The following is a 57671-nucleotide window of genomic DNA, read 5'->3' as shown; positions in this document are numbered from 1 at the left end:
AAACACTTCTAAAACCTAAATGAGCACAAAAAAATTAAAGAGAATGTTTCCCATATATCAAAAAAAGTTCCCGCAATATATTATCTTATACAGTTATAATCTGATATCGAACTCAATATTTAACCTCACAAGAGAGTAGTCAAACAGGACTGTATTCTATCACACAAATAAGATTTTATCTTAGCACCATAAGCCTATAATAAAAAACGATAACTTTTATTCATACACCTATTGTTTAATTCATATTGTATCAATTAATAAAAAAGTACTCATCAATAAAGAATTTATAACCAATAGTAAAAAATCTGCTGCTCTCAATACAAGCTGCTTAATTAACCTTAAGAATATTACATTAATTGAAATCAAAATTTTGTCATGATTTTATTTTACTGTACCGGCAATGTTTTAACTAAATGAATTTTTATTTTTTTGTCACAATAAAGTCCAAAATTGTTCAGGCTCTATTCAGTTTGAAACGTGTAGGATGTGAAAAATACGAATTTACACAAGGAGCATCATTATGAAAAAACTCTTCAGATTAGCGGTATTATCAGCAATGTCTACTGCAACCGTTTTGATGCCATTAAATCCAACGCTTGCAGATATGGCATGGTATCATAGCTATGATATGAGGAGGGAGGCTGGTTTACCAGCTCACAATTTTAGCTCCCATTTTTCTCATAGTGAACATCGCTCTTTTGATAATCCCCACAAGCGTCATTATGTTAGCCATAAATGGGGAGCACAACAACACCATCATGTTGAACACAAGACATATCATTATGTCGAGCGCAAAAAGACAAAACACAGTAGTATTAATATAAATAACTCAGGAGAAGCTTTAGCAATGGGCATTCTTGCTCTTGCAGCAGGTGCACTTCTCGGCAAAATTTTAAAAAAACCAAAACAGCCACAAGTTGTTTATCAAACCGCACCACAGCATCAAATTGTATATCAACAGGTTCCACAAGAACAGATAATTTATGAAGCTCCGCAAACGGTGGAATATGAGCCAGTACAACAATCATGGGAGTCTGATTGGCTTAACTATTGCAAGAAAAAATACCGTTCTTTCAACCCTAAAACAGGAACTTTCCGAGACCGTAATGGTTTGGAACACGTTTGTTATGCCCCAATAAATTAACTTCTGTTCCGCCCTACTAAAAAGTCTTAAATGGCACAAAAAAACGCTTCAAAGCGTTTTTTTGTTTGCTCATATATTAAAATCTTGAAGAAAAGGATTATTTTGGCGCTCATAGCCTATGCTACTTTTGGGACCATGCCCACAAATAAAACAAACATCATCGCCTAAGGGTAAAACTTTTTCTCGAAGAGATTGCATCAATTTTTCATAGGAACAGAAGGGGAAGTCCGTACGTCCAATAGAACCACGAAAAAGAACATCACCCAAGAGGGCTAAGCGCTCTTTTTCATTGAAATAAATAACATGACCAGGGGAATGTCCTGGGGTGTGAAAAACCTTAAACACATGTCCAGCAAAATGAACACACTCACCATCTTCTAACCATTTGTCAGGAATACAGATGCAAGCATCAGTGATGCCATAATTTTTTGCGCTTTCGCTCACAGCATCCATCACAGGCTTATCATCGCGATGTGAACCGATAATTTTTACATTAAGCGCTTCTTTCGCTTGCATTGCTGCTCCTACATGATCAAAATGACCATGTGTTACCCAAATAGCCTCAACAATAACACCATTCTTTTCGATTACGTCTTGAATCCGCGGCCAATCACCACCAGGATCAACGAGAACCCCCGTTTTACATTCACTATCAAAAAGCAAAGTGCAATTTTGTTGGAATGTCGTAACGGGAATAATATGTATATTAAGACTACCCATAATATCCTTTTCAAAAGTAACTTTTTTAAATTTATAAATAAAACTTTCTCTCCTTTAAGGTAAAGGTGCTGCTCGACAGCTTTATACAACTTATGTAAACTTGTATTTTGTGTAAACTAAATTTTTATCAAGGTTTTTTTAAGAATGACCAATCACGTTCAAGTTTTGTGTGACGATGCCCCTCACCTTCTTGTGATTGATGACGATACTCGTATTCGCAATCTTTTATTTCAGTTTCTCATTAAAAATGGATTTCGTGTTTCAGTTTCAGCCAATGCGAATGAAGCAAGACGACTGTTGGCAAGTTTAGATTTTGATCTTCTTATTGTTGATGTCATGATGCCTAGCGAAAACGGTATTGATCTCACTCATTCACTCCGCCAAACAAAAGATGTTCCTATCTTGATGCTAACAGCTTTATCAGAAATAGACAATCGTATCCGTGGATTAGAAGCAGGGGCCGATGATTATCTGTCTAAGCCGTTTGACCCTCGTGAACTTCTCCTTCGCATCAACGCCATTTTACGACGTGGTTTTCCCCTTAGCCAACCTAAAATTGAGCAAATCGTTTTTGGTCCTTATATATTTTCAATTTCACGACGCGAACTCAAAAAAGGAGGAGAAATTATTAAATTAACAGATAAAGAACAAGAAATGATGGTCATGTTTGCCGAAAATGCAGGCGATACAATTCCGCGCCATAAATTCGCGACAGATGACAGCAATATAAGTGAACGTGCCATTGATGTGCAGATCAACCGCCTTCGTCGTAAGATCGAAAAAAACCCAGCACTGCCTATATGGCTCCAAACCGTGCGAGGAATAGGGTATAAACTCTCTATTGAATAGGCACAAGAATGATCAAACCTTTAAGATTTTTTCTTCGATGGTTAACGAAAAAAATGCCTAAACGGCTTTATGCTCGCTCTTTAATCATTATTATCGCTCCCATGGTGCTTCTGCAAACGGTCATTGCTTATGTCTTTATGGAACGCCATTGGCAAATGGTAACCGAGCGTCTTTCAACGGCTGTCGTGCATGATATTTCAGCCATTATTGATATTCTTGAAACATATCCCCAACAAGATAACTATGAAGATATCAAGCGTATTGCACAACAACGTATGGGATTAAATATTTCTATTCTATCTCCTACCTCCTTACCCCCTCCAGGACCTAAGCCATTTTTTGCAATTCTTGACTATTTTTTAAGTGAAGAAATCACCCGCCAAATTAACCGTCCCTTCTGGATTGATACCGTAGGAGATTCTGATCTTGTTGAAATCCGTATCCACCTTGGTCACAACATCTTACGCGTCTTTGCTCCACGCAGCCAAGCCTATGCTTCCAATACTGCTATTTTTTTAAGCTGGATGGTAGGAACAGCTCTTGTTTTATTGCTGATAGCAATTTACTTTTTGCGCAATCAAATCAAACCGATTCAACAATTGGCTGAAGCAGCAGAAAGCTTTGGACGCGGTCGTCCTTTACCAAAAGGTTTTCAACCACAAGGAGCTGATGAAGTCCGTCGTGCAGGCATCGCTTTTTTACGCATGCGTGAACGTATTGAACGCCAAATTGAACAACGTACCATGATGCTCTCAGGAGTAAGTCATGATTTAAGAACCATTCTTACACGCTTTAAACTTCAGCTGGCATTAGTAAATACTGACTTTGATATTAAACCGCTTGAGCAAGATGTAAGTGACATGCAAAATATGTTAGAAGATTATCTTGCTTTTGCTCGTGGTGAAGGAAGTGAAAGTGTCAAGACTTTTGATTTAAATGCTCTTATGCAAAAATTCTCCACCGATGCTCGTCTTCACAAACGTCAATTTTCTTACACCATTGAAGGTCCTACAGAAATACAAGTACGTCCCCGTGCTTTCACACGCTTAGTCAGCAATCTTGTAACAAATGCATTTTGTTACGGCACGACTGTTAAACTAACCGCTAACTCTCAACAAGAATCTTTTATATTGATAATCGATGATAATGGACCTGGAATTCATGAAAATATGCGCACAGAAGTTTTTAAGCCATTCTTTCGACTTGATAAAGCGCGAAATCAAGATGCAAGTGGAACAGGACTTGGTCTTTCTATTGCTCAAGACATAGCACGCAGCCATGGTGGCAATATACAATTAGATGAGAGCCCACTCGGGGGAGTGCGCGCTATTCTTGATGTCCCCCTATGAGCAATATTTCCGCAAACCGTCTGTAAAAATAACAGACTGTATATTTTAGGCATTCCCTACAGTTTCAAACAAAGTGTACTGTAGTGCCTTGTAAGCACTTTCTCCCGACAAAGCAACCATCTGAAATGCAACATAATGGCTTTCACAGGCTTTAAGTGCATGTATCAACAATGTTTCAACCTGTATATGAGATGGATGCATCCCACCAGCCAAAAGAAGACCTTGTCGATAAATAACTGAATTATTCCTTTGCCAGTAATCAAAATGTCCCAACAACAACTTTTCATTAATTGCTAGCAATAAGCGCTGTATTTCAGCTGTTCGAGCATTTTTAGTAGAGAGATCAAACGAACAAGCTAAATGAAGTGCTTCATGCTCTTCCATCCATGAAAAAGCAAGACGATAGTTTGCGCGTTTTCCTTCCACACAAACGCTAATTTCATCTTGTGCATCCCGCTCAAACGACCAATCATATTCACAGGCAATCTGTTCGATAAAGTCAACAGGGTGCTCTTTTCTTTCTGTGGCGCAAAATGCAAGCCTCATCACAATCCTCAATCATCTTAAAACATTGTCAACAGAATATAAACCGTCTAAACTGTAACAATATTTTGCTACAATCAGAACCTTTACACCAAACAAATACACATAAAAACATCGACAGTACACAAACACCCAGAACACAATCGCGCTGTTTAGGGCAACCTGATAGTCATAAAACGAATCATCAAGTCTTTTCAGTGTATTGATACAATTTCATAGCGCCAGCCCCCCTGATTCAAAAAAATGTATTTTACCCAAAAAAAAATCAAAAATAAACAAATGCTCCGCTCTAACAGACTCAAGATTAAGCATTTTTTAGTTTCACGCATCACATTGAAAAATTGGGGATATTTTTTGAAGATTCTTTTTTTAAGAAACTATTTTACTTTTTTGTGTCTGCGTTTTTTTAATCATCTTTCTTTAAATCATCAAGGCGCCTTTTCAAATCAGCATTATCAGCATGGATTTTCAGCACCATCTCCTTAAAAGTCTCAAACTCTTCGCGAGAAACAAGATCAAGCTTGTTTGCTATCTTTTCAGCCTGCACACGAAAAGCTGTTCCAGCTTCACGTCGTATGCCTTGCGCAACGTCAGCAGCATCCGTTGCTAATTTTGCTAATTCATCAAGAATACGATTTGATCCATTACGCATAATATTTTTCCTTAAATTTTAATTATTGACGCACGCATTATAGCGTATTCTCATAACATTTAGATACTGTAATTTGTTCCTTTTACTCTATATTTTACATACTATGTAGACTTTTCATAACGATTTTGTTTAAGATTTTTTAATATTCCTTTATCACCATATTTTTTTACCGCGATAAATCAGTGGAAATCTATCTCCCTTTCTGACTAGCCTCCCTACTGACTTGACCATTGTGCATTCATCTGTCATTTCTGACCATCAGAGTCACTTCATATTCATCTCGTATAATGTAAAATGCTTAACTCATGAACAATCTGTCTTGTCCAGCCATTGCTTTTCCGTCTTTCCTTGATCCTGTCATTATCCAGCTAGGTCCCATAGCACTTCATTGGTATGGACTTGGTTACGTACTGGGTATTCTTTTTGCTTGGTGGTATGCGCAAAAATTATTAAAAAAAACATCTCTATGGTATAGAGACCACCCTCCTATGGATAAAGAAAAGATCGGAGATTTTGTTGTCTGGTCTGCCATAAGTGTTGTTATCGGAGGGCGTTTAGGACAAGTTCTTGTATGGGATCCCATTTACTATTTTAACCATCCAAGTGCTATCATTGCCGTATGGGATGGGGGAATGTCCTTTCATGGCGGACTTATTGGTATTATCATTGCTATGATCTGGTTTGCCCGTAAAAATTATATTAACATACGAGCCATGTTTGATATCATTGCTGCAGGTGCTCCTATTGGTATTGGCATTGTACGAATCTGCAACTTCATCAACCAAGAGTTATGGGGCAATATCACTACACATCCTTGGGCTGTTTGTTTTCCTCTCGATCCTTACTATTTACCGCGCCATCCAAGCCAGCTTTACGAAGCATTTATGGAAGGATTTCTTCTCTTCATCATCCTGTGTCTTCTTATTTTTGGGTTCAAAGCATTAAAGCGTCCCGGTACTGTATCAGGAACATTTATTATAGGCTACGCAGTAGCACGCAGCATTTCTGAAGTTTACCGTGCGCCTCAAGAAGATCCAGAATGGTTTTCGACTCTTTTCCATTCTACTGGTTTTACCTATGGCATGGCTTTATCTCTTCCCATGCTTCTTTTAGGGGGTTATCTTCTTCTCCACGCCTTTAAACATAAATCGACAGAAAATGGCCAATCTAAAAGAAAAAATTAAAGAAATTATTGTCCTTAATGGACCAATCACTGTTAGCCAATATATGACGTTGGCACTTACAGATCCTCAGTTTGGTTATTATCAAACACAAACACCTTTTGGACGTGATGGTGATTTCATTACAGCACCTGAAATAAGCCAATTATTTGGAGAGATGATTGGCATTTGGACTCTTGCGAGCTGGAAAGCTCAAGGTTGTCCTCATCCTTTTATCCTCGCTGAGATAGGTCCAGGACGTGGAATTTTGATGGATGACATTTTGCGAACCATCCAAAAGCTTTCTACAAGAGCATTTAATGCTGCTGAAATTTTTCTGATCGAAATAAGCAAAAAACTTGCAAAAGAACAAAAAAAGCGCCTTTGCTCTTATCAAAAACAAATCCATAGCATTGAAAATTTTAATCAAATTCCTTCAAAACCTCTCTTCCTCATTGCTAATGAATTTCTCGATACACTCCCTATCAACCAATATATTAAAGTCAATGGAGAATGGAAAGAGCGCTGCATTACAGTCAATCAAAATGGAGATTTCATCCTTATTGCTGCCCCGCATAAACTTCCCTCTTCTTGTCTACAAACCTATTGTTCTAAAGTGCCTGACGGAACAATTTTTGAACATGCCCCTTTACGGCATCAATTCATGCAACAAATCAGCCACCATTTAGTGCAAGTGACAGGTTCTGCTTTACTTATCGACTATGGTGCTTGTGAGCTTGCCTTTGGCGATACCTTGCAAGCACTCTCAAAACATAAATTTCGTGATGTTTTTGATGCCCCTGGTGAACATGATTTAACATCCCATGTTGATTTTTCTTTTTTAAAAAACATAGCTCTTGAACAGGGCTGTTTTGCTGAAATCTTAGAGCAAGGAGAATTTCTTTTTAAAATGGGGCTACTGGAGCGCGCAAACCAGCTTGGAGTTGGCAAAAGTGCTCCTTTGCAAGACAAAATCCGCCAAGACATCGAACGGCTCGCTGGTCCAGATCAGATGGGAAAATTATTTAAAGTTTTACATTTCAGTGATAAAAACATCTCCATACCTCCTCAATTTTGATGATCGGCGCTTTTGTCAATAAGCACATCAGTATCTGAAATATTCATTGACAAATATGAACATCTCCATCCTCATTTCAAATAATCTCCATAAGGAACTTTTATGAAATCTATCCCTCATCCCATTCTTGCAAAAAATCTTTCTACTTTACACACCCATGGGATAAAACATGGATTTTTTACACGTCAAGGTGGTGTTTCAAAAAATCTTTATCATAGTCTTAATGTTGGGAAAGGTTCAAATGATCAGCTTGAATATATTGTACAGAATCGTCTTTTGATCGCCAATTATTTTTCTATTGAGGCGCAAAATTTAGTCACAGTCAATCAAATACACTCCTGTAACGTTGTCGTAGCTCATCAAGCAACTATCGGTGCACCTCCTCAAGCTGATGCTCTGGTTACGACCACCCCAGAACTCGTTATTGGGGTTCTTACAGCAGATTGCGGACCCATTCTGTTTGCTGATCCACAAGCTGGAGTCATCGCTGCAACTCATGCTGGCTGGCGTGGAAGCTTAAATGGAATTATCGAGAAAACAATTGCTGTTATGGAAACACAAGGAGCCAAAAGACAATCAATAACAGCAGTCCTTGGACCTTGTATTGGCCCTTATCACTACGAAGTAACAAATGAATTTTACGACCAATTTATTGATTACCACAGCAAATACCAAAAATATTTTTTAAAAACAGACAAAATAAATCGCTTTTATTTTAATCTATGGGCATTTATTATAAACCAACTCAAAGAAGCAGGCGTTAATGCTTCTTGTGTGGAGCTTTGTACCTATCAAGATGAACAGCGTTTTTTCTCCTATCGCCGTGCAATACACCGCAACGAACCCGATTACGGACGGCAAATTTCTGCTATTATGCTGAAAAACAAAAGATGAGCCCCTTTTATACTTGAGAACAATACCAAAACTGCAAAACTAAACTTTTTACCCAAATGTAAAAATAAATCCCATTGGACTTTGCTTTTTTCACAAAATTATCTACCAGCACATAAAATATGATAGCCTTCGCTGTGATCATTTTCAATGTTTGGTTATAATAATTGAAGGCAAGATGATACTTCTTTTTATTACTCCCCTTCATTCATCTTAAATATGAAACATTCCCCATATTGAAAGCATTTTTATAAAGTAATAACCAAAAAGATTAATCAATATGTATTTCTTTGCCGCATGGAGAAAAAACTTTGCTCTAAAAGTAACAAACTTTTGGAAAAAGAGAAAACATACTGCATAGCTCTTTAATAATAATCGATAAAATTGTAAGGCTTTTGTAATTGTTCTCTTGCAATTTAATAAAAAGAAATTAAAAACCGTGTCGCATTCTCACCATGATGATTCAGAGGTTCTACTATGAAACTTTTCTGCGGAAATTCTAATCCACGCCTAGCTGAAGATGTTGCAAATTATTTGAACATCCCCTTAGGCAAAGCAACTGTAAAGCGCTTTGCTGATCAAGAAATTTTCGTAGAACTGCATGAAAATGTACGTGGCCAAGATGTTTTTGTTTTGCAATCTACATCCTATCCCGCAAATGATCATTTGATGGAATTGCTCATCATGATTGATGCCCTTCGTCGTTCTTCTGCACGTCGTATTACAGCTGTTATCCCCTATTTTGGCTATGCCCGCCAAGATAGAAAACCAGGACCACGGACTCCTATTTCTGCAAAACTTGTTGCCAACCTAATTACGGAAGCAGGGGCCCATCGTGTTTTAACATTGGACCTTCATGCAGGACAAATTCAAGGTTTTTTTGATATCCCTACAGATAATCTCTATGCTGTTCCTGTCATTTCTCGCGATGTCAAAGTGCATTATTCTCTTGAAAATGTTATCGTTGTTTCACCTGATGTGGGTGGTGTGGTTCGCGCGCGCGCGCTCGCCAAGCGCTTGAACAGTTTGCTCGCTATTGTGGATAAACGTCGCGAAAGCCCCGGTGAATCAGAAGTTATGAATATCATTGGAGATGTATCGGGAAAAGATTGCCTTTTGCTTGATGATATTGTTGATTCAGGTGGAACTTTATGCAATGCAGCAAGTGCTCTGCTTAAACATGGTGCCAATAGTGTCACGGCTTATATCACGCACGGTGTTCTTTCTGGTAATGCAATCGAACGAATTGCCAATTCAGAGATGAAAGAATTGGTTATTACAGATTCAATTATGCCAACACAAGCTATTGAGAAAACCCATAATATTCGTGTTTTGCCCATTGCCGACCTTATTGGAGAAGCAATTGCAAGGACAGCAGCAGAACAATCGGTTTCCAGCTTATTTGGTTAAAGTGGTTCCTTGGGGTCTCCCGGTGCTGTTTCAACACCAAGATCAGGAAATGCAACAATACGTTGACCACTAAAATGCGTGTGAATAACAATAAGTCCACGCTCTTCAAAGTAGGTTAAAAGTCGGCGTGCACGGCTTAAAGAATGAGTTCCATAAAGACGTGCTAAAAATGCATCAGATGGACATGGCTTTCCCCCTAATGCGGCCTGTGCCACATTCAAGAAGACTCCTTGAACATCTTCTTCCAAACTTTCTGATATCTGCAAAATATGTTTCCAATGTTCACTGACAGCCGTTTGTTCATCAACAAAAGCCTGAGCAATAGCCAATTTACGCCGAAATTGTGAAAGATTAAAAGGAACCTTTGACATACCATGGATACGGCAACGAACTGAAAAATCTTGATAAAGCACCGCTGTTGAACGATAAAAAGCCTCAGAATCCTCAAGAATTTCCCGAATAATATGTTCTGCTTGGCCGTCACGCTCAACATCAGAAAGTTCAGGAAATAAACTCAGGTTTTCTTCCAACAGCTCTTGTTTTTTATGCACTACCTCCTCTAACATCTCGTGCATTGATTTTTCCCTCATCGGCTCTCGTGTTTGTTTAAATGGCGTTAAAATTTCCTCTGGTGAAGCAGTAAAAACGAGCTCTTGCACATCATCCCGCTCTGTTGGAAGTGGCATTAATTTAGGACTAGAAGAGCGTGCCAAAGTTTCAACAGAACCGATAATGATTGGTAAGGGACGTCGTGATAAAGCAGGGCCTAAAGCTATAAAATTTCCCCGTTCAAGATCTCTAAACATTTCCGCTTGGCGACGCTCCATTCCCAAAAGATCAGCAGCGCGCACCATATCAATATCTAAAAAAGTCCGCCCTATTAAAAAGTTTGAAGCTTCAGCAGCAACATTTTTGGCAAGCTTAGCCAAACGTTGTGTCGCAATAACACCAGCAAGACCACGTTTACGTCCTCGACACATAAGATTGGTCATAGCGCTCAAAGAAATTTTACGCGCTTCATCAGAAACTTCTCCTGCTGCAGTTGGAGCAAACAATTGCGCTTCATCGACAACGACAAGCATAGGATACCAATAATCACGTTCCACATCAAAAAGTGCCCCAAGGAAAGCCCCTACAGCACGCATCTGTTGTTCAGTATCCAAGCCTTCAAGATTAAATACCACTGAAACTCGATGTTGTCGAATGCGATGGGCAATACGAGTCAACTCTAATTCACTACGTTGAGCCTCTACAATAACATGACCAAATTTATCTGCCAAAGTTACAAAATCGCCTTCTGGATCAATTACACAATGCTGCACCCACTTAGCACTTTGCTCCAAAAGACGGCGTAAAAGATGTGATTTCCCTGAACCGGAATTACCTTGTACAAGAAGACGTGTCGCCAATAATTCTTCTAAGTCAAGAAGTGCTGGCATCGATTTATGCAAAGCACGATTCTCTGACATCTCACCCAAGGCAATCTCAACCTTCATAACATCTCCAGTGTTTGATTTTGAACATATCAGTGCCAGCACATATTGGTTGATTCTCCATCCACACCGCAATTTGTAACATTTCCTCCTTTTTAACGGTAGAAATCATCGATTTTTCCCACAACTCTTGCATCTATGAATAGTTTGAACTATAGAACAAACTTCTGCGTAGACACCCTTGGAGGCAACGTAGAATGGAGTGATCGCTGTTGGTTAGCGCATATCTTCATATCCATGCAAAAACTATTACTGTTTTTGAAGGATCTCCAATCATGTAAAAAGGACTTAAATTATGAGTAAAAGCTACACTCTTAAGGCCGAAAAACGCGAGCGGGTTGGTAAGGGGTCCTCCCGTGAACTTCGCCGCAACGGTCTTATTCCTGCTGTCATTTATGGTGAAAAACAACCACCCTTGGCAATAACAGTTCCCTATAAAGAAATTTTCTACAAAATTCATGCCGGTGGCTTTCGTACCACCATTGCAACGATTATTCTTGACAAGCAAAAAATTATGGTTTTGCCAAAAGATTATCAATTAGATCCCGTGCGTGACTTTCCCCTCCATGTAGACTTTTTACGCATTTCAGCAAAATCTGTTGTAGAAGTGAATATTCCTGTCCACTTCCTCAATGAAGATACGGCACCTGGACTTAAAAAGGGTGGTGTCCTCAATATTGTTCGGCACGAAATTGAATGTACAGCTCCAGCAAGTGCTATTCCTGAAGCTATTGAAATTGATCTCTCCAGCTACTCTATTGGTGATTCTATTCACATTTCAGCAGTGCAACTGCCAAAAGATGTGACTCCCATCATCCAAGATCGAGACTTTACCATTGCAACTATTGCAACTCCTGCTGGCATGGATGTCAGCGATGAAACTTCTGAGCAAGAAAATGATGAAGAAAACACGGAAACTTCATAAAACTCAAAAGGCGGGAATTTTTTCCGCCTTAATTTATGAGGCATTACCCTTACTCATACTTTGACTGAAGATACACATGTGGCTTATTGCTGGTCTTGGCAATCCTGGTTTACAATATCAAAATAACCGCCATAATATCGGTTTTATGGCTGTTGATGCCATTTATCAGTCCTTCTCTTTTTCTCCATGGTCAAAGAAGTTTCAAGCAGAAATCTCCAATGGTTTCATAAGTAATGAGAAAATTTTTCTTATAAAACCACAAACTTTCATGAATCTTTCTGGTCAAGCTATTGGCGAAGCTTTGCGATTTTATAAATTAGATTTGAAGAATTTGATCATCATTTATGATGAGTTAGACCTGTCACCGGGAAAAGTTCGTATAAAAATTGGTGGAGGAAATAATGGGCATAATGGCATTAAGTCTATTGATGCCCATTGTGGTACTGACTATTGTCGTATACGCATAGGAATTGGTCATCCTGGAAGCAAAGAACTTGTTCATCAGCATGTTCTGGGAAATTTCACCAAATCTGATCAAGAATGGTTATCCCCTCTCTTAGAGGCAATTGCAAAAAATATTGCTCTCCTTATAAAAGATGAGAAATCCCTCTTTATGAATGAAGTTTCACAAACGATAAAAAACAATCAAAACCATTGGCTTGAGTGTCCCAGTCGCGTGAAGAATATGGATAAGAACTCTTAAAAAAAATCCTCTTATAAACTTTCTCAAAGGAAAAATCTGTTGGCAACGTGAGAAGCTAAAAAATAGAATCAGAATACAAGCTTGTATGCACTTTTGAAAAAGAAAGGCTTATTTTCTCTTTTAAGAAAAAGAGAAGATTGAACAGAAAACCAAAACACTTAAACAGCTCTCTCCAATCTTCTCCCCAAAATTAAAAAAATTCATTTGGCTGAATGGTCGACTGTAGCGGATCATAGCCATTTGATTGTTGACTATAAACTGTAGGAATACTCCTATTGTTTTGCAATACCACAACACGCGAACCAACGGGAACACGATCATAAAGATCGATAATATCTTGATTAAGCAAACGAATGCACCCACTTGAAATAGCACGCCCAATTGACCACGATTCGTGTGAACCATGAATACGGAAAAGTGTATCTTTCCCATTTTTGAACAAATAAAGTGCCCGCGCACCTAATGGATTATCGGGTCCTGGTGGCATTCCTTTCCCAAGATGTCCATAACGTTCTGGTTCTCGAGCCATCATAGCTGCAGTAGGAGCCCAATTTGGCCACCGACGCTTGCGCTGTATAACCCCCTCACCTTCAAATGCTAAACCTTCCTTACCGACCCCAATCCCATAACGCAAAGCTTTTCCATTTTCACCAATAAGGTAAAGAAAACACTCTTGCGTATCTACAACCAATGTTCCAGCTGGATAAGATGTATAATAAATCACTTCTTGTCGCCAATATTTTGGATCAATTGTCGCAAGATCAACAGCAGGTAACGAATAAGTCTCATTCGTTACAGGACCATACAAAGCCTGTATTTCTGGTGGAATGTATCGAACTTGTTGAAAAGAAACCGATGACATATCTGACTGATGTGTAGCACATCCAGCCAAAGCCAAAAGTGCTGCAATTAAAAAGGCACAACGAGATAACACTCTTCTATTTTCTCCGATTAATTATTTATGCAGATTTGCATACCATGAAAAACTTAGCACAATATTAACATTAATTCGAAGTTTTCTTATCCTTGAAACTAAGGAGAGAATTAAGATAAGAAGAACTAAGGTAAAAAAAGCAGATACCTGCTACTTTATACTTTTTTCTCACTTATCGCAAGGCAAGGACTATAACTCTTATGAAAATATGCTATAAAAAAGAAGCTTTATCTTGACTATAAAATCAAACGAAAAGAAAGACTCTCATGGGCTTTAAATGCGGTATTGTCGGATTACCTAATGTTGGGAAATCAACTCTTTTTAATGCATTAACAAAAACAGCCACTGCACAGGCTGCCAATTATCCTTTCTGTACCATTGAACCCAATACCGGTGAAGTTGCTGTTCCAGATTTACGAATGGAAAAAATTGCATCAATCGCTGGTTCAAAAGAAATGATTCCTACACGCATTAACTTCGTCGATATTGCGGGGCTTGTGCGAGGAGCTTCAAAAGGCGAAGGTTTAGGAAACAAATTTTTAGCCAATATTCGCGAAGTCGATGCCATTGTCCACGTTTTACGCTGTTTTCAAAATGAAGATATTACCCATGTAGAGGGACGTATTGATCCTGTTAGTGATGCAACAACGGTTGAAACCGAACTCATGCTTGCGGATCTTGAAAGTCTTGAGAGACGAATCATACAAATTCGTAAACGAGCAACCGGAAAAGACAAAGAAGCTCTCACAATTTTGCCTATTATGGAAAAAGCATTAAACATACTGCAACAGGGAAACCCTGTCCGGTTATTGCTCAAAGATATCTCTTCCGATGAACACCACATTCTTAAAAGCTTGAATCTTTTAACCTCCAAGCCTGTACTTTATGTTTGTAATGTAAGCGAAAATGACGCCGCTCATGGAAATAGCTTTACCCAAACAGTTGAAAAAATGGCAACAGAGCAAAATGCGCAAAGCATTATCATTTCTGCTTCTATCGAAGCGGAAATCACACAACTGAGTGATGCTGAAGCATCAGAATATCTCAATGCTTTAGGACTCTTTGAACCGAGTCTCAATCGCCTCATTCGCGCTGGTTACCATTTACTTGATCTCATTACTTACTTCACCTGTGGGCCTAAGGAAACACGAGCATGGACAATTACGCGTGGTACAAAAGCTCCCCAAGCAGCTGGCGTTATTCACTCAGATTTTGAGCGCGGTTTCATTCGTGCCCAAACCATCAGCTACAATGACTATATTGCTCTGGGTGGAGAAAGCGGTGCAAAAGAAGCAGGAAAAGCCCGCGATGAAGGAAAAGAATACATTGTGCAAGATGGCGATATCATGTTATTTAAACATAATACTTAAATCTTCACTCTGCCTTAATAGTTTATCTTGAAAACTTTGGTAATAGCTCCCTGGAATCTTGTCGCAAAAGCTCTCAAGAGTTTTTAGAACAAAAAGACTGTTGCTAGCATATGATTATGATAGCAACAGTTTTATCCATTAAAGAATGAAAATATAAAATTAGCGTGTCCAACGCCCTTCGTATTTAAATGTTGGAGCGTCCTTTAAAGAATCTTTTGTCGCATTTGTAATGAGTTTCCATTTACCATAATCATTTGTCATCTGGATTGTTTCTGGAGAAACGACCACATAACTCTCGCCTATGCCAAGAAAACCACCAACAGCAATAACAAATCCTGCAATATTATTTTCACGTAAAATAATATCTTTTACTTCACCAATATTTTCATCTTCTATATTATATACATTGGCGCCTATAAGACTGGAAGCTACAAAATCCGTTGCTAAAGGTGTCACATAACGCACAGACTTATCTATCCCCACCTGTACAATACCCGTCGAAGAGATCATTTCAGGTTTTGAAGGCACTTCAAAAGACTGAGCATAAGTACTAGAAACCATCAAAATTGACATAAGAGTAGTACATGCAATTTTTTTCATTTTAACATCTCCATTTTTACTTTGCTTTTACTTTATAAAACCTCAATGCATCATAAAAAGATTTGTTCCTTATGCTCTTTATACTCTATACTCTTTCGAGTCTTGTCGCTTTACCCTTTTCTCTTTATTTCGTCTTTTATTTCTTTCTCTAACTCTTTTTCTAAACCACACCAAATACGATTTTTTAAAATATAAACAAGCCCTGCAAAAATGATTAAAAATAAAATAACACGAAAACCGGTTTTTTTACGAATTTCCATATGAGGATCGGCAGCCCACATCAAAAAAGCAGAAACATCGCGCGCATAATGTTCAATGATTTCTGGAGTTCCATCTTCATAAGCAACCATACCATCACTCAAAGGAGGAGCCATCGTTAAAGAATTACCGGCAATAAAATAAGGATTATACCAATAACCATTCGCAATTTTTATCTCCTTCGGTGCCTTCTGATATCCTGTTAAAAGAGCTGTAATATAATCTGGACCAGCTGTATCATAATGAGTTAATACATCAGTAATTAAAGCAGGAAACGGCAAAGATACCCCACGTGCACGTGCCATCAATGACAAATCTGGAGGATAAGCACTATTCAAAATAAATCTTTCTTCTTCTTCATGTGAAAAGGGAGAAGGAAAATAATCCGTTGCAACCCCAGCACGTTTAAAAAATTTTCCTTCTCGATTAGGGCCATCGCGCACTTCATATTGCCCCGCCAAAGCTTTAATCTGTTCTTGATCATACCCTAGAGCTTTTAAATTGCGAAAAGCCACATATTTTAGACCATGGCAGCTGGAACAAACTTGTTTATAAACCTTTAATCCGCGCCTCAATTGCGCCTTATCATAAAGCCCAAATGGACCTGAAAAACTCCATTCTTGTTTTTTAGGAACTTGTAAAGGAAAAGAAATAAATCCCTCTTCCTGATCAGAGTCATCACTCGCTAAACTCTGAGCAGAAAAGCTCATAGCAACAATAAAAATCAGTCCGACAAAAACATTTACCATAGTCTCTTTTTCTGTTTTAAATCTTGCATAATTGAAGAAGGAAGAGAACAATTTTTTTCAAACGCTGGCAAAATCGGCAAAATAACCAAAAAAAATATAAAATAATAAACAGTAGCCAATTGTGTCCATAAAAGAATTTTATCACTTATTTCTCTTGACCCCAACCAACCAAGAAAAACGACATCAATAACCAACGCCCAAAAGAAAATTTTATAAACAGGTCGATATCTTGCTGAACATATTTTAGAACGGTCTAACCATGGCACAAAAATTAAAATGCAAATCGAACTGACGAATAAAACAAAACCAACAAAGTTTGAAGAGAAAATACCAATATCAAAAGTTATAGCACGAAGCATCGCATAAAAAGGCAAAAAATACCATTCTGGAACCACACGAAGAGGTACCTTTAAAGGATCTGCCACACTATAATTTTCAGCCTGCCCCATATAATCGGGCATATAAAACAAAAACCAGGCAAAGAAGATCAGAAAAACAGTAATAGCAAAAATATCTTTGATAAGCGCATAAGGCGAAAATGGAACTGTTTCCTTATCTGATTGTATAGCAAGACCCGTTGGATTACCTTGCCCAACACAATGGATTGCCCAAATATGCAGCCCCACAAAAAGAAGCAAAACAAATGATAAAACATAATGGAAAACATAAAAACGATTCAACGTTGGTTGTCCTACGACATAACCACCCAGAAGTGTCTCATGCAACCATATCCCCACCAAAGGTATCGTTTTAAAAAGCCCTGCAATCACTGAAGCCGCTGAAATAGACATCATCCCCCAAACAAGCACATAACCAAAAAATGCTATTGCCATCATGATGATATAAATAAAAATACCTGTAACCCATACCATTTCTCGCATGTTTTTATAAGAACCATAATAAAGTCCACGTGCCAAATGGATATAAACAGCAATAAAAAAAAACGAAGAGCCTACACAATGCCATGGACGAAAAAGCCAACCAAACTGCCCTTCACGCCGAAATCGTTCACTAGTTTCAAAAGCCAAATGAATATCTGGAACATAATGCATAGCCAAGACAATACCAGTCAAGAGCTGTGATAAAAGCATAATGGTCAAAATACCGCCAAATGTGTAAAAGTAATTAAGATTACGTGGAACAGGAAAAGTCACAAATGTATTATAAAAAAAACGAGGAAGAGGAAAACGCTTATCAAACCAACGAGCAAGAGCATTTTTAGGACAATAAGGAGGAAACCTTGTCATAACCTTATCCTATTTTGAGCAAAGTGTCAGAAAGAAATTGGTAAGGTGGAATAACCAAATTATAGTTAGCTGGGCCTGACCGCACTCTTCCAGCGGTATCATAAACAGACCCATGACAGGGACACAACCATCCTCCAAATTTACCCGATTGCCCAAGTGTTACACAGCCTAGATGCGTACAAAGATTAATAACAATCAGCCAATTTTCACGTCCTTTACCTGCTGAACGCGCAAAATCTGTTGCTTCTTTTTCACCTTCAAGATTAGGATTGCGCGCTTGACGATCTTTTAGAAGTCTCAATTCAGTAGCGCGCGCATCAGCAATTTCTTTTGCCGTACGATTTCGAATAACAACAGGCTGTCCTCGCCACTTTACCGTTACCGACATCCCCTCTTCAATACCAGAAAGATCAACCTCAACAGAGGAAGATGCCAAAACAGCTTCATCTGGACGCAACTGACGGATAAAAGGCCACGCAACCGCTCCCATTCCAACTGCTCCTGCAACAGCTGTTACCAAAAACAGAAAATCCCGCCTCGTTTGCTCACCCATGGACTTAACTTAAAGAGACACTTTGCTAAAACATTCTTTTACCATACCCTCTCCCATTGTACAATGCTTGATCATTCAGTTACCTCAACCATGAAAACATCCCCGTAAAAAACTCCTGCCATTTGTATGGTTTATACAAAAACTGTTTTATAATGATAATTCATCGTTTTACAGAGTGAATGAAATTCTGAAACACCGTAAGTTTCTTTCATTTCAAACCTATTCATATTAATCAATCAAAATTACTCCCCCACCCGTGAAAATCAGAGATAGCATGTAAATAAACACTTCTAAAGAAAGAAATATTGTCTTGTTATGACCATATCTCAGTAAATAAGTTGAGCTTATCGGTTATTTCTTTAACACATTTACAGCATCTCTCCCTTCCTCAATTCCAACTGGTTGCATGAGTATTTTTTTCGCTTCTGTTTTTGCATAAAAAGCATATTTTGTTGATTTTAATTAAAATGGATGATCTAACCGCATTAAATACCCCACTTTTCAACATAATGAGCCAATCCATTTCATGGATCGCTCAATAAAAGGAAGTCTCTAATAAGGAGCTTCTCTCTTATCCCAAACAGACCTGTATACATAACTTTTTCCCTGAAATTTAAAGGGAATAAAAATTAACCGTAAAAACATGTATTTCTCAAAGCATATTTTTCGAATAAATTGTGGTGCTTCTTTACAAAGTCGAAAGAAAAATCATATTACAGAGAACATGACACTTCATATAGCTCTTTTCCAACCTGATATTGCTGGTAATACTGGAACGATTTTACGTCTTAGCGCTTGCTTTGGTTTACATGTGCACATTATTGAACCTGCAGGCTTTAATCTGTCGGATCGTAATCTCAAACGCGCAGGATTGGATTATCTCGAATATGCTTCCTTAGAACGACACATTGATTGGCAACATTTTATAAGCTCCATGAAACACTTAAACCGCCGCCTGTTGCTTTTAAGTACAAAAGCAAAAACATGCTATACGCAGATATGCTATCAAAGAAATGATGTTTTACTTTTTGGTCGTGAAACAGCTGGCGTTCCCGATTATGTTCATGAAGCGGCCGATTACACATTGAAAATTCCCATGCAACCACAGGCACGCTCTCTAAATCTCGCCATGAGCGTAGCCATAACAACAGGAGAAGCATTACGCCAAATTGGTTATCATGAAAGAACCTGTAATCTATAAAACACAGCAATTCCACTAAAATTTTTAATAGAACGATAAAAATACATAAAATATGGTTTTAAATAATTAAAAAATATTTTTTATAGCGTATAAATAAGTAATTAAAAGCGCATAAGTTTCAATAATACTTTTGGAATAACTTACAGAGTTCCTGTAAAAAAACATAAATTATTACGAAAAACAATATACAATATATAAAAAACAGTTAGAGCGTATAATGCCTATCATTTTCCAACAATTAAGTGCTGATAAAATAAGCATTTCTTAGTGCCCATCATATCCATTTCATATCACCACCTATAAATGATTAAATACTCCTCCTAGTAAAAATTCATTAGACATCCCCCTCTTCATGCTCATACAAAGTGCAAACCGCTATCACTATTCTCTTTATTCGTTCTCATTTTCGAGAATCCTTATCTTTGAGATGGTTCATAAGAGACATTTTTCCTCTCTGTAATCATTTTTCCTCACTTGTGACATCTAAGGCAAATAATTTTGATTGATCTAATATGAACAGGTTTGAAATAACCTTACAATATTTGGAGCTCTTATTTCACATGAAAAATTACTATTATAAATTAATATGTTGACTTAAAAAATATAAACAACAGTGGGTTTGTAAACAGATATATTATAAATCAATTTTTTCTAATAGTGCATGACGATCCATTAAAAATCCGCTTTCAACCCATATCATTTCTAACTCTTTAAGCTTTTTTCCTAAAAGTACACCTTTAGCAAAACCTTTCTTTATTAAATCGTTACCATTAATGGGAAAAGTTGGAATCTGCCATTTTTTGGCAAGCTGATGAAGCTTGACATAACCCTCTGCTTTTTGCAAAGCATCACTTTTTTCCAGATGATTAAGATGTGATGCAGCGACAGACAACGATAATTGATCTAAAACTGGCTGTCGTCCATGAAAATAAATCAGTTTTTGCACAAAATGATCAGAACAGTTTTGGTTTATTATTTCTAACTCTGCCCATTCTTTTAATCGCGTTCTTTCTTTATGGGAAAAATGCAAGCGCTGTGCCATTTCATGAAGACGTATGGGGTCAGGAGGAAGAAGGCTTTCTAGCCGTAATAATGGATCAACTTTCCAACCAAGAGTCTGTTCTGTCTTCACCAATGCGTGAATTGCATCAATGCCCCATCGTTCTGTTTCAGGAAAAATGAGTGCCAAAATTCTGCTTTGTCGCATCCATAAAAGAGCACGCGTTGGATCAAACGCCGCAAGAAGCTTTTTCATTTCTGCCCAAATACGTTCAGAAGAAAGTTTTTTTAAACCGTGTTTTAAACGAACACATGCCTTCAATCCTTGCACATCAGGTCGCCCTGCTCCATACCACGCAAAAAAGCGAAAAAACCGTAAAATACGCAAATAATCTTCGCAAATACGATCTTCTGCAACCCCAATAAAACGAACTGTTCGGCTAGCAATATCACTCAAACCTCCCACATCATCATAAAGGTTTCCAGCAGCATCACAATAAAGTGCATTTATTGTAAAATCCCGCCGTTCAGCATCTTTTTTCCAATCACGACCAAATGCCACTTTTGCATGACGACCATCTGTTTCAATATCGCAGCGAAGCGTTGTAACCTCATAAGAACATGAATGAGCAATTACTGTTATTGTACCAAAAGCAATCCCTGTAGGAATAGCTTTAAATCCTGCTTCTTCTACACGTGCAATAACCTGTTGCGGCAAACAGGTTGTTGCAATATCAATATCACTAATAGGCTGCCCTAGCAGTTGATTGCGCACTGCTCCCCCTACAATACGCGCCTCTTCCCCCTCCTCAGACAAAACACGAAGAAGTGTTTGAATATCACTTTGTTGTAACCACGCAACCTGTTTGAAGTTCTGTCTTATATTCACCCTTTAACCTTTCAAAAAAGTTGTCTTCACTGCTTTAAAGAACTCTCTTCATAAAACAAAATTTTTAAGACATCCCTTATAAAGCACGTCTATTCTTCCAAAGAAACTTTTCTCTTCTATACGAATATGAAAAAAAACGGCATATGATACTTCATTTCTTCTCATTTTCTGTTACAAACAATAAGATATCCATTATCATGCAGAGAAAATTACCATTTTTGCGACAAACGCCTTAAGGAAGAAATATGAGTCAACATGATCCATCATCCAATTCTATAAAAAAGGTCAATATCAATCATGAGGCTCAAGTCATTATTGATGATATTGATACGGCACACAAAGAATTGGATATTTTACAACAAGAAATTGACAAAGTTATTTTTGGGCAAAATCAGGTAATCGAATATGCTTTAATCGCTATTTTTGCTGGTGGTCACGCCCTTCTTGTCGGTGCTCCAGGACTTGCAAAAACACGTCTTGTTGAAACATTGGGAACAGTCTTAGGGCTTGATGAAAAACGCATCCAATTCACTCCTGACTTAATGCCATCGGATATTATTGGTTCTGAAATTATGGATTCCGATAAAGACGGTAAACGTTCTTTTCGATACATTCAAGGTCCTATTTTTACGCAACTTCTCATGGCCGATGAAATCAATCGTGCTTCCCCACGGACACAGTCAGCCCTTTTACAAGCTATGCAAGAATATCATGTTACTGTTGCAGGTACCCGTTATGATTTGCCACAACCTTTTCATGTTCTTGCAACGCAAAATCCTCTCGAACAAGAAGGGACATATCCACTTCCTGAAGCACAACTGGATCGCTTTTTGATGCAAATCGATATTGACTATCCTGACCTCACAACAGAGCGACGGATTATTTTAGAAACAACAAAAGAAAAAAAAACAAATGCAAAACCAATTTTATCCGGCAAAAAATTGCAAAAAATTCAAAATATCGTTCGCAAAATGCCTCTTTCAGAAAATGTGATTGAAGCTATTTTAAAAATTGTCCGCTCATCTCGCCCTCATAAAGACAATAGCCTTGCTAATACTTATGTTTCTTGGGGACCTGGTCCACGGGCATCACAAGCCCTTTCACTTTGTGTTCGCGCCCGTGCTCTTTATTATGGACGCTTAGCCCCTTCACTTGATGATGTTGAAGCATTAGCCTATCCCGTATTACAACACCGCATGGCTCTTAATTTTTCTGCCCGTGCTGAAGATATAACCGTAAAAGATATTATCAATAACCTTGTGAAAGATGCTCTTTGAATGGCACTTGGCAAAAAAGTTTTACAAAAGCCTCCATTGTCGCTGGCAAATGAACTGCATAAGGATACTGGCAAAATGCCATATTTCCTTTTGCAAGCGCGTCATATCGCTAATACACTGATAACCGGATGGCACAGACAGCGTAAAAGCGGTAATGGGGAAAACTTTTGGCAATTTCGTCCCTATATGGAAGGAGAATCCATTACCCGCATTGATTGGCGTCGCTCAGCGCGTGATGAAAATACGTATCTGCGCGAAAACGAATGGCAAATGACACAAACCGTTTGGCTTTGTCCTGATCAGAGCGCATCAATGCATTACTGTTCGCGCTTTTCTAAAATCTCTAAAGGTAATCATGCCATTATTCTTACCCTTACCTTGGCATCCCTTCTTGCACGCAGTGGCGAACATATTGCTATTCCCAACTTAATGTCCCCCACAATGACATCCAATGTCGTAGAACGAATAGCCTTTGCTTTAGAAAATCATTCAGATGAAAATTCATTTCCGGATTTTTCAACGATTACACGCTTTTCACATGTCGTTATAATGAGTGATTTTCTCGACTATCCTGAAAAAATCATCCAACATTTAACCGTTTTAACTACAAAACAGGTGACAGCTCATTTAATTGAAATTTCTGATCCCGCAGAAGAAAGCTTTCCCTACACAGGTCACACAGAATTTTTGGATCCTGAAACGAAAGAGAAACATGTTTCCACTAAAGCAGAAGATCTTCGTAAGAGCTATTGTAAACTATATCACGCAAGGCGACAAGAATTGGTAAATTTTTGCGCACGCCAAGGATGGTCTTATCACGTTAGTACAACGGATCAACCTTTAACAGAGACCATTTTTCATCTTGCAAATACAATGAGCGACTCTCCATTGCAAAAAAGGAGGGCACTTTGAGTTTTGCTGCTCCCTTTCTGTTACTAGGGCTTTTGTTCCTACCGGTCATTTGGTGGCTGTTGCGGATAACTCCTCCATCTCCGCGCAAAGAGCTTTTTCCCCCTTTTCGCTTCTTACCCAAACCAACTCATCAACAAGAAACAGCAAAACATACACCTTGGTGGTTGCTCTTGTTGCGTTTAACCATAGCGGCACTCGTTATCATAGCTCTAGCACGCCCCACTTGGAATCAAAAACCAATCAGCTTTTCTGGATCTCAACCCCTTGCACTCATTATTGATAATGGTTGGGCTTCTGTAAAAGAATGGAAAAAGCGCATCTCTATCACTGAAATGCTTCTTGCACAGGCAGAAAAACAGCAAAAAAATATTTATCTTGTTGCAACGGCTGAAAATGATATCTCCAATATAGAGCCCCAACCAGCCAAGATTATAAAACAGCATTTAATGCATTTGCAACCGCGTCCTTGGCCTGTCAACCGTGTGCATGCCTTCAAAAAACTCAGCGAAATAACCAAAGGAAAACCTCTTGATATTGCTTATTTGAGTGATGGATTACGAACAAATGAAGATGAGCAAGCTTTTGCTCATCTTGAAGAATTAAAACCTAGAAACTTCTTGTGGTATTTGACTGATATTTCCGATTTAACCGGCATAACATCCATAGAAAATAACAATGGAAACATGGGCGCGCGTATTATCCGCTCAACAACACACAGCAACACTCCCGCTATACTCAGCCTCTACGATTCAAATAATCAACTTCTCGGTCAATTTACGAACAATTTCTCTGAAGGAGAAACAACAGCACTTGTTCCTTTTAATGTACCACTTGAACTACGCAATGATATCGCTTGGATAAAAATAAACAATCAAAACCATGCTGCTGCAACCTTCTTGGTAGACAGCCATAACAGGATAAGCCGTGTTGCTCTTCTCTCACCAGATACCAATGAAATGGCACAGCCTTTACTTGCTCCATTTTATTACATTATCAAAGCCTTACAAGGTCATACACAGCTTATAACAGCCGGTGGAAGAGAACTTTCAACGGATATTGATCATTTGCTTAAACAAAATCCATCTGTTTTGATTATGGGTGACATTGTTAACATACCCCCAAAAGCAGAAAAAAAACTTTCTGATTTTGTGAATAAAGGGGGAACACTCATCCGCTTTGCAGGAGAAAAACTCAGTGGCGCAGAACATTACGATAACCTTCTTCCGATACCACTACGCCCAGGTCAACGTTCCCTTGGAAGTATTATGTCTTGGACAAAACCACAAAAGCTTGCCCCTTTTGCAAAAAATAGCTTTTTCTTTGATCTTCCTTTTCCAAAAGATGTTACTGTCTCGCGCCAAATCCTCGCAGAACCAACCCCAGATCTTTTTGAAAAAACGTGGCTTAGCCTTTCGGACGGAACTCCTCTTATTACCGCAGCAAAACGTGGTAAAGGAACCCTCATTCTCATTCATGTTGCTCCTGACCCAACATGGTCTAATCTTCCTCTTTCTGGCTTTTTTGCACAAATGCTGCAAAAATTAATCACATTAGGTTCTAACGAAAACACAAACCTAACACACAGAGAAAAAAGAACCGTGGTACAAAGCCCTTGGCGAACTATAGCCGTTGACGGACAATTACAAGTACCACCCTCTGATGTTGTTCCTTTGATCTTTGACTCTCAAAATCCACCCCATCCTTCCTACCATACTCCCCCAGGACTTTATGGTGTCAAAAACAATTTTTATGCACTCAATCTCTTAACTCATTCGTCGCACTTGATGAAACAATCATCATTGCCAACTTCTCTTAATAAACGCCCTTTATCTTACGATACAAAAGAAAAAAATCTTATTGGTCCACTTTTAGGATTAGCCATCTTATTATTCGCCTTTGACAATTTTCTCATTTTATGGATGGGCGATATTTTTTCTTTCATGAAACGGCGTAATATGTTTCTCCTCCCCTTTATAAGTCTTATTGCCTTGTTTTCATATGATCCAACTCTTCATGCACAAACGAAAGAAAACCATCATGATAGTGTACAAGCTGCCGGCGCAACACATCTTGCCTATGTTATAACCAATAATCATGAAATTGATACAACGAGTAAAAGTGGTCTAGAAGCGTTAAGTCAATTTATCGCAGAGCGCACAATGCTTACCCTCGGCTCTGTTACAGCACTTGATCTCGATAAAGATGAACTCTCTTTTTATCCTCTTATTTACTGGCCAATTGATGTTAAAAGTCCTATACCAACCCCCAAAAGCCTTGAAAAAATAAATAACTTTATGAAACATGGGGGAACAATTTTATTTGACACGCGCGATCAGATAAAGAGCAATCTTAATCTTGAAGGAGATGCCACTCCAGAAACGCAAAGATTACGAGATATCTTAAAAGAGTTAAATATTCCATCCATTGAGCCAGCATCAACAGATCATGTTGTTGCACGTTCTTTTTATATTATGCCAGATTTTCCAGGTCTCTACCGTGGTTCACCTTTATGGATTGAATCCTCCTCAACAAACAAAAAAAATAAAAATTCTCTTGCCAGCGGCGATAATGTAAGTTCTCTTCTCATTACTGCCAATAACTTTGCCGGTGCTTGGGCACTCGATGAAAAAGGGACATGGAAATATCCCCTTGTTCCCAATGATCCCATGCAACGTCTATGGGCATTTCGTGCAGGTTTAAATATTGTCCTTTATGTTCTTACAGGAAACTATAAAGCGGATCAAGTTCATGTTCCAGCACTCTTGGAACGCTTTAAAAGAGAAAGAAGGCAATGATATCATTTTTCACTTTTCAGCCTTTTTTACCACTCATTTGGATTCTGTTCTTAAGTGGAATATCGATTCTTTTTGTCGTTGTTGGTCTTGTTACGCAACGGCAAGGTTCTTTATTTCGTCTGATGGCATTAAGCGCCCTCATCCTTGCTTTGCTCAATCCAATGATCATAAAAGAACAGCGCGAACCACTGAAAAGCACAGTGGGAATTGTTATTGACCGCAGCAAAAGCCAAACATTTGGAACACGTACAAACGACAGTGATGAAGCGCGCGCGCAATTAACTCAAGCATTGGCGCATTATCCACAATTTGAACCACGCTTTATTGAAGCTGGAAAACTTGCTGATAATCAGTATGCGCCCTCAACGAATTTGTTTGAGGCTTTAACACAAGCAGTATCTGATGTACCGCTCTCTCGTTATGCAGGAACCATTTTTATCACCGATGGACAAGTGCATGACATTCCTGACCTATCAGACCTTCATCATGAAGCCCCTCTCAATGCCCTGATTACAGGGCACTCAGAGGAATTTGATCGCCAAATTAAGTTTATCTCTCCTCCACGATTTGCCCTTGTCAACAAACCACAAACGCTCTCCATTTTGGTAGAAGATAAAGGCCCCACCAAAAAAACAATACCACAGAAAGCAAATATTACATTAAGCGTCAATGGACAAGACATTGGCCATTATTCTGTGACTCCTGGCGTGATTTTTCAAACTGAAATTACCCTTCCTCATGCTGAAAAAAATATTATCCAAGTTATAACCGATCCACACAAAGGTGAACTAAGCTTTGAAAACAACCGCGCCATAACAATTATTGAAGGAATCAGAGAAAATTTACGCGTTCTTCTTATTTCAGGTGCTCCTTATAATGGAGAACGGACATGGCGAGACCTTTTGAAAGGTGACTCCAATATTGATCTTGTTCACTTTACTATTTTGCGTCCTCCCACCAAAGCAGATAATACGCCCTCAAGCCAATTATCCTTAGTGGTCTTTCCCACAAGAAAACTCTTTGTTGAAGAAATTAATAACTTTGATCTCATCATCCTTGATGGCTACCAGCACTCTACTGTTCTCCCCTTAATCTATTATGATTATATCGCCCAATATGTACAAAAGGGGGGGGCATTGTTGATGGTAACAGGACCTGAATTTGCCCAAAAAAACTCACTTGCGAAAACACCTTTAATAAGCATTTTACCGGCATTACCTAATGGAACTATTATTGAAAAACCTTTTCGCCCCACATTAACCAAAGAAGGTGAGCGCCATCCTGTCACAAGAGGTCTTGCAACACTTAACCTTCCAGCTTCTCAATGGGGGCAATGGTTGAGACAAATTGCTATTCAAAACATAAATAACGGAATCGCCCTCATGAAAGGAGCCGATGAGCAACCACTTTTACTTCTCTCGCATGTTGATAAAGGACGTGTAGGCATGTTGCTTTCTGATGAAAGTTGGCTTTGGGCTCGAGGTTTCGAAGGCGGCGGTCCTTATGCTGCTCTTTATCGACGAATTGCTCATTGGCTCATGAAAGAACCAGAACTTGAAGAAGAAAAATTAAGTGCGACCAGCAGCCATCATCATTTAACAATTCGCCGCCAAACTCTAAAAGACCATCCAGAACCCGCTGAAATAATCTTTCCCTCTGGAAAAAAAGAAAATATTACTCTGACCAAAGAGCAAGAAGGCCTTTTTACTGCAACTGTGACCACTGATGAGACAGGAATTTTTACCATTAAAAATGGCGATTTAACAATACTTTCTTCTGTAGGGATGCTCGATAATCTTGAGTTGTTGGACTTGACTTCAACACAAGAAAAACTAGCCCCCATTATTAAGCACACAGGCGGCTACATCGGACGTTTACACCCTGAGGGAAAAGAAAACATTCATCTTCCTCCATTCAAACTGATTCAATCAAAAACAAGTCCGTCCTCTTCCCCAGAACATTCAATTGTTCTGAAAGAAGCAACAGAAACCCGTTTAATCAATACCTTTTATTTTTCGATATTTTCTGGTTTTTTTGCATTGCTTGCTTGCCTTTTACTGTTGAGCAGCATGTGGTATTATGAAGGACGTTAAAAGGTTTGAGATTTCGTATAATAGTTTTAAAATTCAGCTTATCTTTTTACGTATTTACTTGTCTTTTATAATTAGATAACGTATTGATTTATAACTAAAAATACAGTATAATTCTCCTTATTTCAAATATCCTCATATTAAAAAAATAAAAAACATTCTCTTGCGTATTATTAGAAGAGATGCAGTATGGATAGAAACCATCGAAGAAAAGAATGAAATACCTCTTATGAATCCTTCTAAAGCAAGGATTTTCACAAAATTGGGGGAAAATAGTATGATGGTTTTTATTTGCACCTTGTATAAGCGTAGAGATGGTAGTGTACAGTAAGCCCTATATACTTCACAGAAGCTTTCTATTATAGCATCGAATACCGTCGTGAAATTAGCTCAAACGCATTGAGAAATATTTTTTTTTACAAATATGTGAATGTACAACACAATGATATTCTATTGGGGATATTCTATTGGGGATATTCTATTTGGAACATTCCGCTTGAGGCGTTCTTTTTTGCAAGCTAATTTTTATTTTACAATCTTTCTTGCCTTTAAGCACTAACTTATCTTATGTTTATTCTTTAAATCGTTTTTAATACTCTACGAGCTTTTATGTTTTATCTTGCCCATATATCGGATGTACATCTTTCACCTCTCCCGCAACCTTCCCTCTTCGAACTTTCTGGGAAACGTCTTACCGGTTATCTGAATTGGCAAAAAAAACGTAAGAGTCAGATGGCAACAGACGTCCTAGAAACTTTAATAGATGCCTTGAACAAAACAAAACCTGATCACCTTGTGATCTCTGGTGATCTTGTAAATCTTGCTCTCGATAAGGAATTTGAACAAGCACGTCGTTGGCTACTTAACTTAGGACAACCTCAAGATATTTCTTTGACATTTGGAAATCACGATGCCTATGTCCGCGGCGCTTTCCAAAAAGCATGCACTCTCTTTAAACCTTGGATTACAGGTGACATCCCTCAAAAAAGCGTCTTTCCTTATATGCGCATTCGCAAAGATGTTGCCATCATAGCAGCTTCTTCAGCCATTGCGACACTGCCTTTTCAAGCTTCTGGTTATTTTGGTAAAATGCAAGCGCAAACTTTACCGCTCTTTTTAAAAGAAGCAGCACAGCGCAACCTTTTTCGTGTCGTCATGATTCACCATCCCCCTTTTCCCAATGCAACGTCTTGGCATAAAAAACTACGGGATATAAAACGTTTTCTAAACGTTATCAAATATCACGGTTGTGAACTTATTCTTCACGGACATACTCATTTACCCACATTGAATTACATTGAAGGACCAATTAAAAAAATTCCTATTGTTGGTGTTCCTTCCGCATCACAAGCTTTTGGTGATAAAAAACCACCCGCAGGCTTTAATTTATTTTCCATTGAACGCTTACAAAATCAATGGCATTGCCAATTACAACGTTATAGCATTATCAACCCCAAAAACGAGATTGCATGTACTGAAACAATTAATCTTTAAACACCTTCATAGTTGCCAAAACAACCAAAAACGAAAATATTTTTATTTCATATCCCTTTGGAAATCATAATTCTTATTTCCCTTTTTCTCCTTAAAAGACAAAGTTTCACCTTCTCTGTTAATAGATCAATTTTTCTCAGAGAATTCCATCTGCTGCCCCACTTATGTAACGAGCTTTTTACAAGCTTATTGGTTTTCTTCCTTCCCGCCCTAAAGGACGAAAATTCTACCCCATCTGATTTATAAATAATCCGGATTCTTGTCGCACGGGTTCCAGCTGCTAATTGCGCATGTGATTTACTTCACAAAGCTCTACACATAAACCCTGCTTTAAATTTCATCATACACTCCTCCAAAAGCATCTAATGCGTAAAATCCTTATAATATTACAATGATGATATTTTATAGAATAATAGAGAAGCTCATTCAGCTTCTATACCTGAAAATAGATGACTAAAAAAGCCAAATAATAACTAAAGTATATAATTTAAATAACCCAACCTACTTGTGATTTATAAACAAATAATGTTGATTGATTTATCGTAAATAGATTTGAAATAATCCCTTACTATTTCACTCGATATTTATTATCGTACATTTAAAAAAAATATAAAAAATAATAGATTATATTTCGATAACAGATATAGGTAATAATGTTTTTTATGTCTCGATAAATTCCTAATTTGCTATCTATTTTTTCCTATAAATAAATTTATAATACTCTTTATAATTATTTTATTATTATAAATTATTATTTATAATATCACATAAAATATCTAATAATAAAAATTATAATATGAATTTTTATTATTATTGAGTTATATTGCGGATGTAGTTTTATGTGCTTTAGAATTTTTTTGCGATCTTTTTGTTATTAAATAAAATATTTTACGATAACGCAAAACAGAAAAGTCGATTGTATCAGAGGTCTTTCAAATAAAACAAAACACCATTAAGTTGCCAATTTATGTGTTGGTTTAAAAAAGCATCTTTTACAGCACCCAAACTCATTTCCCGACGGCACCTATGAATGATGTAATGATAAGTCCATTTAGCATCACCATCTTTACGTTTATGGAAAAGCAAGCTAGTATCAAATCTCACACTTTGCCAATCCCCAATGTAGCGACAGCTTTTGGCACTTAAGATGATTCATAAGAAGCATTTTTATTCTTTCTTTAATGTTGTTTATCTCACTGCTCTCCCTCCTTTTGACGTACAAAAGACGCGGTTTTGATTGGTCAACATGGTATAGGTTTAAAATGAGAAAATCTTATGATCCTTGGATCTCTCACTCAACATGACAAAAAGTAAATTATATTTATAAATCAACGTATTGTTCGAATAAAATAGTAGCTCTTTTGAGTGAAGAATATTTTCCAGCGCATATCTGAAAAATAAAAGCCTCATTCGAAAATGAGACTTTTGAATTGTTTAATTCTGCAAAAAATTAAAATTTATAAGCTACACCCACGCGGAAATCATTTGTTTTGTAGCCCATTTCAAATTTATCCTGTATGAACTTTTTTTTGCCAAAATCTGAATAACGATATTCTGCACGCACAATAACATTATCAGTCATTGCAAAATCAATACCACCTCCAAGGGTGTAACCAATCATGGTCTTTTTTTCATCATGCAACCAATCAGAAAAATCAACTTCTCCATTTTTGCTATCAGTAACTAACCCAAAAATATTCTGAAGCTGCGTATAAGCAACCCCTCCGGAAATATAAGGCATCATACGCTCAATCGCAAAACCAACTCTCACCCGTGTAGCACCAGCCCATTTTTGTTTTAAGGTATGACGTACAGCTTTAATACGCCTTGTTGAATCATTCTCATGCAAATCTCTTGTTAGACTTTTTTCTTCTGTAGGTTGTGGTTTTTCTTCAGTTGGACTTTTTTCCGGTAGATCGACATCTTTAGAATCCTTTTTACCAGACCACATAATATCCGTATCAATACCTATAATAAAACTATTATCGATATCAATATTGGAACCTGCATAAACTCCCCCTATAAAACCAGAAAGTTTAGGTAAATTCTCCTTTCCAATTGGATTCCATATCCTTGTCTCATCTTTTAAATAACTTGCAGTTGTTTTACCTGAAAAGTTACCAATCTGTCCTCCAAGATAAAATCCTGTCCAAGAAAAAGCAGGCGCTGCAATAACAGGAACAGGCTGTTCAGGAATAGCGATATCCGACGCCTGTACTACAGAAATTGAAATTAAAGAAAATATAGATGTTGAGGCTAAATACTTTGTAATCATAATTGCTCCCCTAAAAGCTAATGTGATACATAAATAATAATAAATCGTTTCACACTTTTTTCAAAAAATCTATAGCAAAAATGACACAGTTGAAAAATTAAAATCTTATTTATAATTTCCTAAAACTATTAATCTATAGTAGCTTTTATAGCTTCATATTGATCATTATTATCCAGAATTATATAAATAATTATAATATCAATTTTTTGAAAAGAATGAGATAAGGCTCATAAAGCATATCATTCACTAAACTAGTCACTCATCGCTTTTTGTATAAAGAATAATACCTAGAATAGCACATTTAACAGAGAAATTTTTTCATCACACTTGAAAAACCACTAGAGAACTTCACTCTAACCCTCTCAAGCGTGTAATGAAATAAAAGACAAAAATTAATATAAAAATGGAATTAATAATTTTTATTATTCTTATAGAATTATTTTAATGTTTCATGATTTTTGTAAAAACTGAACAGACCAATTGCCCAGTTTCTGCAATTAATTTTTCAACACGAAGCAAATCAGGTTCCCCAACACTATTTAACAAAAGGTCACTTAATCCAGGTGGCATGTCATTGGGATCAAGAGAATCATTTAAGCAAAGCCGTATAATTTGACTCAAATTTGTATAAAGACGATAGGCATAATGTAAATCAGCAATACATGACTGATTAAGAAAACTGTTTGGTAAGTGATCTAAAATATCCGCTGTCGTCGCTCCAATTTGAAACTCAATGACATGCGTAATAAGAGAAAATTGAGCAATAAACTCCAAATCCATAATGCCACCAGACATCGTTTTTAAATCCCATTGATTTTTTGGCGGCTTTTCTTTTGCAATCAAGGAACGCATTTCACACACTTCTTTTGCAACTTCCTTCTTATCACGAGAAATAGCAATAATTGCACACACTTCATTTTCTAGCTTTTGTAAAAAATCAGGATCTCCTGCAATGCCTCGAGCCCTTGTTAAAGCAAGATATTCCCATATCCATGCTTCTTGGCGATAATACTTTTTAAAAAATGGAAAAGAAACAGCAATAGGTCCTTTATTGCCTAACGGCCGTAACCTTAAATCAACGACATAAAGAACACCTTGGCTTGTAAGAGTGGATAAAGCAGAAACGAGGCGCTGTGCTAAACGCGTATAATATTGAGAAATATAAAGAGGCTTTTCTCCATCAGATATTTCTGCATCATCATCATGTTCATAAAGCAAAACGAGGTCAACATCGGAATCTGCTGTTAATTCACGACTTCCAAGTTTCCCCATACCCAATATGCCAACACGCCCCCCTTTAATACGACCATGAAGACGAGAAAATTCCTCTTGAACGGTAGCAAATGTTTTTGTAATCATAAGATCAGCAAGTGCAGTAAAAGCAAAACCCGCTCTTTCTCCTGTAATTGCACCATTCAAAATTCGAATACCAATCAAAAAACGTTGTTCATCTGCAAAAATCCTTAAATGGTCAAGAATCTCCTCATAAGAAAGAACATTTTCAAGAAAATATTCAAGCCGTTTTTCTAAATACGTTTTTGTTGGTAATTCTGAAAGAATATTTGGGTCTAACATTCCATCAAAAACGTGGGATCTGCGTGTAATAATTTCTGCAAGACGTGGAGCAGCACCCATAATAAGGACAAGCATATCCAAAAGAGAGGGATTAGACTGCAAAAGACTAAAAAGCTGAATTCCTGAAGGTAAGCCCTGTAAAAAACCATCAAAACGCAACATCGCCTCATCAGCTCGTTTTGTCCCACCAAAAGCTTTCAAAAGAGCTGGTGTTAATTCCGTTAATCTCTCGCGTGCTTCGGCTGATTGCGTTGCTTTATAACGACCAAAATGGAGCGTGCGCATAATACGACAAATATCACTTGCTCTTTCGAAGCCTAAACGGCTTAACGTTATTAATGTCTCCGGATCATCTTCTTCACCGGTAAAAACTAAATTACCAATTTCTAAACCAAGTTCTTGCTCATTCTCAAACAGTGCTGCATAATGTTTTTCAACAACCTGAAGTGTTTTTAATAAATCACGGATAAAACTGCTACTGTCTTGATAACCCATTAAATAGGCAACACTTGTGAATTGAGCAGTATCATTTGGAAGAAGATGTGTTTGTTCATCGAAAAGCATTTGAATACGATGTTCCACATTTCGAAGAAAAGCATAACTTTTTATAAGGCTATTTCTCGTTTTCTCACTGATCCAACCAAGCGTGTGAAGTTCTGCTAACATTGCAACTGTCTGACGTCCACGTAATTGAGGAAAACGTCCACCAGCAATGAGTTGCTGTGTCTGAACAAAAAACTCAATCTCACGAATACCACCACGACCTAACTTTATATTATGCCCATAAGCTGCAATTTGACCGTAATTTTTATGCGCATGAATTTGACGTTTGATCGAATGAATATCAGCAATAGCAGCGTAATCTAAATATTTCCGCCATACATAGGGAAAAAGCTCTTTGATAAAGTTAAAACCTGCCCTCTTATCACCAGCAACTGGACGTGCTTTAATCATGGCTGCTCGTTCCCAATTTTGCCCACGCCCTTCGTAATAACGCAATGCAGTCCTTACTGGTAAGGCCAAAGGGGTTGATCCTGGATCTGGACGAAGACGAAAATCAAGACGAAAAACATATCCTTCCGCAGTGCGTTCTTGAATGATACGGATTAATCGGCGTACCATTTTAGAAAATACGTCAACACTTTCAGAAAGATTACCAATATGAGGTGATGTTTCATCAATGAAAACAATAAGATCAATATCAGAAGAATAATTAAGTTCCCCTGCTCCTAACTTTCCCATCCCTAAAATAATTAAACCACAGTCTTTTTCTGGATTCTCACGGCTTAATAAATTGATCTTACCATGATCATGCGCTTCTCTTAATAGAAAACGTAGTGCTACACTTAATGCTGCTTCGCCCAAACGTGTCAACCAAGCACATGAAACTTCGTAAGTAAAAACACCTCCCAAATCAGCTAAAGCAATGAGAACATGCGCTTCTCGTTTTTTGCGCCTTAAAGCAGCCATCAATGAAGTTTCATTTATAGTTTCATCCTTATCGATAGCCGTAATATCATCTATAATTTCGCTCAGCCTTGTTTCTACATCAACATTTAATAAAGCACTAAGATATGATGGATTGGCAATTAAAACCTCACGCAAAAAAGGAGATAAGGTCATAACCGAACTGATAAAATCAATCTGCGTTCCACTCTCTGAAATGATGGAAATAAGCGATTCTAAACCTTCTTTCCTTGCTTGTTCTTCCATGTCTTTTAACCATTGGGAACTACTTTTATCGAGAGGGCATAAAGGGAGAAGCTGTGTTTTTAAAAAAGCTTGTTTCGTCTGCGCTCCCTTGAAAAGCATTTTGCTTTCCTTTCTATTGCTTTATACTTTTAAAATAGTTGTTACGTATGAAAAGAGAAAAGTGAAGAAAAATATCTTTAAGGAAATAACAAAATAGCCCTAAGCCCTGGATTTGCATTTTCAAGTAACAATTCACCCCCGTGAAGCTTCATAACTGCTTTTGCTATACTTAAACCAATCCCAAACCCAGGTTGTGTGCGGCTTTCTTCAAGACGAACAAATCGTTCTGTCACTTTTTCACGTTTATCCTCTGCTATTCCTGGTCCATTATCGCTCACAACAACTAATAAATGTTCATCACGATATTCCATTGATAAGCAAACCTCCGCTTTCCTTTCACCTTTAGAGGCATATTTAATGGCATTATCTATAAGATTAAAAATTGATTGTGCAACAAGCTCACGATTCAACTTAAGCTCTTTATCAAATATATTCCCCAACCGAAGTAAAACACCTGACTCTTCAGCAAAAGGTTCGTAAATCTCAACAGCATCCTCAAGGATCAGTTTCATATTCATCATTTCAAGATGCTCAATTGCACTGCTGGCCTCAATACGTGAAATCATTAAAATTGCATTGAACGTACAAATAAGTTGATCTGATTCTGCAATAACCCTATCAAGGACCTGACGATATTCAAGCTTTGTCTTATTTCCTGAAAGCGCTTCTTCAGCACGATTTCTAAGACGCGTTAACGGCGTTTTCAGGTCATGAGCAATATTATCTGATACTTGACGTAAACCAATATTTAACTCTTCAATGCGGTCTAACATAACATTAAGATTGGTTGACAATCGATCAAACTCATCCCCTACTCCAGAGACAGGTAAACGCCCACTGAAGTCACCATCCATCAAGCGCTGTGATGCAGCCGTTACATGATCAATCCTTTGTAAAGCTCTCCTGCCAACAAAAAACCATATGAGTAAAGCGCCTCCAACCATTGCAGCAAGTGCAATGATCACAGCTTTGCGAATAACAACAGCAAAACGTTCTGGCTCATCCAAATCACGTCCTATAAGAATCTTCATAGCATTAGGTAAATCAACAATAACCGCCAAAGCGCGATGTTCACTTGTTTTGCCATGTTCTCCAAAACGGGAATATAAAAAAGAGGTAGAAATAAAACCACTCTGATTCAAAAGACCTAATTCAATACGTGCTACATTTCCTGCTAAAATACGCCCCATAGAATCCGTGACAAGATAAAGAAATGCTCCTGGTTGTCTTGAACGATAATCAATAGTGCGCATTAATAAGGATAATCCCCCATAATTATAAGCATTTTCAATATACTTTAATTCTTCATGTAAAGCCTGTTCAGTTTGCTCTGTTAACAATGAAGCAGAAAATGCCGTCATATAAATAGAAAGTCCTGTTGCCACCAATCCAAACAATAAAATGTAAAGTGCTGAAAGCCTTAGCGCCGTCGTGCGCATTATATTAATCAAACGATTCATGCTTTGTTATCTGGTACTTTTAGCATATATCCAGCTCCACGCACTGTATGAAGAAGGGGAACATCAAAATCTTTTTCAATTTTGGCTCTCAAACGGGAGATATGGACATCAATGACATTCGTTTGTGGATCAAAATGGTAATTCCAAACATTTTCCAAAAGCATAGTGCGTGTAACAACCTGCCCGGCATAACGCATCAAATATTCAAGTAAACGAAACTCTCGTGGTTGCAATAGAATGTTTCTATCACCTCGTTTTACCGTATGTGCTAACCGATCAAGCTCAAGATTACCTACACAGTAAACAGTTTCTGCTTCTTTAGGATTTTTCCGCCGTTGTAAAACTTCAACACGCGCAAGAAGTTCAGAAAAAGCATAAGGCTTTGTCAAATAATCATCTCCCCCTGCACGCAGCCCCGTTACACGATCATTAACTTGCCCTAAAGCAGACAGGATAAGAACCGGTGTTTCATTGCCTTTAGCGCGCAATTCAGCAATAATAGAAAGACCATCACGATGTAAAAGCATTCGGTCAACAACCATAACGTCATAATTTTCCGTGGTTGCTAAAGCATATCCCGTATCCCCATCATAAGCAACATCAACGGAATGCCCTACTTCCAAAAAAGCTTTTTCGAGATAATGCCCCGTCTCATGATCATCTTCAATAACGAGTATCTTCATAAAACGTATCTCCATTATTTTATTATGTTGTAGGACAAATATTTAATAAACATTTGTCCTACAAACTAAAGCCTTACTTTTTGAAAATTGGAAGAGCAACAAAACGATTTTGATCATTTGTCCGCACTTGTAAGAGTATAGCCTTTCGTCCTAACTGCTGAGCATTTTTGATTGTGTTAATAATATCAGAGACTCGTTTAACCGGTTTATTATTTACTGTCACAATGACATCACCAGGGCGTATCCCTTTATCTGCAGCATCTGAATCGGTATCGACATCCGTTACGACAACCCCTACACCATCATCAGAAGGCATAACAATCAGACCATAATCTTCCAATGTTTCATCTAAATCACTCTGTCCATTTGAATATTTTGAAGTCTCTTTCTTACTTTCATCTTCAGACATTGAAGCGAGTTTAACCTTGATGCTCTCCTCCTTACCTGATCTCCAAATCCCTATGGTTACCATTTCTCCTGGTTTAATATTTGCAATACGTTTCGCCAGCTCACGCGCATCAGCAATTTTTTCATTATTCACTGAAATAATTACATCACCCGCTTTAATACCAGCCTTTTCTGCCGGTCCTTTTAACGGATCAGTAACCAAAGCACCTTTGGCTTCTTTCAAACCTATTGAATCGGAAATCTCCTTTGTTACCGGCTGAATCTGAACACCTAACCAACCACGTTGAACTGAACCTTTTTCAATAAGTTGTTGTACAACCTGTTTTACAGTCGCAGCCGGAATAGCAAAAGCAATCCCAACATTTCCTCCAGAAGGAGAAAAAATTGCTGTATTAACCCCAACAACCTTTCCATTAAGATCAAACGTTGGACCACCAGAGTTTCCTCTATTAACAGCAGCATCAATCTGAATAAAATCATCGTACACACCAGTGCCAATATCACGTCCACGTGCAGAAACAATACCTGCTGTCACAGTTCCACCAAGACCAAATGGATTCCCAATGGCAACAACCCAATCCCCAACACGAAGCTTTGAATCATCACCAAAATCAACATAGGAAAATTTTCTTTTATCATTCACTTTTAGTACGGCAAGATCGGTTTTGGGGTCTTTCCCAATGAGCTTTGCATTCAATTCTGTACCATCATCAAGAACAACAGTATAACTTGTTCCATCAGAAATCACATGATCATTGGTCACAATGTAACCATCAGATGAAATAAAAAAACCCGATCCAAAAGCAACAGGACGGAGTCTCTGCGATTGGTGCGGAAATTTATTTTTAGGTTTATCAAAATCATAAAACTCTTTAAAAAATCTTTTTAAAGGATGCTGATCTGGTAATTGATCAAGTCCTGGACCACTAAAAAAGTTGCTAAAGAACCTATCTTCTTTCTTTTTATTGCTCTTTACTTGTACTGCTACAACGGCTGGTTTCACTTGAGCAACAATATCGGCAAATCCCTGTTGTTGCATTAACGAAGTAAATACAGAACTTGCATGAGCCTTTGTCATCCACAAGCTTGATGTACATCCACTAAAAAACAGTGCACTTTCCAATATCGCAGAAAAACTCACTGCGACAAATGTTTTAAAGAAAGCCTTTTTAACCATTTACTCTATGCTCCTATTCAATCATACCTTTATTCCAATTCCGACCACTTATAAAATACCAGACCTTACCGTTTTCTGTCTAAATTATTAAAGTTTTGTAAGGTTTCAGTATTCCCTAATATAATTACAATAAGATTGTATGCTCATTGCAAATGATCTGATTTCTTTTATGTAACATCTTTTTTAATGCAATGACATTTTTGACTGTTCTTTTTCATTCACATAACGCATGATTATTCCGTTTGAAGTGGAAAAATATGATACTTATGCCAGTGATAATAATGATCAAAGGCGAGAACCATAAAAACCAAGTTATTTTATTCAATGGTGGCTCCAAGAGAATAAATTCACCATATCGCTCAACAAGAAAGTCAGTGACTTGCTGATTACTATAGCCCATTTTTAGCCTTTCCCGAATTAAAAGCCGTAAATCACGTGCTAAAGCAGCATCTGAATCATCAATTGATTGATTTTGACAAACCGGACAACGTAAATGCGATGAAATATGGCGTGCTCGCGCTTCAAGAATCTTATCCTTTAAAATCTCATCCGGCTCTACTGCTATTGCTAATTGAAAAGGAAACGTTGCAATTAAAAAAAATACAATCCAAAGAATTTTTTTCATCTCAATGTCTTTTCCAAAAATTTAAAGCAAGCACTACCCTATTGTACATGCCAATGCGAAACCAATACCCCAGAAGAGAAAGACATCCCCCCATAGCCATCATGAATGCCCCTAACCAAATACATATTACATAAGGCTTCCACCATACGTGCACAACAAGACCCCGATTATCGATATGTCCCGGTACAATATATAGCTGCGATAAGCCATGATTTTTCAGACCAACTTCTGTTGTTGATGTATTTTGACTTGAGTAAAATCGCTTTGAGGCTGTTACATGACCCACAATGTTTTTATTTTCATATATTTTAAAATAAAACTCCATTGTCGAATAATTCGAACCAACCCCATCATACACTGCATCAAAATGAAGCGTTTTATCCGCTATCGTCACCCTATCCCCTATGTTCATGATTAAAATACGTTCTTGCCCAAAACTTGCCACACAAACAATACCAAATAGTGTAACGCCTAATCCCATATGTGCTATTGCTGCACCAAAAGTAGACCATGGCAATCCAAGAAATCTCTTAACGCGTACTGAAAAAGCTCTCTTGCCATATCCACTCTTTCCCCATAGATCCGCTAAACTGCCTAAAAAAACAAACGCTGAAAGCCCAATCCCTAAAACTGCAAAAATATCACGCACAGATGCCGCATAGAATATTATAAAACAGACGATACCAACGAATACAAAAACAAACCATAACCGTTCAAAAACTGCAAGAAAATCACCGCGTTTCCATGCCATCATTGTCCCAAACGGAACAAACAACAACAGCAAAACCATTAGCGGTCCACAGGTAAGGTTAAAAAAAGCAGCCCCTACAGAAATTTTTTGCCCAGTTAATATCTCAATAAAATAAGGATAAAGCGTACCAATCAATACTGTTGCTGTTATTGTTGTAAGTAACAAATTATTTAAAACAATAAACCCTTCACGTGAAATTGGTTGAAAAAATCTTTCTGTTTTTAAAATAGGGGTGCGCAAAGCAAAAAGAAAAAAAGCCGCTCCTGTAAAAAAAAAGAAAAGCGCAAGCATTGCTTGCCCCCGTGCTGGATCAACAGCAAAACTATGAACAGAAAGTAAAAGCCCAGAACGCACAAGAAAAGTTCCCATCAGAGAAAGGGAAAAAGTAAGCAGCGCTAAAAACAAAGTCCAACTTTTCAATATTTCTCGTTTTTCGAGAACAAGAGCAGAATGTAAAAGAGCCGTTCCTGAAAGCCAAGGCATAAACGAAACATTTTCAACAGGATCCCAAAACCAATAGCCGCCCCATCCTAGCTCATAATAAGCCCAATAGGAGCCAACCATAATACCCAATGTCAAAAAACACCAAGAAAGTAAAAGCCACGGACGAATTCCACGCGCCCAAATTCTATCAACATGTCCCATAATCAATGCCGCAACGGCAAAAGAAAAACAAAGTGAAAAACCAACATAACCTAAATAAAGTAGAGGTGGATGAATTGCTAATGCGATATCTTGTAAAAGAGGATTGAGACCATTTCCCTGCAATGCTGGTGGATTCACGCGTAAAAATGGATTGGATACAAAAAGAATAAATAAAAGAAAAGAAGTTGTAATCCAACTTTGGCAAATTAAAACAAGCGTCTTAAAATCTTCTGGCAAATGTTGGCTAAAAAAAGCCATCAATGCGCTAAAAAAAGCAAGACTTAAAACCCATAACAACATAGAGCCTTCGTGATTTCCCCAAACACCTGTAATTTTATAGAGCATCGGTTTTTCTGAATGAGAATTCTCAACAACGTTCAAAACAGAAAAATCAGATACGACATAAGCATAAATTATCACTAAAAAAGATAAAAGTAGTAATGTAAAAGTGATATATGTTAGAGGAACAGCTGTTTGCATTAACAAACGCTCTCTCCACCAAAAACCTAAAGCAGGTAAAAACGCCCCTAATAAGCTTACTGAAAATGCTGCAGCTAAAAAAATATGACCCAGTTCGACAAGCACAATCGAATTATTTCTCCATAATGTAATGTTTTTTCAAACGATCAGCTGTTTCTTTAGGCATATAAGTTTCATCATGTTTTGCTAAAATACGCATCCCTATAAAAAAGCCCTGTTTATCGAAATGCCCTTCTACAATCACCCCCTGACCTTCACGAAAAAGATCCGGTAAGGCACCATTGAAAACCACTTTTTCATGTTTTTTGTTATCCGTTACAAAAAAAATAACGCCTCTCTCTCCAACATATTGAACGGTTCCCTTTTCAACAAAGCCACCCAAACGCAAAGGGCGCTCCGTTAAAATATCTTCTCTTGTAATTTCAGAGGGCATTCTAAAAAAACTGACCGCATGACGCATTGCATACACTATGAGACTTGCTGCAATTGTCATAACCAAACAACATAATAATATGATCAGTAAGCGCCTTTTTTTTCGCTGCTCTAAAATAACCTTCCATGAGGCAGAACTCTTTAAAGATTGACTGTTCATAGACACTCTGCGAAAAAAGTTTAAATACGTTATAATTAAGTATCAATATTTTATTTTTTAAGAGCTTTGCACATCTTCTACATAGGTGCAAGATTTCTTTTCTCTGTATGCTCACTCGATAAATCACGTAACTGAATCATCATTTTTTTAACACGTGATTGTCCTGAAAAATTTTCAGGCATTGTATCAAGAAAGCTTTGTAAAAATTGCACTGCCTGCGCAGTTTTTCCTGCTTGATGCAATGCATCGGCCAACAACAAACGTGGATAAAAATCTGTTGGGGCTAAATCTGCTGCTTTTTGAAAGGCATTTTGCGCTTCTTGCGTTATCACCCCCCCTTCATAACCAACCAATGCTAAACCGTATCCGACAAGCCTTGGAGCTGTTTCTCCATTCAAACGAAGTGCATCTAAATAAGTATTCACAGCTTCTTGAAAAAGGCTTTCTTCGAGATACCCTACCGCTAACGCATCTGCTAGCTTGCCATCGTGAGGTGCACGGAAAAAAAGCACTTGTAAACGAATAAGCTTTTCTTGCTTACTGAGAGTTTTAGGATCCTTATCCATTAATTCGCTAAAAAAATAACTTTTCACTTCTGGATTGCCTGTCAGCCCATAAATACTCCATGTCATCAGAAGAACAAACAAAATACTCAAAGCCTTAAGAATATTTCTTTTTTTATAATTCATATAAAGCTTGTTAAACTCAATCATACGCTTATGGCTTCTATAACCATCTACGGTTTCAACTGTCCATTCTTTCTTTATCTCATCGTCAAAACGTAGTGAAAGAAAAAGAATACTTGCCAGAAAAGTCAGAAAAAATGCTGCAAAAATTAATAAGAGCATATCGTTTTTTTCCAATACGAACAGAGAATAACTCGCTTACATTTTATCCTCTTCATGAGAAGAGTGATGTGAATTAATAAAAATTCATTTTTTCATGGAGAATATTATAAATATCTATCATATATATCAATTAAGCAAAGAAACTAAAAACAATGTTTCCCTACTCTTTATGTATTGTCTAAAATACTGCTTTATAAACTTTATAGACATTTCTTGCTTAAGAAGAAAATATGTTATTCTCCCATCTTAGGTAACAAAACTTTTGCATACAATCCACCCAAATCAGAACGTGATAAAAAGAGATTGCCACCATATTCACTGACCATATCTGAAACAATTGCTAACCCTAAGCCTGCCCCTAGTTTACTTTCATTAAACCGCCGCCCTCTTTTTAATGCTTCATCAATTTTGTCTTCTGTTAAACCAGGACCATCATCTTCTACAAAGATACTAAAATATTCTTTTTCTTCAACATTTTCTTCTAAACAACAAGAGATCAAAACCTTTGCTCGAGACCACTGAGTAGCATTTTCAATCAAATTCCCTACAATTTCTTCTAAATCTTCCTTCTCTCCAGAAAAAACAATATCATCAACATCCATAATAAATTGAATTTGTTTTTCAGGATTAAGCTTTTTCATAACCCGCACCAAACGTTCAAGCACACTGCGAACAGACGTATGATAGACAATACTATCGCATTGTGCTGCAATCCGTGCACGCTGAAGATAATGATTGATTTGAGCTTGCATTATTTGCGTTTGCTCTCTCAACAAACAAGCCTTTTCTCCGCGCATCTTATCTGTCTCATTCATAATCACAGATAGAGGCGTCTTCAATGAATGCGCGAGATTACCAACTTGTGTGCGAAATCGCTCAATAATACGCTGATTATTATTAATGAGAGCATTCATCTCTTGTACAAGCGGCATCACTTCGCTTACTAAATCCGTATTCACATAATGAACTCTTCCTTCGCGAATATCATTCAATGCGCGTCGAATAAGCTTCAACGGTTGAAAACTAAAGAAAATAATAGCAATATTAATAAGAACACTCCCGATACCGAAACTCCAAAGAAAAATTTGCAAAGTTCGCGTAAATTCCTTTACCTGGGCATGAGCTTCATCGATATTCCCAACAAGCCGAAAACGTGCAATATGATTTTTATTATCAAGAACAACATCACTCTCAATCACTTGTAATTTTTGACCATTGTTCCCCGTTATCCGATAAGAGCGAAAGAATTTATTGTCAAAAGGTATATCAACATCACTTGGTGTAAATATCTCGCCTGTTCCCAATGAGGGGGATGTCAATCTTCCTTTTAAATTATGGGATATCGCAACAACTTCCCAATACCATCCTGTTGTTGGATCAGAATAACGAATATCATCAATCCCAGCCCCTCCTATCAAAGTACCTTCCGATGACACCGTCACTGTTGCAATAAGACTGTAGAGTTGAGCAGAAAGGATACGCTCTAGGCTTTGTTCAGTTGAACGCTTATAAAATAAAATACTTACTGCAGAAATCGATAAAAGAGAAATAACAACCCATAATGTTGATAAGATCATAACACGTAAACTGAGAGATCGAGTAATTACAAAAAAGAACCTCCTACACCAATTATTCTCTTCAAAAACATTCATTAATCACCTAGCATTCTCACGCGATACCCCATTCCTCGAATAGTTTCAATCAAATCCACTCCAAGCTTTTTCCGTAACCGACCTACAAAGACTTCCACCGTATTCGAGTCCTTATCAAAATCCTGATCATAAAGATGTTCTGTAAGCTCTGTTCTTGAAATGACCCTGTCACAATGATGCATGAGATACGAAAGCAGTCTGAATTCATAAGATGTTAGTTTAATCAATTGACCATCTACAAAAACACGAGACGTCTTTGTATCCAACAAAACATTTCCGCAACATAATGCACTTGTCGCATGTCCCGTAGTGCGACGAATTAATGCTCGCAAGCGCGCCATCACTTCCTCCAAATGAAATGGCTTCACAACATAATCGTCAGCTCCAGCATCAATACCGTGCACCTTATCAGACCAACGGTCTCGCGCCGTTAGCATTAAAACAGGCATGGAGAGCCCTTCTTGACGCCACTTTTCAACAACACTAATACCATCAATCTGCGGTAAACCTATATCAAGTATCACCGCGTCGTAAGACTCTGTGCTCCCTAAAAAATAAGCCTCTTCACCATCGAAAGCACTATCGGAAACATATCCTGCACGTCTTACAGCTTCTGCTAATTGATGGTGAAGATTCCGATCATCTTCAACGATTAAGATACGCATCACAACACCATCTGCCAAAAACTAATCAGCAGGAACAAAAAACTCAACACGACGTAACTTTTCACCATTACGGGCTGGTACAACAACTACAATTGCACACATGTCCTTTCCATCCTGAACAACCGGTTTTGAACGGACGAGAACCCCGCTCTCTTGCGCGGCAGCCTTCTTACCTACTTCAGCACACCCAGAAGCTAGAACAGAATCTGCTCCTAAAAAAGCTGCTATTATTACGAACAAGAATTTTTTTTTCATCATAAATATTTCAATAACCCATCTCTTCTCCTTGATAAAGGATAAAAGAAATAATGGTTTTTTTCAGTCGATTTAAAAATCACAAATGGAAATAATTTATCCTCTATCTTACAGAAGAACATATTAACATTACTCCAAATTTTTAAAAAATCAAAAAAATATTTTTAATAATGAGAATAAAATTTATTCAATAAAATAATAAAATATTAATACACTATCTTACGAAAAATGAATAATTCTAAAATAAACTCTTTCTCTGTTAGCACTATAGCAAAAAAATACTTCTACTCCATATAATTATTGTAGATTTGTTTGGTTGTATTTCTTTGCCATAGGCTCTCTTTAAATGTTTGATTTTTTTAAAAAAAAGAAAGGGCAACATCGTAAGCCATTTCACAGTCCTGCTCTCATTGAATTAGACGCACGATTAGACACAGCGCTTTATCACATTCGTTCTGCTAACAGTTTTTTCTGGAAAAAGGCAAAAATCGTCTCACAAAATTTTCATCTTCAAGGATGGAAACGTTTTATCGTTGAAGTTCTCGATGAAATACTGACATTAGGGTTGATGGGATTTACTCTTTTCACTATTTTGGGCATTTCTGTTTTTGAAGTGACCAAAACAGATTGGTCTTCTCCTAAAAACTTTTCCATTCTTTTTCTAGATCGCTATGGAAATTCCATTGGGCACCGTGGTGCACTGCCGGCGATCTCTGTCCCCGTTGAAGAAATGCCTGACACTGTTATTAAAGCGGTTCTCGCTACAGAAGACCGTCGTTTTTTTGATCATTGGGGCATTGATTTTCAAGGACTTACACGGGCAATTTCACAAAATATGCAAGCTAAAGGTGTGGTGCAAGGTGGTTCAACTCTCACACAACAATTGGCTAAAAATTTATTTTTAACAAACGAAAGAACCATAACACGTAAAATCAAAGAAGCTTATCTTGCTCTTTGGCTAGAAGCAAATTTTAGCAAAAAGCAGATTTTACAACTTTACCTTGACCGGGCCTATATGGGAGGAAACAATTTTGGTATTGCCGCAGCAGCAAAATTTTATTTTGGAAAAAACATACGTCATGTCTCTTTAAGTGAATCTGCTATGTTAGCAGGACTCTTTAAAGCTCCAACAAAATATGCTCCTCATAGTCATCTCTTTGCGGCTCAAACACGTGCCAATATCGTCCTTTCTAATCTTGTTAATAGTGGCTTTATGACGAAGAGCCAGATTATCAATGCGCATCGCCACCCTGCTAGGGCACTTCCCCAAATAGAAAATAATCAGCCTGATTATTTTCTTGATTGGGCATTCGAGGAAGTCAAAAAAATGCGCAATCAACTTCCAAGCCATAGTTTAATTATTCAAACGACTCTTGATCCAAATATTCAAAAAGCAGCAGAAGAATCAATTGCATATCATTTACACCAGTATGGTCAACAATATCGCGTAACACAAGCTTCCACTGTTATACTCGATAATAACGGTGCCGTATGCGCAATTGTTGGAGGACAAGATTATAAAAAGAGCCAATTTAACAGAGCAACACAAGGCGGACGACAAACTGGTTCTTCATTCAAACCTTATGTTTACGCAACCGCACTGGAACACGGACTTTCTCCCTCGACAATCGTTTTAGATGCTCCGATCAATTGGGGAGGTTGGACACCAAAAAATAATTCGGGCCGTTATTTGGGGAAAATTGATTTAGCAACAGCTTTAGCTTTTTCTATTAATACAGTCCCTGTGTATCTCACCTATCAATATCTTCACCGCGATACCCAACCTATCATAGATCTCATCAAGAATATGGGGATTAACGCGCATATTTTATCACACAAAACGATGGTTCTTGGCACTTCCAACATGACCCCCATGGATCAAGCAACTGGCTTTAATGTCTTTGCGAATGGTGGGATAGCTGGTAATCGTCATGGGTTCACGCAAATCAGAACAATTGATGGGCATGTGGTATGGGATTTCGAGCATAACGGAAATAAGTTACACCGAGTTCTCAGCAGACAATCAGCTGCTTATATGAACCAAATGATGGTGGGTGTCACAACACGAGGGTCTGGTAAGCGTGCTGCTCTGCCCATGACTCTCGTCGCTGGGAAAACTGGAACATCACAATCCTATCGTGATGCTTGGTTTGTTGGCTTTACTGGCAATTATACTGGAGCGGTATGGATGGGAAATGATAACTTTTCACCGATGAATCGTGCTTTTGGGGGTGGAGTTCCTGCCATGATATGGCAACGCATCATGCTTGCTGCACACCAAAATATTATGCTCAAACAACTCTATGGTGTTAAAGATTCTCTTCTTCCTTATCATCCCCCAATACTTTCCTCCCATGCAGATTCTGAATTTTTTTCCCCAATACCCTCTACGCTTTCTCCTGAAACATTGAATATTGTGCGATTGATTAACAAAGATCTGAAAAAACCATCTGCAATTTCTTTGAAGGTGAAAACAACTGGAGATTCAACATTTTGAATTCAAGATATTCACTGATGTTTTTTAATATCACCATTTTCTTTTTTATCTTCGCTTTTTCCATTTTATGTGGAAAACTGAGTGTCGATTATGTGCTCAATTCCTTTCCTCATTTTGAACGCTTTAGAATTGGAAAATGGAGTGCTTATCCAAAAATGGGAACCGCCAATATGGATCCTTATACCCGCGCCCGCACGACCAAACGAGGCATTGTTTCACTCGGACGCACTGAAGGTCTTCAATTCCAGATTTGGCAAGACAACCAAGGGCGTCCACTCCACCCCCACTGTCATTATTTACTCAAAGGCACCATCCCTGAAACTCGTCTTTTCACCCTTTATACAGCTGACAAATCCCTAAAACCCTATACTTCATCCAAAGAAATACCTTTTGAACTCCACACGAATGCTATTATTTATGAGCATGATGGCTCATTGCGCATCAATATTTCACCTACACCACAAGCTGGCAATTGGCTTGCAACAGTTAGTCAAAAAGAATTCGGGCTTATTCTTACCTTATACGATACCTCAATCATCTCTGCAACGGCATTACAAAAGCTTACAATGCCATCAATAGAACAAATTCCATCAGGACAAATAAATTGTGACTAGATTCATTTATACCGCACTTCTTGCAATCATTGGCGCTATTATCGTTCATATTTGCGTTCTCTTTCTGATCCCCTATTGGACACAAAATAATATATGGACAGCACTTAAAAAATCCGGAGCCCCTTATCAATTTGTTGCTTTTACTCCCGATAATCCTATTCAACAATCTGCTGATCCCCTCTTTCTTCTTAAAGTCTGCAGATTTAATCTTGAAAATGGACCTGTTCATTTAAAAGCTTTGAAAACACGACAATTTTGGTCACTAGCAGCCTACACACACAAAGGAATTATTTTCTATAGCCTTAATGACCGAACAGCCCCTGATAATACACTCGATCTTATTATTGGAAAACCAATACAAATCATAGAACTCAAAAAATCAAAACCTAAAAAAAATGCCAATTCAGTTTTGGTTGCTAAAAATTTGAATGAAGGTTTTGTTATTTTACGTATTTTTGCCCCTTCTTCACTTGCAAAAAAAGAAAATGAAGCTTTTCTTTCATCTGCGACCTGCCGCATATTTTATGAATAAAAACGGAGTAACCTCTCATTTGTACAATACCTTACTTTCTATACAAAATACATGAAGCCTATCAAAATGGTTATCTTTTTTCTCTATTAATTGAAACTTCGAATTCAGATTTATCTGATTATAAATCCCTCAATTTTTTATTGAGATAGAATGAAATCTCTATTGCACATCATCATATCCTATTTGATTACGCATTATCTGACAGAAAAAACTCCCAGCAATCAGAAGAGAAAATCAAGAGTAAAGTTCTAGAAAAATATGCTGCTAACAACCGTAAAACTTGTTATTTGAGTTTATTTCTTTTTATTTACAAACATTCCCATAAAATTCGCATCAATGACATGATAAACTATAGAAAAAATACTGATTACCTTCAATGAAGTGCAAAAATAATCGCTGGAAACTTATAAGACATTATGCATCCTTGACCTCAAAAATAAGTGCTTTATTTTTGTTTTATGAGCATAAGCTTTTTGTAAGATATGCACTCTGAAAAAACTTGGCTTATAGTTTACAATTGAGGGGAAAAACTTCATGAAGAAGAGATATGTTCGGTTCATTTCAAGAGCAGCAGTATGGTCCCCTCGATTTGGTGGATTGTCGTTCTTTGTTTTATTATTTTCATTCATTTTACAACGTTTTTCCGTCATTAACGTAACCGACTTCATAATTTTGATCGGAATCTCTACCGGCTGTGTGATTATTTCTCTTTTTCTTGCTTTAAAAGCACTTTACAGCTTATGGGTCTATGGAGCCCTAGGGGGAATGAAAGCTTTAAAAGGGATCATTTATTCGGTAATAACGGCTACACCACTGATGTTATTTTTTGGACTTTGGTTTACCTTACCGGCTCTTTACGATATTTCTACCGATACACAAAGCCCGCCGGCTTTTTTTCGCACAATACGTCCCAGCGATGCTTTACCGCTCAAAAGTGTTTTGACTGAACAAGCAACATTACAGATGTCACAATGGCCAGAAATATCGGGGCGCCGTTATGATGGCTCACCTGATCGTATTCGCGAATCTGTTCTCAATGTTTTAGCAGCCTATGATTGGCCTGTTGTGGCTCAACGAGAGTTTAAAGGTGAAGAAAATGCGCTTTATATTGAAACGAGAGCTAAAACTTTTTACCTTGGGTTTATTTCGGATATCGTGATACGCTTAACTGATGAAGGGGATACAACTTTTGTTGATATGCGTTCTGCTTCTCGTTATTTGCCAAGAGATTTGGGGACAAATGCTGCTTTTATTATCGATTTTATGGATGCCCTTGATACGGAAATCGCTTCCCTTCCTCTTTCACAAGAAGATGAATAACGATCAAGAGCGAGAGAGAAGACACTTTATTTCACAAAAATTGCTTATTTTTCAATAAACATGATACATAAGCAAACAATCACTTTTCAAAAGCTATAAACTAAAAATTCTTATACAAAAGATAATATTCTCAAACCTAACCATTCTTGAAATAATGAAAAAGATTAAAAAAATAGGAAATAAAAAACAGAAATATTGATAATAATATTAAAGTCTCTGTCTAACTGTAATCAGTAAATATTTTTTAAATTTTAATATTAAATAAATTATTATAAAACTCATATCAAAAACATTATTATATAAAAATAATAAATAATCATTTTTCATATAAATAACGTATACAAATAAAAACTGTTATAGAAAGTAATATAACAAATATAATGAACAAAAATGTGCTTAAAAACATTTTTTTCACAATTTCTTTGTTACTATAACCTTTAAATTTATACTTTAAAAACATGGAATAGAAAAATATAAAGAAAAAACATGTAGAAGATAATAATTTTGCAATAATACGAATAATATCACTCATAAAAAATCCAAATTAAAAATATATAAAAACAATAAACATTAATATATATTATATCATATAAAACTTAATAATTTAAAATAATATAAAAAACGAATTTATTCTTAATTAATGATTTAATTTTAATATTTTTTTCATTACATACCTTAGATACATAATACAATTTAAATAAATATAATTAAACAAAAAAATGCAAAAAACAATTCATAAAGTATATTAAAAATATATATAACAAATAAAATTTCCAAATTAATCTATAATTATAATTTAATAATGAATAATCATTGTTCATAGAAATAACGTATATAAATAAAAAATATTATAGAAAATAATATAAAGAAAAAAAATATTCTTAACAAAATTTTTTTCCAAATTTCTTTTTTACTATAACCTTTAGATTTATAATATGAAAACAATGTATAGAAAAATATAACTAAAGCACCTATAGAAAATAATAATTCTACAATAATACTAATAAGCTCATTCATAAAAAAAATCCAAATTAAATATATAATTTTGTAGAATTATGCACCTAAACCTTCCTGTCAAGTTTGTAGACACATAATTATGCCTACAAGCTTGTTCATTGCTTTACCGCTCAAAAGTGTTTTGACTGAACAAGCAACATTACAGATGTCACAATGGCCAGAAATGTCGGGGCGCCGTTATGATGGTTCACCTGATCGTATTCGCGAATCTGTTCTCAATGTTTTAGCAGCCTATGATTGCCCTGTTGTGGCTCAAAGAAAGTTTAAAGGTGAAGAGAATGAACTGTATATTGAAACGAGAGCTAAAACTTTTTACCTTGGGTTTATTTCGGATATCGTGATACGCTTAACTGATGAAGGGGATACTACTTTTGTTAATATGCGTTCTGCTTCTCGTTATTTACCAAGAGATTTGGGAACGAATGCTGCTTTTATTATCAATTTTATGGATGCACTTGATACAGAAATCGCTTCTCTCCCTCTTTCTCAAGATGATGGATAAAAATCAAGAGAGATAAAGCACTTTATTTCATAAAAATTGCTTATTTTTCAATAAATCATGATACATAAGCAAACAATCACTTTTCAAAAACTATAAACTGATAATCCTTATACAAAAGATAATAATCTCAAAATAACCCATGCTTGAAATAATTAAAAAGATTTAAAATAGGAAGTAAAAAACAGAATTCTTTATGATAATACTGATTTAAAGTATCTATCCCAATGTAATCAGTAAATATTTTTTTAAAGATAAATATTATATAAAAATAATAACTTATTTTTTATAAATAACTCTACAAATAACACCTTATAATTATATTTTAAAATAATATAACAACTTGATTTTATATTATTTTAAAATTCCCATATATTCAATTAATAAATTTGCAGCATAATATAATATAAAAAACCTAATTGTTGTTAATATTGTCCTTTTTATACTCCAGTTCTTACCTTTAAATTTATTGTAAAAAAACATGCAAAGTCCAAATCCAATTGCTGTAATTAAGGAGCTAGTAAAAGTATGCATAACAAAAAATCCAGACTGAAATTTCATCTACTTTATGAATGATTTAATAGAGAGAGAGCAATAGAGTATAATTCAAATAATAAACTTAACTCAAATAATTATAATTTTATATATAAATAATTTTTATAAAATTCCCATATATTTAACTAATAAACTTCCAGAATAATATATTATAAAAAATATAATTGTTGATAATATTATTCTTTTTATACTCCAGTTCTCACCTTTAAATCTATTGAAAAAAAACATGAAAAATCCAAATGCAATTGCTGTCACTAAGGAACTAATAAAAGTATACATGACAAAGAATCCAAAATAAAATATCTATTATCATAAACAAAAATATCCCTGAAATCAGTTTAGCCATAGCTTTAAAGTATGTTTACAATATTAACTGATCTCAGAAATATCTTTATAGCTATTTTCTAAATAAATTAAAAACAGTGTCCCTCCACTTTACGGATGGCATTGATTGTATTTATCTATAAAACCGGTAGCAGCTCCTGTTAGTCCGCCGCCTACTGCTCCACCGAGCGCACCAACAGGACCTCCAGAAGCTCCTGCTATTCCACCTCCTATTGCTCCTATCCCTCCCTTTATGGCAGCTGATTCAACGTAATCGCCTACTTGACAACTCGGATTTGGATGACATTGATTATACTTATCTACAAAACCGTTAGCTGCTCCTGTTAGTCCGCCGCCTACTGCTCCAGTGAACGTACCAACAGGACCTGCCACTGAACCACCTAATGCTCCTCCTAGTGCTCCTATCCCTCCCTTTATGGCCGATGCTTCAACGTAATCGCCTACTTCACAGCTCGGATTCGGATGAAATTGATTGTACTTATCTACCAAGGCATCACCAGCTCCTCCTATTCCGCCGCTTACTGCTCCACCGAGAAAGCCAGCACCTGCACCTCCTGGTTCAGCAATAGAACCTCCCGCTGCACCAGCACCACCTCCTAATACTAATCCTACAATGCCGCCTTTACCTGCTTCTTGAGCATAAGCGTCTGTATTATGATCATCTTCTGGAAAAAGCCAACTTTTTGGATGTGAGTTACTACTTGAATCACCAGCTCCTCCTATTCCGCCGCTTACTGCTCCACCGAGTAAGCCAGAACTGACACCTCCCGGTCCAGAAAAAAGACCTCCAACTGCACCAGCAATACCTCCTATTACGTCTCCTATGATGCCGCCTGTACCTGCTGTTTGGGCATAAGCGTCTGTACTATAATCATCTTCTGGAAAAAGCCAACTTTTTGGATGTGAGTTACTACTTGAATCATTTGATGAGCTTGAACTACCCATTTAAATCCTCCTTTTATTATTAAAAATAACTGTATCACAACGATACAGTGGGAATTTGATTATTGTTCATTTTAGCAAATGTCAAATATAATTTGTATAAATAACAATAAAAATACTGTATAAACAATAAATACATTATGTTTATATTATATTCATACAAAATGTATATTTTGTATGAATATAATACTATTTACAATACTGTTTAAATATGCGACATCAATCGCTCTTTCTATTAAATAAAATCATAAATTCAAATGAGTCATTCACAAGAAAAACCTGTATCATTCTCTTGGTTTACAAGAACAACAAAGAAATATATCTATTATGTTATCGAACTCAGTTGCGTTGCTGTTGTTTTGCGTTTGCTGGGCTTGGTGAATCCTTTTATTTTTCAAGCGATTATCGACCGTATTCTCCCTTTTCAGCGTATTGAAAGTCTCTATGCTATCGTTGTCTTGATGGTTGCTATCATGCTGTTTAGCACAGCTCTTAGCACTCTATCAGGTTATTTAGGAGCTTATTTAGCCAATCGGCTTACGCTAGAATTTGGACGGCGCATTTACACCCATCTTTTAAGTCTCTCCTTGCCCACTTTACGCCGTTGGCAAGTGGGAGAATTGTTTTCACGTATTGGAGAAGTTGATACAATTCGCGGTTTTTTAACAGGAACCATCGCCACCACTGTGCTAAATGTTCTGTTTGCCATTATTTATATTGCTGCACTCTTTTCCATTAGTCCGAAACTGACCTTCATTGTCCTTATCATTTTACCTTTACAAATGGGTTCTTTAGCGCTAGTCGGTCCCTTCTTGCGCCGCCAATTACGCCGTGCTTTCACTCTGCAAGCTGTCCATAAATCGCGCCTTATTGAAAGTTTTACCAATCTTGAAGCCATTAAAGCACACGTAAAAGAATCTGCTCATACGATACGCATGCAAGAAACTTTAGCCCGTAGTTTAGATCAAAGCCTTACAACCAGTAAATTGCATCTTCTCAATGGAGCCATGAGTCATATTTTTGGTGATCTTTTCACTATTTTTATTATCTTTTTTGGTGCTCAGGCAGTTCTTCAAAACCAGATTACACTAGGACAACTTATTGCCTTTCATCTCCTCGCTGGAAATGTTTCTGGTCCTATCTTAAGCCTTGCATCCCTATGGGAAGAATGGCAGCATTTGAAAATCTCTCGTCTTCGTTTGGGCGATATTCTTAACTCCCCTTCAGAATGGGAAGAAGAAAAGCCGCCTCTTCAACTCAGCGCTCCTCCTCATCTTGAAGCCAACGATCTCTGTTTTTCTTATGGAGATAAGTCCATTATCAATCATCTTGATGTCTGTTTACAACCTGGGCAACCAATTATGTTACTTGGTCCTTCAGGGTGCGGAAAAACAACCTTGGCGAAGCTCCTTTGTGGACTCTATCCCCCAACAAGCGGAAAGATATTGATTAACGCCCAACCTTTACAGAATTTTGATGTCCGTAGCGTGCGTGAAACAATCGCGTATTTTCCTCAAAATCCTTGCCTTTTTTCCGGAACCATTCTTGAGAATATGCTTCTTGCTAAACCAGATGCCACTAAAGATGAAATCGACGCTGCACTATATGTTAGTGCTTGCCATGATTTGATTGCTCAGTTGCCTTTAGGACTCAATACTCAAGTAGGAGAGCAAGGTGGTTTTTTATCAGGTGGTCAGCGCCAACGCTTGGCTTTGGCTTGTTTCTTTCTGATAAACCCAAGCCTTCTTATTTTAGATGAACCTACTTCCGCATTGGATGACACTGTCAGTGCACAAATTGTTGAGCATTTATATAAACTTTCGCAAGAACGTATTGTTCTTGTTATTACCCACAAAAGCGACCTCTTTCCTCAGCATGCAACCGTCTTAAACTTTACTGATTTGGAGGCAAAAAATGGCAGATAAAGCTCCTTATTTGCGCCCTTTGTCACCAACGCTTCATATGGTTGTTGCTGTTTTGGTCACCTTATTTCTCTTTATTGTGATCGGCAGCTTTATCGCAAAAACAGAGATTGTTGCACGGGGGCAAGGAAGTGTTATTCCCACCGCTTACGTTCAGCTGGTCCAAGCGCAAAATACAGGACGCATTGAGAAAATTCTTGTAAAAGAAGGGCAATTTGTTCATCAAGGTGATCTCCTTATTCAATTAGATCCCCGTGAAGCCCTCAATGAGTGCGCACGTGTTCAAGCAGATATCGCGCAACAAACCCTTCAAGCACAAATTGCAACAGCTATTTTAACAGCTTTGCATGAAAGTGATCCTTTGGATAAAGATTTTGTAACCAAAGGGCTTGCCTATCTGCCTGCTCCTCCTTCTGGCAATAAAACTGCAAGAATAGAAGGGGAAAAACTCATTAGCGCTACCCTTCAATCTCTCCAAGATAAATTAAGAGCGCTAAAAGCACAGGCGGACCGCGTCGAGCGCAGCGGTGCAACACAACATGCGCAATTAGATAGGTTGGAAGATGATCGTCAATTAAGCCAAGGAAAATTAAAAGCTGCAAAAAGCCTGATGGAAACAAAAGTCATTAGCCAAGCCGTTTATTTAGAGCGTTTACATGACTTTAAAAATGTCGAGCATGAAATTTTAACCAATCAAAGGCGTTTGGAAGAAAATGCCGCCGAAATAAACACCCTCCGCCAACAACGGAAAAGTCTCATTTCCGATGAAATCGCCCGCTATCGGCAACTTTCGCGTGAAACAGAACTGAATCTTCAAGGATTAAAAGCAAAGCTTGATAGCACTCAATACCATCTTGACCACTTATCACTCTATGCACCTGTTGATGGACGTATCGATGATTTAAGTATCCATACTTTGGGCGGCTTTGTAGAGGCTGGTAAAACTCTCATGCGTATTGTCCCTGGTGCGGGTGGTCTCATTATTGAAGCATTTTTTGATAATCGAGATATTGGTTTTTTAGAAAAGGGCCAACGTGCTTACATCAAGTTTTCTGCCTTTCCTCCTGAACGTTTCGGTGTTATCCACGGTACAGTCGTTAATGTAGGTGCTACAGCGCGCTATAATAAAGAAATTAATGGTGTCTACGCTGTTTTAATCAAAATTGACCAAGATCACATCACTTTGAATAACAAACAACTTAAATTTATCCCTGGCATGACTGTAACAACGGATGTCATT

Annotated in this window: 45 protein-coding genes and 1 pseudogene (1 of these 46 only partly in view); 23 read left to right on the top strand and 23 right to left on the bottom strand. The window is 37.3% G+C overall.

Translation table 11 applies throughout. The features are described 5' to 3' along the window. Positions 1–520: 520 nt before the first annotated feature. Complete coding sequence (locus ACFILY_RS01730) at positions 521–1144, top strand: BA14K family protein (protein ID WP_375637401.1); 624 nt, start codon at positions 521–523, stop codon at positions 1142–1144. Between the two features lie 69 nt (positions 1145–1213). Here ACFILY_RS01730 and ACFILY_RS01725 read toward each other — a convergent pair whose 3' ends face one another. Beyond that, complete coding sequence (locus tag ACFILY_RS01725) at positions 1214–1864, bottom strand: MBL fold metallo-hydrolase (RefSeq protein ID WP_273791225.1); 651 nt, start codon at positions 1862–1864, stop codon at positions 1214–1216. A 144-nt stretch (positions 1865–2008) separates the two neighbouring features. On the opposite strand from ACFILY_RS01725, the gene ACFILY_RS01720 reads away from it, so the two are divergent. Beyond that, entirely contained in the window at positions 2009–2713 is a 705-nt protein-coding gene (locus ACFILY_RS01720; RefSeq protein WP_273791226.1) for a response regulator, read from the top strand. Between the two features lie 8 nt (positions 2714–2721). Next, entirely contained in the window at positions 2722–4062 is a 1341-nt protein-coding gene (locus tag ACFILY_RS01715) for an ATP-binding protein (RefSeq protein ID WP_375637402.1), read from the top strand. Positions 4063–4107: 45 nt separating this feature from the next. On the opposite strand, the gene ACFILY_RS01710 is transcribed toward ACFILY_RS01715, so the two are convergent. Beyond that, a complete protein-coding gene (locus ACFILY_RS01710) occupies positions 4108–4608 on the bottom strand; it encodes a YbjN domain-containing protein (RefSeq protein WP_375629408.1) in 501 nt (166 codons plus the stop codon). 403 nt (positions 4609–5011) lie between these two features. Further along, positions 5012–5257, bottom strand: coding sequence for an accessory factor UbiK family protein (locus ACFILY_RS01705; RefSeq protein WP_273791228.1), 246 nt, complete (start codon positions 5255–5257; stop codon positions 5012–5014). Positions 5258–5562: 305 nt separating this feature from the next. On the opposite strand from ACFILY_RS01705, the gene lgt reads away from it, so the two are divergent. The 4 genes from lgt (at position 5563) to ACFILY_RS01685 (ending at position 9796) form a co-directional block, all read left to right on the top strand. Continuing rightward, positions 5563–6441 carry a prolipoprotein diacylglyceryl transferase gene (gene lgt, locus ACFILY_RS01700; protein ID WP_375637403.1) on the top strand — a complete coding sequence of 293 codons (879 nt, stop codon included), beginning with the start codon at positions 5563–5565 and terminating at the stop codon, positions 6439–6441. Further along, positions 6416–7495, top strand: coding sequence for a class I SAM-dependent methyltransferase (locus tag ACFILY_RS01695; protein WP_375637404.1), 1080 nt, complete (start codon positions 6416–6418; stop codon positions 7493–7495). Before lgt ends, ACFILY_RS01695 begins: the two co-directional genes overlap by 26 nt. Before the next feature lie 102 nt (positions 7496–7597). Continuing rightward, positions 7598–8389, top strand: coding sequence for a peptidoglycan editing factor PgeF (gene pgeF / locus ACFILY_RS01690; protein ID WP_375620697.1), 792 nt, complete (start codon positions 7598–7600; stop codon positions 8387–8389). Positions 8390–8863: 474 nt separating this feature from the next. Then, positions 8864–9796, top strand: a complete 933-nt coding sequence (locus ACFILY_RS01685; protein ID WP_273791232.1) for a ribose-phosphate pyrophosphokinase — start codon at positions 8864–8866, stop codon at positions 9794–9796. On the opposite strand, the gene ACFILY_RS01680 is transcribed toward ACFILY_RS01685, so the two are convergent. Beyond that, the gene (locus ACFILY_RS01680) at positions 9793–11292 is read right to left on the bottom strand and encodes an ATP-binding protein (protein WP_273791233.1); all 1500 of its coding nucleotides are present in this window, start codon (positions 11290–11292) and stop codon (positions 9793–9795) included. The two genes, ACFILY_RS01685 and ACFILY_RS01680, sit on opposite strands and share 4 nt — an antisense overlap. A gap of 292 nt (positions 11293–11584) precedes the next feature. Between ACFILY_RS01680 and ACFILY_RS01675 the strand changes: the two genes are divergently transcribed. Further along, positions 11585–12214: a 50S ribosomal protein L25/general stress protein Ctc gene (locus ACFILY_RS01675; RefSeq protein WP_375630835.1), complete on the top strand. Its 630-nt coding sequence runs from the start codon at positions 11585–11587 to the stop codon at positions 12212–12214. 76 nt (positions 12215–12290) lie between these two features. Next, positions 12291–12917, top strand: coding sequence for an aminoacyl-tRNA hydrolase (gene pth / locus ACFILY_RS01670; protein WP_375630837.1), 627 nt, complete (start codon positions 12291–12293; stop codon positions 12915–12917). A gap of 190 nt (positions 12918–13107) precedes the next feature. Here pth and ACFILY_RS01665 read toward each other — a convergent pair whose 3' ends face one another. Then, positions 13108–13851 (bottom strand): L,D-transpeptidase, encoded by a 744-nt coding sequence (locus ACFILY_RS01665; RefSeq protein WP_273791236.1) that lies wholly within the window; start codon positions 13849–13851, stop codon positions 13108–13110. 266 nt (positions 13852–14117) lie between these two features. On the opposite strand from ACFILY_RS01665, the gene ychF reads away from it, so the two are divergent. Beyond that, on the top strand, positions 14118–15221 hold the full coding sequence (ychF, locus tag ACFILY_RS01660; RefSeq protein WP_375630839.1) for a redox-regulated ATPase YchF: 1104 nt from the start codon (positions 14118–14120) through the stop codon (positions 15219–15221). Between the two features lie 159 nt (positions 15222–15380). Here the strand turns inward: ychF and ACFILY_RS01655 are convergent, their stop codons facing one another. From ACFILY_RS01655 to petA, 4 genes are all read right to left on the bottom strand, one after another. Further along, complete coding sequence (locus ACFILY_RS01655; protein WP_273791238.1) at positions 15381–15821, bottom strand: PRC-barrel domain-containing protein; 441 nt, start codon at positions 15819–15821, stop codon at positions 15381–15383. 110 nt (positions 15822–15931) lie between these two features. After that, a complete protein-coding gene (locus ACFILY_RS01650) occupies positions 15932–16828 on the bottom strand; it encodes a cytochrome c1 (protein ID WP_273791239.1) in 897 nt (298 codons plus the stop codon). Then, complete coding sequence (locus tag ACFILY_RS01645; RefSeq protein ID WP_375630843.1) at positions 16822–18075, bottom strand: cytochrome bc complex cytochrome b subunit; 1254 nt, start codon at positions 18073–18075, stop codon at positions 16822–16824. Before ACFILY_RS01645 ends, ACFILY_RS01650 begins: the two co-directional genes overlap by 7 nt. 4 nt (positions 18076–18079) lie before the next feature. Continuing rightward, positions 18080–18628 carry a ubiquinol-cytochrome c reductase iron-sulfur subunit gene (petA, locus tag ACFILY_RS01640; protein ID WP_375630845.1) on the bottom strand — a complete coding sequence of 183 codons (549 nt, stop codon included), beginning with the start codon at positions 18626–18628 and terminating at the stop codon, positions 18080–18082. Positions 18629–19352: 724 nt separating this feature from the next. Between petA and ACFILY_RS01635 the strand changes: the two genes are divergently transcribed. After that, complete coding sequence (locus ACFILY_RS01635; RefSeq protein ID WP_273791242.1) at positions 19353–19829, top strand: tRNA (cytidine(34)-2'-O)-methyltransferase; 477 nt, start codon at positions 19353–19355, stop codon at positions 19827–19829. 634 nt (positions 19830–20463) lie between these two features. Here ACFILY_RS01635 and ACFILY_RS01630 read toward each other — a convergent pair. Continuing rightward, positions 20464–21717, bottom strand: a complete 1254-nt coding sequence (locus ACFILY_RS01630; protein WP_375637405.1) for a CCA tRNA nucleotidyltransferase — start codon at positions 21715–21717, stop codon at positions 20464–20466. A 245-nt stretch (positions 21718–21962) separates the two neighbouring features. Here ACFILY_RS01630 and ACFILY_RS01625 point away from each other — a divergent pair, with 245 nt between their 5' ends. The 5 genes from ACFILY_RS01625 (at position 21963) to ACFILY_RS01605 (ending at position 30285) form a co-directional block, all read left to right on the top strand. Beyond that, positions 21963–22994, top strand: a complete 1032-nt coding sequence (locus tag ACFILY_RS01625) for an AAA family ATPase (protein ID WP_375637406.1) — start codon at positions 21963–21965, stop codon at positions 22992–22994. Further along, positions 22995–23906 (top strand): DUF58 domain-containing protein, encoded by a 912-nt coding sequence (locus ACFILY_RS01620; protein ID WP_273791245.1) that lies wholly within the window; start codon positions 22995–22997, stop codon positions 23904–23906. Beyond that, complete coding sequence (locus tag ACFILY_RS01615; RefSeq protein ID WP_375637407.1) at positions 23903–26701, top strand: DUF4159 domain-containing protein; 2799 nt, start codon at positions 23903–23905, stop codon at positions 26699–26701. Before ACFILY_RS01620 ends, ACFILY_RS01615 begins: the two co-directional genes overlap by 4 nt. Beyond that, complete coding sequence (locus ACFILY_RS01610; RefSeq protein ID WP_375637408.1) at positions 26698–28794, top strand: glutamine amidotransferase; 2097 nt, start codon at positions 26698–26700, stop codon at positions 28792–28794. The genes ACFILY_RS01615 and ACFILY_RS01610 overlap by 4 nt, the downstream gene beginning before the upstream one ends. Before the next feature lie 606 nt (positions 28795–29400). Beyond that, a complete protein-coding gene (locus ACFILY_RS01605) occupies positions 29401–30285 on the top strand; it encodes a metallophosphoesterase family protein (protein ID WP_375630853.1) in 885 nt (294 codons plus the stop codon). Between the two features lie 1450 nt (positions 30286–31735). On the opposite strand, the gene ACFILY_RS01600 is transcribed toward ACFILY_RS01605, so the two are convergent. From ACFILY_RS01600 to ACFILY_RS01545, 12 genes are all read right to left on the bottom strand, one after another. After that, complete coding sequence (locus tag ACFILY_RS01600; RefSeq protein WP_273791555.1) at positions 31736–32560, bottom strand: outer membrane protein; 825 nt, start codon at positions 32558–32560, stop codon at positions 31736–31738. Positions 32561–33001: 441 nt separating this feature from the next. Then, the gene (locus tag ACFILY_RS01595) at positions 33002–35947 is read right to left on the bottom strand and encodes a bifunctional [glutamine synthetase] adenylyltransferase/[glutamine synthetase]-adenylyl-L-tyrosine phosphorylase (protein ID WP_375630855.1); all 2946 of its coding nucleotides are present in this window, start codon (positions 35945–35947) and stop codon (positions 33002–33004) included. A 77-nt stretch (positions 35948–36024) separates the two neighbouring features. Then, on the bottom strand, positions 36025–37407 hold the full coding sequence (locus ACFILY_RS01590; protein ID WP_375637409.1) for an ATP-binding protein: 1383 nt from the start codon (positions 37405–37407) through the stop codon (positions 36025–36027). Next, positions 37404–38090, bottom strand: coding sequence for a response regulator transcription factor (locus ACFILY_RS01585; protein ID WP_273791552.1), 687 nt, complete (start codon positions 38088–38090; stop codon positions 37404–37406). Before ACFILY_RS01585 ends, ACFILY_RS01590 begins: the two co-directional genes overlap by 4 nt. 73 nt (positions 38091–38163) lie before the next feature. Continuing rightward, complete coding sequence (locus ACFILY_RS01580) at positions 38164–39675, bottom strand: Do family serine endopeptidase (protein WP_273791551.1); 1512 nt, start codon at positions 39673–39675, stop codon at positions 38164–38166. 214 nt (positions 39676–39889) lie between these two features. Continuing rightward, positions 39890–40300, bottom strand: a complete 411-nt coding sequence (locus ACFILY_RS01575; RefSeq protein WP_375637410.1) for a cytochrome c-type biogenesis protein CcmH — start codon at positions 40298–40300, stop codon at positions 39890–39892. 1 nt (position 40301) lies between these two features. Further along, positions 40302–42281: a heme lyase CcmF/NrfE family subunit gene (locus tag ACFILY_RS01570; protein WP_375637411.1), complete on the bottom strand. Its 1980-nt coding sequence runs from the start codon at positions 42279–42281 to the stop codon at positions 40302–40304. 7 nt (positions 42282–42288) lie between these two features. Then, positions 42289–42768 carry a cytochrome c maturation protein CcmE gene (gene ccmE / locus ACFILY_RS01565; protein WP_273791548.1) on the bottom strand — a complete coding sequence of 160 codons (480 nt, stop codon included), beginning with the start codon at positions 42766–42768 and terminating at the stop codon, positions 42289–42291. Positions 42769–42845: 77 nt separating this feature from the next. Further along, positions 42846–43616, bottom strand: coding sequence for a tetratricopeptide repeat protein (locus tag ACFILY_RS01560; RefSeq protein ID WP_273791547.1), 771 nt, complete (start codon positions 43614–43616; stop codon positions 42846–42848). 233 nt (positions 43617–43849) lie between these two features. Continuing rightward, positions 43850–45268 carry an ATP-binding protein gene (locus tag ACFILY_RS01555; protein ID WP_375637412.1) on the bottom strand — a complete coding sequence of 473 codons (1419 nt, stop codon included), beginning with the start codon at positions 45266–45268 and terminating at the stop codon, positions 43850–43852. Further along, complete coding sequence (locus tag ACFILY_RS01550) at positions 45268–45933, bottom strand: response regulator transcription factor (RefSeq protein ID WP_375630861.1); 666 nt, start codon at positions 45931–45933, stop codon at positions 45268–45270. The genes ACFILY_RS01555 and ACFILY_RS01550 overlap by 1 nt, the downstream gene beginning before the upstream one ends. 21 nt (positions 45934–45954) lie before the next feature. Continuing rightward, complete coding sequence (locus ACFILY_RS01545) at positions 45955–46191, bottom strand: hypothetical protein (RefSeq protein WP_273723886.1); 237 nt, start codon at positions 46189–46191, stop codon at positions 45955–45957. Positions 46192–46534: 343 nt separating this feature from the next. On the opposite strand from ACFILY_RS01545, the gene ACFILY_RS01540 reads away from it, so the two are divergent. The 5 genes and pseudogenes from ACFILY_RS01540 to ACFILY_RS01520 form a co-directional block, all read left to right on the top strand. Then, complete coding sequence (locus tag ACFILY_RS01540; RefSeq protein WP_375630862.1) at positions 46535–48685, top strand: transglycosylase domain-containing protein; 2151 nt, start codon at positions 46535–46537, stop codon at positions 48683–48685. A gap of 17 nt (positions 48686–48702) precedes the next feature. Beyond that, positions 48703–49299, top strand: a complete 597-nt coding sequence (locus ACFILY_RS01535) for a DUF1214 domain-containing protein (protein WP_273791544.1) — start codon at positions 48703–48705, stop codon at positions 49297–49299. Continuing rightward, a complete protein-coding gene (locus ACFILY_RS01530; protein WP_375637413.1) occupies positions 49292–49831 on the top strand; it encodes a hypothetical protein in 540 nt (179 codons plus the stop codon). The genes ACFILY_RS01535 and ACFILY_RS01530 overlap by 8 nt, the downstream gene beginning before the upstream one ends. 534 nt (positions 49832–50365) lie before the next feature. Further along, complete coding sequence (locus tag ACFILY_RS01525; protein ID WP_375637414.1) at positions 50366–51151, top strand: DUF1499 domain-containing protein; 786 nt, start codon at positions 50366–50368, stop codon at positions 51149–51151. Positions 51152–52268: 1117 nt separating this feature from the next. Continuing rightward, a pseudogene (locus ACFILY_RS01520) lies at positions 52269–52670 on the top strand (DUF1499 domain-containing protein); the annotation flags it as partial. Between the two features lie 987 nt (positions 52671–53657). Here ACFILY_RS01520 and ACFILY_RS01515 read toward each other — a convergent pair. Further along, on the bottom strand, positions 53658–54512 hold the full coding sequence (locus tag ACFILY_RS01515) for a hypothetical protein (protein ID WP_375637415.1): 855 nt from the start codon (positions 54510–54512) through the stop codon (positions 53658–53660). 254 nt (positions 54513–54766) lie between these two features. On the opposite strand from ACFILY_RS01515, the gene ACFILY_RS01510 reads away from it, so the two are divergent. Both ACFILY_RS01510 and ACFILY_RS01505 read left to right on the top strand, forming a co-directional pair. Continuing rightward, complete coding sequence (locus ACFILY_RS01510) at positions 54767–56434, top strand: peptidase domain-containing ABC transporter (protein ID WP_375637416.1); 1668 nt, start codon at positions 54767–54769, stop codon at positions 56432–56434. Continuing rightward, positions 56424–57671, top strand: partial view of an HlyD family type I secretion periplasmic adaptor subunit gene (locus tag ACFILY_RS01505; protein ID WP_375637417.1) — the 5' portion only. Its footprint extends 78 nt past the window's final position; 1248 of the gene's 1326 nt are visible here — the first part of the coding sequence; the start codon lies at positions 56424–56426; its stop codon lies beyond the right edge, outside the window. The genes ACFILY_RS01510 and ACFILY_RS01505 overlap by 11 nt, the downstream gene beginning before the upstream one ends.

It is taken from the genome of Bartonella sp. CL25QHWL, assembly GCF_042195335.1.
Classification (GTDB): Bacteria; Pseudomonadota; Alphaproteobacteria; order Rhizobiales; family Rhizobiaceae; genus Bartonella.
Note: the sequence above shows the minus strand (reverse complement) of the source record. Positions and strands in the feature narration are given on the sequence as shown.

Excerpts from the sequence above, each read along its gene's own strand:
- petA (WP_375630845.1), bottom strand. The coding sequence starts at position 18,628 with ATGGGTGAGCAAACGAGGCGGGATTTTCTGTTTTTGGTAACAGCTGTT.
- ACFILY_RS01655 (WP_273791238.1), bottom strand. The coding sequence starts at position 15,821 with ATGAAAAAAATTGCATGTACTACTCTTATGTCAATTTTGATGGTTTCT.
- ACFILY_RS01535 (WP_273791544.1), top strand. The coding sequence starts at position 48,703 with ATGTTTTTTAATATCACCATTTTCTTTTTTATCTTCGCTTTTTCCATT.
- ychF (WP_375630839.1), top strand. The coding sequence starts at position 14,118 with ATGGGCTTTAAATGCGGTATTGTCGGATTACCTAATGTTGGGAAATCA.
- ACFILY_RS01590 (WP_375637409.1), bottom strand. The coding sequence starts at position 37,407 with ATGAATCGTTTGATTAATATAATGCGCACGACGGCGCTAAGGCTTTCA.
- lgt (WP_375637403.1), top strand. The coding sequence starts at position 5,563 with ATGAACAATCTGTCTTGTCCAGCCATTGCTTTTCCGTCTTTCCTTGAT.
- ACFILY_RS01710 (WP_375629408.1), bottom strand. The coding sequence starts at position 4,608 with ATGAGGCTTGCATTTTGCGCCACAGAAAGAAAAGAGCACCCTGTTGAC.
- ACFILY_RS01695 (WP_375637404.1), top strand. The coding sequence starts at position 6,416 with ATGGCCAATCTAAAAGAAAAAATTAAAGAAATTATTGTCCTTAATGGA.
- ACFILY_RS01595 (WP_375630855.1), bottom strand. The coding sequence starts at position 35,947 with ATGCTTTTCAAGGGAGCGCAGACGAAACAAGCTTTTTTAAAAACACAG.
- ACFILY_RS01600 (WP_273791555.1), bottom strand. The coding sequence starts at position 32,560 with ATGATTACAAAGTATTTAGCCTCAACATCTATATTTTCTTTAATTTCA.
- ACFILY_RS01685 (WP_273791232.1), top strand. The coding sequence starts at position 8,864 with ATGAAACTTTTCTGCGGAAATTCTAATCCACGCCTAGCTGAAGATGTT.
- ACFILY_RS01620 (WP_273791245.1), top strand. The coding sequence starts at position 22,995 with ATGGCACTTGGCAAAAAAGTTTTACAAAAGCCTCCATTGTCGCTGGCA.
- ACFILY_RS01645 (WP_375630843.1), bottom strand. The coding sequence starts at position 18,075 with ATGACAAGGTTTCCTCCTTATTGTCCTAAAAATGCTCTTGCTCGTTGG.
- ACFILY_RS01555 (WP_375637412.1), bottom strand. The coding sequence starts at position 45,268 with ATGAATGTTTTTGAAGAGAATAATTGGTGTAGGAGGTTCTTTTTTGTA.
- ACFILY_RS01680 (WP_273791233.1), bottom strand. The coding sequence starts at position 11,292 with ATGAAGGTTGAGATTGCCTTGGGTGAGATGTCAGAGAATCGTGCTTTG.
- ACFILY_RS01720 (WP_273791226.1), top strand. The coding sequence starts at position 2,009 with ATGACCAATCACGTTCAAGTTTTGTGTGACGATGCCCCTCACCTTCTT.
- ACFILY_RS01580 (WP_273791551.1), bottom strand. The coding sequence starts at position 39,675 with ATGGTTAAAAAGGCTTTCTTTAAAACATTTGTCGCAGTGAGTTTTTCT.
- ACFILY_RS01725 (WP_273791225.1), bottom strand. The coding sequence starts at position 1,864 with ATGGGTAGTCTTAATATACATATTATTCCCGTTACGACATTCCAACAA.
- ACFILY_RS01650 (WP_273791239.1), bottom strand. The coding sequence starts at position 16,828 with ATGGTAAATGTTTTTGTCGGACTGATTTTTATTGTTGCTATGAGCTTT.
- ACFILY_RS01675 (WP_375630835.1), top strand. The coding sequence starts at position 11,585 with ATGAGTAAAAGCTACACTCTTAAGGCCGAAAAACGCGAGCGGGTTGGT.
- ACFILY_RS01730 (WP_375637401.1), top strand. The coding sequence starts at position 521 with ATGAAAAAACTCTTCAGATTAGCGGTATTATCAGCAATGTCTACTGCA.
- ACFILY_RS01585 (WP_273791552.1), bottom strand. The coding sequence starts at position 38,090 with ATGAAGATACTCGTTATTGAAGATGATCATGAGACGGGGCATTATCTC.
- ACFILY_RS01550 (WP_375630861.1), bottom strand. The coding sequence starts at position 45,933 with ATGCGTATCTTAATCGTTGAAGATGATCGGAATCTTCACCATCAATTA.
- ACFILY_RS01625 (WP_375637406.1), top strand. The coding sequence starts at position 21,963 with ATGAGTCAACATGATCCATCATCCAATTCTATAAAAAAGGTCAATATC.
- ACFILY_RS01540 (WP_375630862.1), top strand. The coding sequence starts at position 46,535 with ATGTTTGATTTTTTTAAAAAAAAGAAAGGGCAACATCGTAAGCCATTT.
- pth (WP_375630837.1), top strand. The coding sequence starts at position 12,291 with ATGTGGCTTATTGCTGGTCTTGGCAATCCTGGTTTACAATATCAAAAT.
- ACFILY_RS01560 (WP_273791547.1), bottom strand. The coding sequence starts at position 43,616 with ATGCTCTTATTAATTTTTGCAGCATTTTTTCTGACTTTTCTGGCAAGT.
- ACFILY_RS01610 (WP_375637408.1), top strand. The coding sequence starts at position 26,698 with ATGATATCATTTTTCACTTTTCAGCCTTTTTTACCACTCATTTGGATT.
- ACFILY_RS01715 (WP_375637402.1), top strand. The coding sequence starts at position 2,722 with ATGATCAAACCTTTAAGATTTTTTCTTCGATGGTTAACGAAAAAAATG.
- ACFILY_RS01605 (WP_375630853.1), top strand. The coding sequence starts at position 29,401 with ATGTTTTATCTTGCCCATATATCGGATGTACATCTTTCACCTCTCCCG.
- ACFILY_RS01635 (WP_273791242.1), top strand. The coding sequence starts at position 19,353 with ATGACACTTCATATAGCTCTTTTCCAACCTGATATTGCTGGTAATACT.
- pgeF (WP_375620697.1), top strand. The coding sequence starts at position 7,598 with ATGAAATCTATCCCTCATCCCATTCTTGCAAAAAATCTTTCTACTTTA.
- ACFILY_RS01705 (WP_273791228.1), bottom strand. The coding sequence starts at position 5,257 with ATGCGTAATGGATCAAATCGTATTCTTGATGAATTAGCAAAATTAGCA.
- ACFILY_RS01525 (WP_375637414.1), top strand. The coding sequence starts at position 50,366 with ATGAAGAAGAGATATGTTCGGTTCATTTCAAGAGCAGCAGTATGGTCC.
- ACFILY_RS01575 (WP_375637410.1), bottom strand. The coding sequence starts at position 40,300 with ATGAAAAAAATTCTTTGGATTGTATTTTTTTTAATTGCAACGTTTCCT.
- ACFILY_RS01510 (WP_375637416.1), top strand. The coding sequence starts at position 54,767 with ATGAGTCATTCACAAGAAAAACCTGTATCATTCTCTTGGTTTACAAGA.
- ACFILY_RS01515 (WP_375637415.1), bottom strand. The coding sequence starts at position 54,512 with ATGGGTAGTTCAAGCTCATCAAATGATTCAAGTAGTAACTCACATCCA.
- ACFILY_RS01545 (WP_273723886.1), bottom strand. The coding sequence starts at position 46,191 with ATGATGAAAAAAAAATTCTTGTTCGTAATAATAGCAGCTTTTTTAGGA.
- ccmE (WP_273791548.1), bottom strand. The coding sequence starts at position 42,768 with ATGAACAGTCAATCTTTAAAGAGTTCTGCCTCATGGAAGGTTATTTTA.